Below are 57,671 nucleotides of genomic sequence, written 5' to 3' on the forward strand. Positions count from 1 at the left end.
GCCCACTTGACCGCAACGGTCTCGTCGACGCCCTCGCGGGGTTCGCACACGAACAGCACGTCCGCATCGGATCCATAGCCGAGTTCGCCGCCGCCGAGTCGGCCCATGCCGATGACGGAGAAACTGGCCGGCGCCTCGGTCCCGAGTTCAGTGACGCTGGCCTTGATCACCGCGGAGAGCGATGCATTGAGCACCGCGGCCCACACCGAGGACAGCGCCTTGCAGACGGCGGGAACATCGAGCATGCCGAGGATGTCGGCCGAAGCGATGCGCGCAAGTTCGTGTCGCCGCAGCGAGCGGGCCGCGGCAACAGCACGATTGGGATCACTGTGTCGGCCGGAGGCGGTGAGGATTCCGCGAGCGACGTCCTCGGGCTTCGGCTCGACAAGGCGCGGTCCACTCGGCGAATCCGCGAACAAGCGAATCACGTCGGGAGCCTTGATGAGCAGGTCGGGTAGGTACGCCGACGAGCCCAGCACGGTCATCAGACGCTCGGCCACCGCAGCCTCGTCGCGGAGCAGGCGCAGGAACCACGTCTGGTCGACGAGCGCGTCCGAGAGCCTGCGGTAAGCGAGCAGACCTGCATCGGGATCCGGTGTGTCCGCGAGTGATTCGAGCAGAGTCGGCAACAGGAGCGCTTGAATGCGACCCTTGCGTGAAGCGCCACTCGTCAGTGCAGTCAGATGCCCGAGAGCATGCTCGGGTGCCGTGTAACCCAGAGCGGCCAACTGCCGAACCGCGGCTTCTGGTCCCAGGACCAGCGCTTCCTTGTCCATCCGCGCCACCGATTCGAGAAGCGGGCGGTAGAACAACTTGGCGTGCAGGCGGCGAATCCGATGCGAATTCCGCTTGATCTCGGCGCGCAGGACTCCCAGGGAATCCAGCCGACCGTCTGGCCGCATGTGCGCGGCGCGGGCCAGCCAACGCAGCGCTTCCTCGTCGTCCGGCGGCGGCAGGGTGTGTGTGCGCTTGAGCTTCTGCAACTGCAGACGGTGCTCGAGCAGGCGCAGGAATTCGTACGACGCAGTCAGGTTGGCGGCGTCGTCGCGGCCGACGTATCCACCCGCCGCCAATGCGGTCAGTGCATCGACCGTGCTCTGGACATGCAACGAACTGTCGGCGCGCCCGTGCACCAATTGCAGGAGTTGGACGGCAAATTCGACGTCGCGCAAACTTCCGCGGCCGAGTTTGAGTTCACGCTCACGCAGTTCGGGGGGAACCATTTCCTCGACGCGTCGACGCATGGCCTGGACTTCGGGGACGAAGTCCTCGCGCTCGGAGGCGATCCACACCATCGGGCTCATCGCCTCGGAGTACTGGCGACCGAGCTCCATGTCGCCGGTCATCGGACGAGCCTTGAGCAGTGCCTGGAACTCCCAGGTCTTGGCCCAGCGCTTGTAGTACGTGATGTGGGATTCGAGGGAGCGAACCAGTTCTCCGCGCTTGCCTTCGGGGCGCAGCGCAGCATCGACCTCGAAGAATGCGGAAGTACCGATACGCATCATCTCGCCGGCAACGCGGCTGGCCGTCGCATCGGCCGGTTCGGCGACGAACACGACGTCCACGTCGGAGACGTAGTTCAGCTCGCGCGCACCACATTTGCCCATGGCGATCACGGCGAGCCGGATCGGACAACTTCCCTCGGGGCACACCGTTGCGATAGCCACCGCCAGTGCGGCGGTCAGGGCAGCGTCCGCGAGATCGGAAAGCTGGTGACCCACAGTCTGATACGGCACTACTGGTTCGTTCTCGACGGTCGCCGCAAGATCAGCCGCAGCCAGCAGCATCAGCTGGTCCTTGTAGCTCTTGCGCAGAGCAACAACAGCTTCCGGCCCGGTCAGGGTTGCGCGGTAGGTCAGTGAGCCTTCGGTAGCGCCCTCGTCGAGGGTGGCGCCCACGGCCTCGAGCAATGCTGCGGTGGCCTCGTCCTTGGTCGGCAGAGCGGTTCCGTCGAGCAGTTTCCAGCCGATCGGATCCGCGGCCAGGTGATCGCCGAAGGCCGACGACGCACCCACGAGTGCGAACAAGCGGCCTCGCAGGCTTTTGTCCTTGCGCAATGCCTGATCGAGTTCGCGCCACCCGTCGTCGAGCCCGTCCTTGATCCGCACAAGGGTGCGCAGAGCGAGGTCGGCATTCGCGGCACGCGAAAGCGACCACAAGAGTTCGATGCTCTCGGCGTCGACCCAACCGAGCTGACGCAACTCGTCGGCAGCGGTGGGCTCGACCAGCCCGAGTCGACCCGGTCCTGGAACTGCTGATCTCGCAGCGGGCGGTTTCACCGTCACAGACCGAGGTAGGTCTTGAGCTCGAACGGCGTCACGTGGCTGCGGTATTCCTCCCACTCACGACGCTTGTTGCGCAGGAAGAAATCGAAGACGTGTTCGCCGAGTGCTTCGGCCACCAGTTCCGACTTCTCCATCTCGCGCAGAGCGCTGTCCAAGTTGCTCGGCAGTTCCTTGTAGCCCATGGCGCGGCGCTCGGCGGAGGTCAACGACCACACGTCGTCTTCTGCCTCGGGCGGCAAGGTGTAGCCCTTCTCGATGCCGCGAAGACCGGCAGCAAGCAGGACCGCGAAAGTCAGGTACGGGTTGCAGGCCGAGTCTGGGCTTCGGATCTCGACGCGGCGCGAGGACGCCTTGTTGGGCGTGTACATCGGGACGCGAATGAGAGCCGATCGGTTGGACGGGCCCCACGACGCAGCAGTGGGTGCCTCTCCCCCGTGGACGAGTCGCTTGTACGAGTTGACCCACTGGTTCGTGACCGCACTGATCTCGTTGGCGTGCTCGAGGATGCCGGCGATGAACGCCTTGCCGGTCTCGGAGAGCTGCATCGGATCGTCAGGATTGTGGAAGGCGTTCGTGTCGCCCTCGAACAGGCTCATGTGGGTGTGCATCGCGGAGCCGGCCTGATCACTGAACGGCTTGGGCATGAAGCTCGCCCGGACGCCTTCACCGATCGCGACCTCCTTCACGACGTATCGGAACGTCATGACGTTGTCGGCCATCGAGAGCGCGTCGGCGTAGCGCAGATCGATCTCCTGCTGACCCGGCGCGGCCTCGTGGTGGCTGAACTCGACCGAGATGCCCATCGACTCGAGTGCGTCGATGGCGTGGCGGCGGAAATTCGGAGCCGAATCGTGCACGGCCTGGTCGAAGTATCCGCCCGAGTCGGCCGGGATCGGCGGAGTGCCGTCGATCGGGCCGTTCTCCAGAAGGAAGAACTCGATTTCCGGGTGGACGTAGCAGCTGAAGCCCAAGTCGCTGGCCTTGCTCAACTGGCGACGCAGTACGTGGCGCGGATCGGCCCACGACGGCGAACCGTCGGGCATCGTGATGTCGCAGAACATGCGCGCGGAATGTTGCGCACCGTCCTTGTGGGCCCACGGCAGGATCTGGAATGTCGAGGCGTCGGGCCGAGCGACGGTGTCGGCTTCGGAGACTCGAGAGAATCCCTCGATGGCGGAACCGTCGAATCCGATTCCCTCCTCGAAGGCGCCTTCGAGTTCGGCGGGGGCGATCGCCACCGATTTGAGGTACCCGAGAACATCGGTGAACCACAAGCGGACAAACCGAATGTCGCGCTCTTCCAGGGTACGAAGCACGAATTCTTTTTGGCGATCCATGCACGCGAGACTAAGCAAGCCACGTTAAATCTGTGTTACATCAGTGGTCCCGGTTAACAGAGTGATTGGTCACCATCGAATAGGCGCAGCGTACGGCGTCGCGCTGGTTAACATGTCAGACCCTCTTCCGGTGCCTTCAAGTAAACGAAGTAGTCGACGACGGCATCGTCGACGCAGGAGTTTCCGTCCAGAACCACCGTGTGTTGGGTTCCGTCGAACGTGATCAGGGCAGCGCCCAACTGCTTGGCGAGATCCACTCCGGCTTGATACGGCGTTGCCGGATCCTGCGTCGTGGAGACGACGACCAACTGAGGCAGGCCGGCATCGGCGAGCGCCTGGGGGTCGAGCGCGTGGGGGCTGCCGGTAGCCGGAACGGGCCAGAACGCGCACAGGTCGAGCGGCGCTTGACCCGTCCCGCGGCCGTCGTCGAGGAACGGCGCCGCCTCGCGGTACCGAGTGTCGGATTCGCCGGCCTCGGCGCGGTCGGTGGTTGCCGGATCGTCCACGCAGCGAATGGCGTTGAACGCGTCGTTGATGTTGGAGTAGCTGCCGTCATCCTCACGGCCTTCGTACATGTCGGCGAGATTGAGCAGCGAGTCGCCGCGTCCGTCGGCCAGACTCGACAGACCCCCACGCAGCGGCGTCCACAACTGTGGCGAATACAGAGCCTGCTGCACGCCCGTGATCGCGTCTGAATAACTCAGCCCGCGCGGATCGGTGGTCTGTGCCGGCTTCTCGATCAACGGATCGACGAGTGCCTGAAAGCGTGCCTGCGCCTGCGCCGGATCATCACCCAGCGGGCAATCAGTTCGCGAGACACAGTCGGCGACAAAGGCGTCGAACGCGCCTTGGAAGCCCTGCCCCTGCAAGACCACTTCGTCGACCGGATCCTGCTCGGGGTCGAGCGCGCCGTCGAGGACCATCGCTCGGACGTTCTGCGGAAAGGTTTCCGCGTACGTGGATCCGAGCCGGGTCCCGTACGAGAACCCGAGGTAGTTCATCTTCGGATCGCCGAGAACGCCCCGAATGACGTCCATATCTCGCACCACCTCGTAGGTACCGACATGAGCGAGGAACTCCGTACCGGTCCGCTCAGCGCACTTGGCGGCGTAGTCCTTGCTGTCCGCCTCGGCGAGAGCGATGCCCTCCGGCGTCATGTCGACGTTGACCTCCGCACGCTCCGCGTCGGTCTCCTCCGGCGTCAAACACCGAACCTGCGGGGTCGATGCCCCGATCCCCCGCGGATCGAAGCCGATCATGTCGAAACGTTCCTGCAGTTCGGTGCCCGAACCCGATGTCGCCATCGACAGCCCGGACCCACCCGGCCCGCCGGGGTTCAGCAACAGTGAGCCGATGCGGTCGCCAGTTGCCTTCGAACGCGAGATCACCACCTTCGCGGTGTCGCCGTTCGGATTCGCGTAGTCGACGGGAACGCTCACCTCGGCGCAGTCGACCCCACGCCCCAGCGGGGCAGTTCCTTCTTCGACAAATTGGTCGCACGAACCCCAGTCGAGCGTCTGCTCGTAGAATTTCTCGAGGCCGGACGGCACCGCGGACGCGGCAGAACCAGCAGGTTCCACTGATTCGGGCGTGCCTTCCGAACTGGTGCAACCGACAACCAACACGAGCACTGCTGCGCTTCCGGCGAGGGCACCGGAGAGGCGAACGAACTTCGACATGCCATTGATGGTGCCAGGAAACCTCGGTAGCCAGCGGTTCGCCTCGGTTCGGCACCTAACTGACAGGCGCGCGGTGATGTGACCCATTGCACCCCGTCAACTATTCGTGTCGGCGATGTCCGGTGGCAGACTGAACACGTCATCACCCACACCCGGGGACCCGAAGGCGATCAACGCTCAGGGCCTCGAGGCCAGAAAGGGACAACGATGTCCGAAACACCTCTCTATGGTTCTGTACCCACTGCAAGCTCTACCGATGCACCGAAGCGTAAGACGCGCATTCACCACCTCGCCGAGATGAAGCAGAACGGCGAACGCTGGTCGATGCTCACCGCTTACGACTACTCCACGGCACGCATCTTCGAAGACGCAGGCATCCCGGTGCTGCTGGTCGGCGACTCTGCCGCCAACGTCGTCTACGGCTACGACACCACCGTGCCGATCACCGTCGACGAACTGCTCCCGCTCGTGCGTGGCGTGGTTCGCGGCGCCCCGCACGCACTCGTCGTCGCCGACCTCCCCTTCGGCACCTACGAGGGTTCCGCCGAGCAGGCCCTTGCGACTGCGACACGGTTCATGAAGGAAGGCCTCGCGCACGCCGTCAAACTCGAGGGCGGCGAGCGGATGAGCAAGCAGATCGCGGCTATCACCTCGGCCGGCATCCCCGTCATGGCTCACGTCGGATTCACCCCGCAGAGCGTGAACTCGCTCGGCGGATTCCGCGTCCAGGGTCGCGGCGACGCGGCCGAGCAGCTTGTGGCGGACGCCATTGCAGTCCAGGAAGCCGGGGCGTTCTCCGTCGTCATGGAAATGGTTCCGGCCGAGATTGCGGGCCAGGTCAGCCGCAAACTCACCATCCCCACCGTCGGCATCGGGGCCGGTTCCGAATGCGACGCTCAGGTACTCGTCTGGCAGGACATGGCGGGTTACACGAGCGGTAAGACAGCCAAGTTCGTCAAGCGTTTCGGTAACGTCGGTGACGAACTGCGTTCCGCAGCCGCCGCCTATGCATCAGAAGTTCGCACTGGCGCTTTCCCGGCCGCAGAACACAGTTTCTGATCCGAGACCGGCGAACGCCGCCTGTCTCTCAACCAGCCAGGGGTGCGTTCAATGATCGGTAACCGTCGAAGTTCTACTGCCGCAGCTGTAGTCGGCGCGGCAGCTCTCGTCACGGTGCTGAGCGGATGCGCGGGAGGGTCCACCAACTCTCCCGCGCCCAGCAGCACTACGCCCGCGAGTTCCACCAAGACGGCGCCGGCAACAACCTCCGCGTCCGGTTCGACGTTCACCGACGCTCAGGTCCAGCAGTTGTGTTCGGATATGGAAGGGCAGCTGCAGAACTGGCGGACCGTCACCCCGACGCTCGGCAAGGGCGGACTGAACACGATCGTCATCACGTGGGCGACGCAGAACGGCATCAACCTGCTCGATCTCGCCCAGAACCGCGAAAGCATCGATGCGGCAACCTCGGCCGCGTGCCCGGACGTCCGGGGCGGCGCGATTTCCGCACTCGAGATCCCCGATCTCGCCTCCGGGCTGGTGGGCTTCTGATGAGCGAAACGTCAGCACCGCCGTCGGCTCTGCGGAGTCTCTATCCCCCGATCGAACCCTTTGCCACCGGCTTCCTCGACGTCGGTGACGGCCAGAGCATGTACTGGGAAGTCAGCGGAAATCCGGACGGCAAGCCGGTGGTGTTCCTGCACGGTGGCCCCGGTGGCGGTGCACAACCGGCGGTACGCCAGTTCTTCGATCCGGCCGCATACCGCATCGTTCTACTCGACCAGCGCGGCTGCGGGCGATCCACCCCGCACGTTGCCGACGGCGCCGACCTGTCGGTGAACACCACGGACAAGCTGTTGGCGGACATCGAAGCCCTGCGCGAACATCTCTCGATCGACAAGTGGATGGTATTCGGGGGGTCCTGGGGTTCCACGCTTTCCATCGCCTACGCCGAAACGTTTCCCACGCGCGTCACGGAACTGGTTCTGCGCGGGATCTTTCTCCTGCGTCGTAGCGAGATCGACTGGTACTACAACGGCGGCGCGGGAAACATCTTCCCGGAGCGCTGGGACAAATTCCTCGAACCGGTACCCGAGGCGCAGCGCGGCGAAGACCTCGTCGCGGTCTATCACCAACTGCTCCATTCCGAAGACCCCGACGTCGCGGCCCGGGCAGCGATCGCCTGGTCGGCTTGGGAAGGATCGACGAGCTACCTGTACCCCCAGGCGGACAAGATCGAACAGAACTCCGAGACCAGGTTCGCCTTGGCCTTCGCTCGTATCGAGAACCACTACTTCGTCAACGGCGGATTCTTCGACGAGGGTCAGCTCCTACGCAAAAGCTCCGCCCTGCACGGCATTCCGGGGACGATCGTCCAGGGCCGCTACGACGTCGTCTGCCCCGCCACCAGCGCCTGGGCGCTGCACAAGGCGTGGCCCGAATCCAAGCTCGTGATCGTCGACGACGCGGGACACTCCGCGATGGAGCCCGGCATCGCACATCACTTGGTGGAAGCCACCGATTCGTACCGGTAGCGCCCTACGCCGGGAACGTGAATTCCACCGTCCGTTTGACCGTGTCGACGGCGGTGAGTCGCACCTTTGCGCGCTCACCGTCATCGGGCGTTCCGACGCATTTCGCAATCACTGCGACCGACGGGACAAACACTTCCGCCGAGCGCTTTCCGTCCTTGGCGCGCATCACCACCGCGTCGAAGACCTCGCCGACCCGGCCGTCGAGCAGCGTGGACTCGGTGAGATCGATGCACGCGCGGTCGACCTTGTTCGCCAGTGAGTCGGACCCACTCATGATGACGGGCAACTCGGGAAGGGCGGTGCGCACCCATTCCGGTACCGGCGTAGCAGCTGTGATCGCCAGACACACCTCGGTGCTGAAGCGATCGGACAGCCGGCGCAGTGGAGCCGTCACATGAGCGTAGGGCGCTCCGATCCCCGCATGCACCGTCAACTCCGGTAGCTGGCCGTCGAAGGCCGTGTAGTCTGCGCCGCGCAGCAACGACGGCGCAACTGACATCAGCGCCATCGTCGACGGCTCGTTGGAATCGAGTCCGGCAAGAATCTGCCCGACGCTTCGACCCTCCGGCCACGTGATACCCAGCGCCACTGCAGTTCTCCGCAGGGTGCGAACCGCGGACTCCTCGGCCGGCGGCAGCGTGCGAAGCAGCCCGATACCTGCGTCGATCATCATGCGGCCGGCACACATCCCGGTCAGCAGCGACACTTCTGCGTTCCAGTCGTCCGCTTCGGTGCGTGGCTCGAGCTCGATCCGCCAGCGAGCCGAGGACTCGTCCTCTGGCTGATCCCGAACCACTGACTGCTCGGGCAATTTCAGCTCGATGGCGCCCCTGGCAACCGCCGAGGCACTGCGCAATCGTCCGAATTCCGGTAGTGCGGCGATCGACGGATGCAAGGTGCCCGCGTCGGCGTCACGTTGCACGGTCGAATAATCCAGACGCGCCACCGATTTCACCAGAGCGCGTCTCACCTGCCATGACGTGGGCTCGGCCTGGGCGTCCAACTCGATACGCCACAGTGCGGCGGGGCGAACCACGTCCGGCAGCAGACTCGCCGATCCCTCCGACAACGCCCGAGGATGCAGCGGAACGGAACCGTCCGGGAGATAGAAGGTTTGGCCACGCTTGCGGGTTTCGACGTCGAGCGCACCGCCCGGCGTCACCACCGCCGCGACGTCGGCGATCGCGTAGTGCACGACGTACCCGATCGAGGTCTTCTCGATGTGCACTGCCTGGTCGAGGTCCATCGATCCGGGAGGGTCGATGGTCACGAAGGCGATACCCGTTTCGTCGACACGCCCGGCACCGAAACGATCCACGGCATTCTCGGCCTCGGCCTGCGCCGCGGCCGAGAATGCTCCCGGCAAGTCGAACTCCGCCCGAACCACTCCGAAGTCGATTCCCTGCACCATCATTCGACTTGCGGGCACGCATCCTCCATGATCGGTTCGGGCCGGTGTAGCTGCTGTACCGGTCCCAGTTGTTCGAGTCCCAGTTGTTCCAAGTCTCAGTTGTTCCAAGTCTCAGTTGTTCCAGTCTTCGTCTGCCCGATCGGCGGCTTTGTTGCGTTCGGCAGCGATCTTCAATGCATGCTCGGCAGAGTCCCGATCAGGGTACGGCCCCATCCTCGTCAACGAGGACGCGCCCTTTCCCTGCGTGACGGAACCGTCGGACACGTCGAAGTACCAGAGTCGATCTTCATCAGTCATATCCACAGTGTGACATCAGAGTGAGATAGAAGCTTGTAGATCGCTGTGAGACTGATATTCTTTCTACTTGGCCTGGCAGGTGAGAACCGGACATTCGAACGGTGAGTTCTGCTTGAATGCCCAACACAAGCTACGAACAGAAAATGGAGTGCGCATGTCCGCAATTCTTTACGATTACCTCCTCCCGCTCATGGGCCATGACGCGGCAACGTACTGGGCTACGCTGCTGGTCATCAAGCCTGTCTGACAGCTTTTCGAACAAAAGAAGACCCCCACCGATCCGGTGGGGGTCTTCTTTTTCTCACTGTGCAGATCACGGGCGGACGAGTCGGCGTGTAAGCCGGATCCTGTCCTGCGGCACCGAAGTGCCGAGTGGCGACCATCCATCTGGGCACACCGTCGCCGGGTGCCTCGAGCGGTTCACCCGCAGGCTCGGGCGAGCAGCCCTCGAACACCTGCGCAGCCGCACCGCGAGCGATGCGACCTTCAACCTTGCTCCGGGCGGGGTTTACCTAGCCACCCCGGTCACCCGAGGTGCTGGTGCGCTCTTACCGCACCGTTTCACCCTTACCTGCCTCGAAAGGCAGGCGGTCTGTTTTCTGTGGCACTGTCCCGCGAGTTGCCTCGGGTTGCCGTTAACAACCGCCCTGCTCTGTGGAGTCCGGACTTTCCTCGGCCCCAGGCCTGTGCGTGGTACACGCTGGTTCCAGAAGCCGCGGCCGCCCGGCCAACTCGTCCGCCCCCGTATGCTACCGGGCGCCTGTCGGTGGCCGGCACTATGGTCACCTTATGACTCGGTACGTGGCCCTGCTACGCGGTATCAACGTGGGCGGCATCAACATCAAGATGGCGGACCTCGCGAGAGTCTTCGGCGACCTCGGATTCCAAGGCGTGAAAACCGTCCTGGCCTCGGGCAACGTTCTGTTCGACAGTCCGAGCACCGACATCTCGTCGCTGAAGAAACAGATCGAATCCGCCCTCGCCCGCGAGTTCGGCTACGAGGCTTGGGTATTCGTCCTCGACATTCCGACACTGCAAGCGATCGTGGACAACTACCCGTTCGACCGAGAACGCGAGGGTTGGCATGCTTACGCGATGGTTGCCTCCGAGCCGGAAATCCTCGAGGAATTGAGTGCTGCGGCAGCGCAACTCGATGCCTCGGTCGAACGCGTGGTGGCCGGCGACGGAGTCCTGTACTGGGAGGTCGAGAAGGGGCAGACCGTCAAGAGCGCGTTCGGCAGGAACACCGGAAAACCGAAGTTCAAGGCGTTCACCACAACCCGAAACCTGAACACGCTCTACAAACTGCTCAAATGACGCTTGCCCCGACACGGAGCACCAGCGCGTGACTCTTCTACCGATCCTGCTCGTCGCCGTCGTCCTCGTCTTCGCGATAGTGCGTCCACGTGGGCTTCCCGAGATCGTCATCGCCGGGCCGGCAGCTGTCGTCGTTCTCCTGACCGGTGTCGTCACTCTCGACGAAGCCCGCGAAGAACTGACGAGCATGGCACCCACCGTCGTCTTCCTGGTTGCCGTGCTGGTTCTCGCTCATGCCGCGGACGCTCTCGGCGTCTTTCGCTGGGTCAGCCAGATCCTGCAGCAAAAATCCCTCGCCGATCCGCACCGGTTGCTGATTTACGTATTCGGCGCGGCTGCCCTGACCACGGCGGTCCTGAGCCTCGACGCCACCGTCGTACTTCTGACACCCGCAGTGATCGCCGCCGCACGATCCATCGGAGCAAGTCCGCGGCCCCATTCGTATGCCAGTGCGCACCTGTCGAACTCGGCGTCGACGCTCCTGCCTGTGTCGAACCTGACCAACCTCATCGCTTTTGCTGCAACAGGTTTGACGTTCTTGCACTTCACCGCGTTGATGGCGTTGCCGTGGGTCGTGACGATCGCTGTCGAATATCTGATCTTCCGACTGTTCTTCCGTTCCGAACTCGTCCGCTCGGAAAACACAGAGCCACCGGCAAGTAAAACTTCCTCGCCTGCGCCGAGTCTGCCGCTGGCGGTGATCGGACTGACGCTGGTCGGTTTCGCGGTTTCGGGTTTCTTCGGGATCGAACCCGCCTGGATCGCTGTGGTGGGTGCGAGTGTTCTGGGAGCGATCGCTCTGGCTCGGCACCGTACGACCGCCGCCAAGATGCTCTACGCTGCCGACCTCTGGTTCTGCGCGTTCGTCCTGGTTCTCGGGATCATCGTCGCCGGAGTCGCGAACGGGCCGGTGGGAGAATGGATTGCGCAGATCCTGCCAGGCGACACCAGCTACGGATCACTGCTATTCGTCGCCGTGGTCGCTGCGCTCGCGTCCAACCTCGTCAATAACCTGCCGGCAACCTTGCTGATGATCGCGGCGCTCGGGACGGGAGCACCTCCAGGCCTGGTGCTCGCGATGTTGATCGGCGTCAACCTCGGGCCCAACCTCACCTACGTGGGCTCTCTCGCGACAATGCTCTGGCGACGAGTTGCCACCAGCGCGGGCGCACCGCCCACGCTGGCGACGTTCACTCTGCTCGGGGTCATCACGACGCCACTGACGCTGCTCGCCGCCGTGAGCGCCCTGTGGTTGGTGATCTGATCAACGGATGATCAGCAGTCGGGGCATTTTCAGCGAAGATGTGACGTGTCGTTGACCAACCGGACCGAGGCTCCCCCGTCTGGATAGAACTCGGTGATACTCAGCGACGCCAGATCCAGATGCAACCGGTACAGCAACGACGGCCCGGCATCGAGGGCCAGTTGCACCAACGTCTTGATCGGGGTGACGTGAGAAACGACCAACAGCGTCGCGCCGCCGTAGGTCGAGATCAGGTCGTCGCGCGCGGCGACGACTCGTTCTCGTACCTCGTCGAAACTCTCGCCGCCGGGTGGGCGCACCGAAGTGTCCGAGAGCCATTCGCGATGCAGGTCCGGATCGCGCTCGGCTGCCTCGCGGAAGGTGAGTCCGTCCCAGTCGCCGAAATCGGTTTCGATCAAACCTTTGTGCTCGACGACGGGAAGACCGAGCACGCGGGCCGATGCCTCTGCCGTCTCACGGGTTCTGCCGAGGGGTGAGCAGACGATGGCGTCGATACCGCCGCGGTTCCCGAAGCGTGCAGCCGCGCCGGCGGCCTGCGCGCGGCCCAATTCCGTGAGCTCGGGATTGCCGCGTCCGGAGTAGCGGCGATCGACCGACATCGCCGTCTGTCCGTGACGTAGCAACAACATTCGTGTCGGCTTGCCGGTGGTGGCGATCCATCCCGGAGAGCCGGCGATCTGCGGTTCCGACGTCTCTTCTGACGGCGCGGCGGGTGCAGCTGGTGCGGGGGTCGCGGTTTCGATGCCGGCAGCAGCGTCCATCGCCTCGTTGGCAAGACGATCGGCATGAGAATTCTCGCCGCGCGGAATCCACGTGTAGGTCACTCGCGAGAACTGCGTCGCCAACTCGGCTGCGCGTCGCTGCAGCGGAATCATGTCCGGGTGCTTGACCTTCCAGCGCCCGGACATCTGCTCGACGACCAGCTTGGAGTCCATACGGACGTCGACCGTCGACGCTCCGAGTTCACCGGCAGCGGTCAACCCTGCGATCAGCCCGCGGTACTCGGCGACGTTGTTGGTCGCAATTCCGATGCTTTCCTTGCGTTCGGCCAACACCGAGCGGGTGGAGTCGAAGACCACGGCGCCGTAGCCGGCCGGGCCAGGGTTGCCGCGTGATCCACCGTCGGCCTCGACGATGACCTGCGTGGGAGTCACAGACCGGACTCCTTGGTACGCACCATGATTGCATTGCACTCTGGGCAACGAACGACGACGTCGGCCGGTGTCGCGGCGATTCGGGAGATCTCGCCGCGGTCGATCTCGATCCGGCAAGCGCCACATCGGCGTGCCTGCAGAAGCGCCGCGCCCGGTCCGCCCAGGGTGCGCTGCTTCTCGTAGACAGCAAGGAAATCGGCGGGGAATTCACCGACAAGTCGTTCACGATCGGCGGCGCAACGCTCTTGCGCCTTGTCCAGATCGGCGACGGCGTCGTCGCGGCGACGCTTGGCGTCGATCAGCTCTTCTTCGGCCTGGGACAGCTGGGCACCGGCATGATCGTGATCGGCCTGCAACGCCTCACGCTGCTCCATCACTTCGAGCAACTCGTCCTCGAGGAGCCCCTGACGCCTGACCAGGCTGCCGAGTTCGTGTTCGAGTTCGGTGAGCTGCTTCGCCCCGACCGACCCACTCTGCAACAGAGTGCGGTCACGATCCTCGCGCTGACGAACCGCGTCGACCTCGCCTTCGAGCTTGCGAATGTCGCGATCAATGTCGTCGATCTGAATTTCGACGGCTACGGACGCATCTTTACGGCTGATTCGCTCGGCCTCGAGACGTTCGACTTCCTGCTGCTCGGGAAGCGCTCCGCGTCGGTGGGTGATCCGAGTGAGCTCAGCATCCACCCCGGCGAGGTCGAGAAGCTTGGATTGCACCTGTGGTTCGACGTTCACGCTGTATAACTCCTGCTGTAAGTCCGATGTCGGCAGTGCTCGCGAAGGACGGCTCTCGAAGAACTGCTCTTGAATTGTTCGTGCAACCGTACCTTGCAGAGCGCTGCACTAATGCGCACTCAAACACCACGGATCGGTGCGAATTGTCGAAACCCGGCTTTCCCACCCCGGATTGTCGGCAAACGCGGCGTCGAGCACCGATTTCGCCTGCGCACACCACGGGTATTCACTAGCCCAATGGGCGACGTCGACCAGTGCCGGGCCACCGGCACGAAGATGCTCGTCCGCGGGATGATGCCGCAGGTCCGCAGTGACGTAGACGTCGGCGCCCAGCGCCGCCACCACGTCCAGATACGAGTCGCCGGAACCGCCGCACACCGCCACGGTACGAACGGTCGCGTCCGGATCTCCGGCAGCGCGAACACCCCACTCGGTCGAGGGCAGTGAGCGCGCCACTCGCGCCGTGAACTCTCGCAATGTTTCGGGGTGCTCGAGCTCACCCACCCGCCCCAGACCGAGCGAACTGGGGAACGCTGCGAGTTCGAAGACATCGAAGGCTGGTTCCTCGTACGGGTGGGCGGCACGCAATGCGCCCAACACCGCACTTCGCTTTCCGCGTGGGGCAATCACTTCCACACGATCCTCGCGAACCTGCTCCACAGCGCCGACAGTCCCGATCGTCGGATTCGCACCGTCGGCTGGCAAGAACTGACCCGTACCGGTGACCGTCCAACTGCACTGGCTGTAGTCACCGATCCGCCCAGCCCCTGCCTCGAAAAGTGCATCCTGCACGGCCGATGCATTCTCCACCGGAACCATGACGACCCACTTGTCGAGCGGCTGCGTCGGCTTGGGTTCGATCGGGCGCAGCACGGTCAGGCCCAGGGCCTGCGCCAACGCGTCGGACACTCCGGGGTCGGCGGAGTCCGCATTGGTGTGCGCCGAGAACAGTGCGCACCCCGCCTTGATGAGCTTGTGGACCAACGCACCTTTGGGTGTGTGAGCACCGACGGTGTCCACCCCACGCAGCAGAAGTGGGTGGTGAACGACCAGAAGGTCGGCACCGGAGGCGATGGCGTCGTCGACCACTGCCTCGGTCGGATCCACCGCGAAAACCACTCTCGTCACCGCGTCCGCAGGATCGCCGCAGACCAGACCGACCGAATCCCACGATTCCGCCAGGGCGGGCGGATAAGCAGATTCCAGCACGGCTATGACGTCCGCAAGAATTGGGCCGCTCACAAGATCTCCTTCATCGCTTCGATCAGTACCGAGACCTGCTCGGCTGGACGGACGGCAACGCGCAACTGATCGGGCCCGAGTCCGGGAAAGGTGTCGCACCGGCGGACGGCGATACCGCGGGCACGCAGGTGCTCTCGCATCGAGGCGCCGTCGCGGACGTCGACGAGCACGAACGGCCCCGCAGCGGGTTCGTGCACGGCAATCCCGATCTCGGTCAGTCGCCGGGACATGTCTCGGCGGTCTGCGGCAATCGATTCGGCTTTGATCCTCGACTGCTCGACCGCGAACGGTTCGCAGCACGCCGTGATGGCCTCGATCTGCAGACTGCCCAATGGCCAGTGGGCTCGGCCCTGAGCCAGTCGAGCGAGAAGATCCGGAGAGCCGATCGCGTACCCACACCGCAATCCGGCGAGTGCCCACGTCTTGGTCAGGCTCCGAAGCACGAGTACATCCGCCGACTCGACACCTGCGATGCTCTCCGCTTCGCCGGGGATCGCGTCGCCGAATGCCTCGTCCACCACCAGGATCCGGCCCGGCCGACGCAATGCCAACACATCGGCCTTGGGGTGAAGCACGGACGTCGGATTGGTCGGATTGCCCAGAACGACAAGGTCCGCGGATTCTGGTACCTGCGCGGCCCGAAGCTCGAAAGGCGGCTCCAGAATCACCTGCGTCACCGGTACACCGGCCTCTCGCAGCGCCAGTTCCGGCTCGGTGAAGGACGGATGGATCAGCGCTGCCGACCGAGAGCCCAGGCGCGGCAGCATCGCGAATCCCTCGGCACCGCCCGAGAGCAACAACACCTCTTCGGGCCGGCGCCCGTGCCGCTGCGCGACGGTTTCGCGGGCTTTCAGTTCCGCTGCAGCCGACGGGTACGAACCGAGCGTCGACAGCCCTGCGGCCAGCCGATCCCGCAACCACTTCGGTGGGCCGGAGCCTTGAACGTTGACGGCAAAATCGAGTAACCCGGGCTCCGCTTCGACATCTCCGTGATGTCGCAAGCTCTCCAGGTCAACCGTTCCGGTACTCACCCGGTCAGCCTACGGTCGAGCACCGTGCGCGGACATCACCCCTGCCGTCCGGGACAATGAGTGCCGTGACGACACCACCCCTCGACCGTTTTCCTGTAGTTCTGTTCGATCTGGACGGAACCATCACCGATTCCGCTCCCGGCATTCACGGCGGCTTCCGACATGCGTTGGCAACTGTCGGCCATCCGGAGCCGACGGAAGCGATGTTGGCATCGGTGATCGGCCCGCCGATGGTCGATACCTTCAGGTCACTCGGCATGGCCCCGGCGGACGTGGATCGGGCGATCGCCGCGTACATCGAGCGTTACGACGCGACCGGGTGGCAGGAGAACTCGGTGTACGAGGGTATGGACGTCGTCCTGGGTAAGGCTCGCGCGAGCGGCACCCGACTGGCCGTCGCCACCTCGAAGTCGGAGCGATTCGCCATTCGCATCCTCGAGCATTTCGGCCTGGCCGAGCACTTCGAGTTCATCGGCGGCGCAAGTGACGACGGAACTCGTCGGGCGAAACCCGATGTGATCGCGCACTCGCTGACCTCACTCGGGATCACTCCCGTCCTCGCCGCCGACGGCGGAACCCCCGACGTGCTCATGATCGGCGATCGTGATCACGACGTGCTCGGCGCCGCGAAGTACGGCATCCCCACCGTCGTCGTCGAATGGGGCTACGGTTCCGCCGAGGAAGCGCGGCAAGCGTTTCGCTCCGTATCGTCGGCATCCGAACTGGGAGGACTTCTCGATGGCCGCCTCTGAACCACTCCACGTGACGTTTGTGTGCACCGGCAATATCTGCCGGTCACCAATGGCCGAAAAGATCTTGCTCGCGCATCTGGGCCGTGAAGGCCTCGCCGACCGGGTGCGTGTCAGCAGCGCCGGTACCGAGGGGTTTCACACCGGTAGCGAGGCCGACGAGCGGACCAACGTCGTGCTCCGAGCGGCCGGATATCCGACGGGCCACAGCGCCGCGCAGGTCAATGCAGATCATCTCGCCGCCGATCTTGTCGTCACCCTCGACACCGGGCACGAACGTGAGCTTGCTCATCTCGGCGTGCCCACCGAGCGTCGGCGCCTACTGCGATCGTTCGACCCCGAGGCGGACGGAGAATCGGTTCCGGACCCGTACTACGGGGATCAGGAGGACTTCGAACTGGTTCGAGACCAGATCGAAGCGGCCATTCCCGACATACTCGACTGGATCCGCGAGCGAGCCTGAATCCGGAGCAAAATTCACTCCCGTTCGGGCAACGGATACCGTGGACGTGTGCGAAGACTGAAATTCCTGTTGCGGCCCGGTTGGTTGGTACTGGCAGCTGTGGTCGGGCTCTTCGCCTACCTGTGCTTCACCGTGCTCGCTCCGTGGCAGCTCGGCAAGAACACGAAGACCGAGCACCGCAATGATCTGATCTCGAACTCGATCAACGCGGAGACCGTGCCGATCGGTGATGTCATCGCCGATTCGACGATCGCACCGGACGACGAATGGCGAAACATCACCGCGGCAGGTACCTATCTGCCCGACGCCGATATCCTCGTCCGCCTGCAGTCCATCGAGGGCGCGCCGTCGTACGAGATCCTGACGCCTTTCCGCCTCGACGACGGCCGCACGATCCTCGTCAATCGCGGATACGTTCGGCCGATCAACGGCGCCGAGGCACCGCCCATCGCTGCGCCGCCGACCGATCCGGTCACTCTCAACGGCCGTGTGCGCCTGTCGGAAGGCACTGCTCCCGGCCGAGTTCCGATGTTCGAGGACGGCGCGAAGCAGGTCTACTCCATCGACGCACAGCCGATCGGCGAGTTCATCGGAACGGACCTGATCGACGCGTACATCCAACTCGAACCCGACCAGCCCGGCGGTCTCGGCACGATCCCGCTCCCCCAACTCGACGCGGGCCCCTACCTCTCGTACGGGTTCCAATGGCTGGCGTTCGGCATCATGGCGCCGCTCGGACTGGCTTACTTCATTCGCGCCGAGTGGCGCGAACGTCGCAAGGAAAAGGCAGCTCAAGCAGCTGTGGACGGTTTCGCAGCCGACGACGCCGCTGCCGAGACGACCCCGGAAGCGGCAGTGTCCGCGCCTGCCGCACCCCCCGCCGAACCGGCTCGTACCTTCAGCCGTCGCAAGAAGCCGGAGCCGGAATCAGTGCCGCTCACGGCGCAAGAAGCCAAACTTGCCGATCGATACGGCAATACCCGCTGAAATACCCGCTGACACCACAGCTGCACTGATCTGCACCGCCGACGAAAGCCTCGCCGCGCGGCGCAGATCGTTCGGCGTCGGGACAGGCCCGCGGCCGAGGACGGGACGCATCTCCACCCCGTGCGCATACTCGGTCCGACCACCCAACGAAATGCCCAACGCCCCTGCCGCCGACGCTTCCGCGACGCCCGCATTGGGGCTTGGATGAGCCGCTGCGTCGCGTTTCCACGCTGCCAGTGATTCCTGAACCGAGCCGCCCACCACCGGTGCACACGCAGCCGTCAGCGCGCCGGTCAGCCGAGCCGGGACGATGTTGACCAGGTCGTCGAACCTCGCCGCAGCCCACCCGAATCTGAGGTACTTCTCGGAGCGGTAGCCGATCATCGCGTCGAGTGTGTTGGCAGCGCGGTAGACGAACAGACCTGGCACGCCCGCAATTGCGCCCCAGAACACTGCGCCGACGGTTGCATCCGAGGTGTTCTCGGCAACCGACTCCAGTGCTGCACGCGTGAGGCCCTCCTCGCCCAGCACCGAGGGATCGCGTCCGCAGAGTGAAGGAAGTAGCTCACGCGCTTTCGTCAGGTCGCCGTCGACCTGTGACGCCTCCAATCGAGCGGCCATGTCGATGCCGGTGCGTGCAAGCGACGTCCCGCCGAGCACGGCCCAGGTAGCTATCGCCGTCGTACCCGTGACGGCCACCCAACCGGCCCGGCGCGACGCTGTTTCGGCTGCGAGCCCAAGTCCTGCGGTGCCGGCCAAGAGCACGGCGACATGAAGTGTTCCGGCCGCGCGCGAGTCCCGGTAGGACATCTTCTGCAGCGCGATAGCCGCGGTTCCGAAGCCGGCGACCGGATGGAACCGCCCCGGATCGGCGAATGCCCGATCCGCAACGAAGCCGAGGAGAATCCCGGCAGCTCGCGCATTGAATCGAGATTGGGACGAGCGAACCGAAATTTGCACGAGCGTAGTTGTAGCAGCCACGCTCGTTCTCTGGCCAACCGTCACGTGTCTGCCCGAGCTGATCTCTAGCCGTCCCAGTCGATCGTCAGATAGATCAAGCGGTGCATTCGGTTGATCTCCCAAACGCGGGCAATCCCGGTCGCCAGTGCGTCGCTTTGGGAACGAACCCGGATCGTCTGCCCCGGGAACAACGCAACACTGAGACTGGGCATCTCGGCGATATGTATGTGCGGACGGGTGGGATGCACGCGCGTCGGGTCGACGGCTACTTCGATCACAGAACTGGACATGCGTCCAGGATGGCGTATTGCGGACAATTCGTTGCCGAAAATGAAAAAACCCCGATCTGCGTCGACATGCAGATCGGGGCTTGAATTCTTCGGTGGGCGCGGAGGGTTTCGAACCCCCGACCGCTGGTGTGTAAAACCAGAGCTCTACCACTGAGCTACACGCCCGAACTCCCGGTGAGACCCTCACCGGGAGTGCTCTAAGACTCTAGCGCGGCAAGCGCGTTTGCCCAAAGTCCGTGGTCACGGGCTTCTCCGGGGCCGTTCATCTCGGCAAAACGAATGACTCCGTCTTTGTCGATGACAAAGGTGCCACGATTCGCGAAGCCCAACTTGTCGTTGAACACCTCGTACTTCTGAGCGACTTCACCGTGCGGCCAGAAGTCCGACAGCAAGGGAAATGTGTATCCCTGCTCAGCTGACCAGATCTTGTGAGTCGGCGAAGCACCGACAGAAATCGCGAGAATGGCAGTGTCGTCGTTCTCGAACTTCGGAAGCTCGTCACGGACCTTGCAGAGTTCCCCCTGACAAGTCCCGGTGAAGGCCAACGGATAGAAGACCAGCAGAACATTCTTCTTACCGCGGAAATCTGCTAGCGAGACTTCCTGGTTGTTCTGGTCCTTCAAGGTGAAATCCGGTGCCTGGGCACCAACTTCGAGAGGCATGTGCAATTCCTTGGGAAAGTGCGGAAAGGGCCGGGTCAGCGCTTGTTGGCCGGACGAGCCTTCGGCTGAACCAGTCGACTTCCCGACCAGTCACCGAGGTTGGCTGCCGATGTCTGCGTCAAGCCGGCAGTCGGCGCCGATTCGGCGATCTCGCTGGGCTCGACATGTCCGTCGAGACCGGTCTTGGGAGTGAGAACCCACACGAAGCCTTCGTCGGCGAGGGGCCCGATGGCATCCATCAAGGCGTCCACCAGGTCACCGTCCTCGTCGCGCCACCACAGCAGCACGACGTCGATGACCTCGTCGGAATCCTCGTCGAGCATTTCCCCGCCGATGGTTTCCTCAACCGCGGCACGAATGCCGTCGTCGGTATCCTCATCCCAGCCCAGTTCCTGCACCACCATGTCAGTGGTAATCCCGAGTTTCTGAGCGTAGTTCTGGGCATCCGCCGCGGCGACCACGGTGGGGTCCTCCTTTTGTTGATGGTGTGTGGCGACCCCGCACACCTACCGTTTGACGATCAATTAGGGAAAGCGAACATGGTCTGAGGCGTTAGCGCAAGCCGACCACGCCGAAAACTTTCACCAAAGATCGTCTTCTGACACACGGCGAACCTTACGCCTGCGGATTACCGCAGGTCACAGGGATCCACATTCATCGAAGATCGACTTGCGAATCGAATTGCTCGTATCGCTGATCGAATTGATTTCATCCGCCGAATGATCACTCTCGATCACGACTGCAGATGAACGTAAGTTCGCGGCCAATTCGTCGAACAGTCCGGAAAGTTGCGCCGGAAGTTCACTCGCGACCGAGTCGAACCACGAGGCGGTGTCCCTGGCCGACGAAGCAGCAGCGCTTGCTTCGGCTCTCAGGTCGGTCTCACCATGATTTCCGGCGTCGACGTAGGCATTGAACGCGACCACGTCGTTTTTCGATCGAGAGACCGCTTCCTCACAGATCGCGAAAGCTGCCTCTGCCGCATCTGCCGCCGCTTTCGACGAGGACGCGGCGGCCATCGAAACACTCACCTCGGATTGGTATGCAGCCACGTGCGCTTCATTGGGTACTGCCGATCCGGTCACCGCCGCCGAACATCCCACGATCACCGACAGTCCCACTGCAATCGATCCGACCGAGACCCACGCCCCGACCCTGCCGTAATTGATTTCTTTGTTTATTTTTTCCCACCCCTTCATACGTTCCGATCGATCCCCCAAGCCTGTGACTACGGGGAACCATCACACCCCTGCGTCACGCCGAAAAACGCTACCCGAGAGTAACCAGAGGCGAGGTGTGCCGGACCGACCGGGATGGTGAAAGATGAGGTACGCGCCATATTCACGATGGAAGTGCGTCGGACCTAACAAGGCCTCGATCACCTATGTAAGGACGCCCCACCACGCGTCCCCAAACCAATGAGGAGCACACGTTGTCTGACCTGATCCAGGGTCCCGCGTCCGGGCAGAACGCCGATTCCGGCGCCGCCGGCGAGTCGGGTTCGCCCGCGTCGAACACGCCGGGGGGAACCGACGGTCGCGTTCGCGTCATTCGCGAAGGTGTTGCGTCGTACCTGCCGGACATCGATCCGGACGAGACCACCGAATGGCTCGAATCATTCGACGGACTTCTGGATCGATCCGGACCCACGCGTGCCCGCTACCTCATGCTCCGCATGCTCGAACGCGCCGGTGAGAAGCACGTCGCACTCCCCGCGCTCACCTCGACCGACTACGTCAACACGATTCCGACCGAAAACGAGCCGTGGTTCCCCGGCGACGAAGAGGTCGAGCGCCGCTATCGCGCCTGGATCCGTTGGAACGCCGCGATCATGGTCCACCGCGCGCAGCGACCGGGCGTCGGCGTCGGCGGTCACATCTCCACCTACGCATCCTCGGCAGCGTTGTACGAGGTCGGCTTCAACCACTTCTTCCGCGGCAAGGACCACCCGGGCGGTGGCGACCACATCTTCATCCAGGGTCACGCCTCCCCTGGCATCTACGCACGCGCCTTCCTCGAGGGCCGCATCCCCGCGGAACAGCTCGACGGATTCCGCCAGGAGAAGTCCCACGCCGACTTCGGCGGCGCACTGCCGTCCTACCCGCACCCACGGCTGCTTCCCGACTTCTGGGAGTTCCCGACGGTCTCGATGGGCCTCGGCCCGATGAACGCCATCTACCAGGCCCGGTTCAACCACTACCTCAACGACCGCGGCATCAAGGACACCACCGATCAGCACGTGTGGGCGTTCCTCGGCGACGGCGAAATGGACGAGCCCGAATCACGCGGCCTCGCTCACGTCGCGGCAACCGAAGGCCTCGACAACCTCACGTTCGTCGTGAACTGCAACCTCCAGCGCCTCGACGGCCCGGTCCGCGGCAACGGAAAGATCATCCAGGAACTGGAATCGTTCTTCCGCGGTGCCGGCTGGAACGTCATCAAGGTCGTCTGGGGTCGCGAGTGGGATGCGCTGCTGCACGCCGATCGCGACGGCGCACTCGTCAACCTGATGAACGTGACGCCGGACGGTGACTACCAGACGTACAAGGCCAACGACGGCGCGTTCGTGCGCGATCACTTCTTCGGACGTGACCCCCGCACCAAGGAACTGGTCAAGGACCTCACCGACCAGGAAATCTGGAACCTCAAGCGCGGTGGCCACGACTACCGCAAGGTCCACGCCGCCTACGCAGCGGCCATGGCACACAAGGGCCAGCCGACGGTCATCCTGGCGCACACCATCAAGGGCTACACCCTCGGTAAGCACTTCGAGGGCCGCAACGCCACACACCAGATGAAGAAGCTGACGCTGGACGATCTCAAGGCGTTCCGCGACATGCAGCACATCCCGATCTCGGATGCCGAGCTCGAGAAGGATCCGTACATGCCTCCGTACTACCACCCGGGCGCGGACGCTCCCGAGATCAAGTACATGCTCGACCGTCGCAAAGCACTCGGAGGGTTCCTGCCTTCCCGCAACACCGACGCTGCTCCGCTCAAGCTCCCCGAGGACAAGACGTACGACGTCATCCGCAAGGGCTCGGGCAAGCAGGAAGTCGCCACCACCATGGCGATCGTGCGCATCCTCAAGGAACTGTTGCGAGACAAGGAGATCGGCAAGCGGATCGTGCCGATCATTCCGGACGAGGCCCGTACGTTCGGTATGGACTCCTGGTTCCCGTCGCTGAAGATCTACAACCGCAACGGACAGCTCTACACCTCCGTCGACGCCGAACTCATGCTCGCCTACAAGGAGAGCCCGATCGGCCAGATCCTGCACGAGGGCATCAACGAGGCCGGTTCGACGGCATCGTTCACCGCAGTCGGCACGTCCTACGCCACCCACGGTGAACCGATGATTCCGCTGTACATCTTCTACTCGATGTTCGGTTTCCAGCGCACCGGCGACGGCCTGTGGGCGGCCGCCGACCAGATGGCTCGCGGATTCGTTCTCGGCGCGACCGCCGGTCGTACCACTCTGACCGGTGAAGGTCTCCAGCACGCCGACGGACACTCGCTGCTCCTGGCATCGACCAACCCGGCCGCTGTCACGTACGACGCCGCCTTCTCGTACGAGTTGGCGCACATCGTCAAGGACGGATTGCGCCGCATGTACGGCGGCACCGAGGGCGTCGACGGTTTCGGTGGCGAGAACATCTTCTACTACCTGACCATCTACAACGAGCCGTACGTTCAGCCGGCCGAGCCCGAAGGTCTCGACGTCGAGGGCTTGCTCAAGGGCATCTACCTCTACAAGACGTCCGAAGCAGCCGGCCCGAAGGCACAGATCCTCGTCTCCGGTGTCGCGATGCCCGAGGGTCTGCGTGCGCAGAAGCTGCTCGCCGACGAATGGGGCGTCTCGGCCGATGTCTGGTCGGTCACGTCCTGGGGTGAGCTGCGCCGCGAAGGCGTCGAATGCGAACGTCAGGCGCTGCTCAATCCATCCGAGGATGCTCCGGTTCCGTTCGTCACCACGGCGTTGTCCTCGGCCCAAGGCCCTGTCGTCGCGGCTTCGGACTGGATGCGGGCGGTCTCGGATCAGATCCGTCAGTGGGTTCCCGGCGACTACACCACGCTCGGCACGGACGGGTTCGGGTTCTCCGACACACGCACTGCAGCGCGTCGCTACTTCAATGTCGATGCCGAGTCCATCGTCGTTGCCGTGCTGATCGGTTTGGCGAAGGAAGGATCGATCGAGCGGTCGAAGGCCGTCGAAGCAGCGAGCCGATACCGCATCGACGACGTGAATGCTGCTCCCGAGCAGACCGGGGACACCGGTAGCGCCTAAGTCGTAGGGCAACAGTCCCAGCGATCGAAAACAGACCTACGCCCACCGCCGCGGGTGTCATCTCGACATCCGCTGCGGCGATGGGCGTAGGTTTTTCTCATGCCCGAACCTGATCCCGAGAAACCCGAAGAGGGCGTACGCCGCACTCGACCACAGTCGTCCGGGTTGCAGGCTGTACTCGCCCGCCGTCGTCAGGTTCGCGATCCACTTCCAGAAGCCTTGCTCCGCCGCGTCAAACAGTTCTCCGGTCGGCTCTCCACCGAGGCCGTGACCGTGATGGAGGAGCAGCTTCCGTTCTTCGACAGTCTCGACGCGTCGCAACGTGCCGACGTTCAACTCTTGGTGCAGACGTCGGTGGTGAATTTCCTGGAATGGCTGCGGCAACTCGACTCGGAGATCAGCTTCGGATACGAGTCGTTTCCGGTCATCCCTCAGGATCTTGCTCGACAGCTCACGCTGCGCCAGACCGTCGACATGGTCCGGGTGGCGATGGAGTTCTTCGAGAAATGGCTGCCGGCTCTCGCCCGCAACGATCAGCAGCTGATCGCGCTGACAGAAGCTGTCCTGCGCTACGGGCGTGAACTCGGTTTCGCAGCAGCGACGGTGTACGCAAGCGCCGCCGAGTCGCGGGGTGCCCTGGACACGCGACTGGAAGCGCTCGTCGTCGACGCCGTCGTGCAGGGAGACACCGGCTCGGACATGCTCTCCCGCGCAGCCACCTTGAACTGGGACGCCACGGCTCCGGCCACCGTCATCGTCGGGTCTCCCCCGCCGGACGAGCGGGTCTCGGTTGCCGGCACCGTCCACGCGACTGCCGCCGCGCACGGGCGCGCTGTTCTCGCCGTGGTGCAGGGTCCGCGACTGGTGATGATCGTCAGCGGCGAGCTGAGCAGTAAGACGGAAGGCAGCCAATTCCTTCAAGACCTGCTCATGAGTTTCGCCGACGAGCCGGTGGTGATCGGCCCGACAACGCCCTCGTTGAGCGCAGCACACTTCAGTGCGTCCGAAGCTCTCGCGGGAATCAAGGCCGTCGCCGGGTGGCGCGGCGCACCTCGTCCCGTTTTCGCGACTGAACTGCTCCCGGAACGGGCACTACTCGGAGACGACGCTGCCGTAAAGGCTCTTCGCGATTTCCTGGTCGCACCTTTAGCGGAATCCGGCACAGTCTTGACCGATACTTTAGACAGTTATCTCGACTGTGGAGGTGCGGTTGAGACTTGTGCACGTCTTCTGTTTGTTCATCCAAATACCGTTCGGTACCGCTTGAAGCGAATCGCGGAAGTTACCGGCCGGGATCCTACGAATCCACGCGACGCATACGTACTACGGATCGCCGCTACCGTGGGCCGATTGACACAAATCGATCTCAAATCGAACAATTCGGTTACTTCAGTCACATCTTTAACATCCGGACAAACAAACCTGTAACCCCCGAGCGTCCAATTTCGATGGCCGGGCGCGACGTGGGATTTTGTGGGAACCCTACAAAACACTTCGCCAGAGTTCATCGCGACCGACATCTCGCAGGTCACTCGCGGCGGTGTTCTCTTAATAAGTGATTTCGTTGCTCGCCCCGGGACAGGGCTCTCAGACACCCGGCATGCTCAGCCCATGGCTGGCACTGCCCGGAGCGCAAGACCGCCTCGAAGTGTGGTCGAAGGCAGCCGGCCTTGACCTCGTCCGACTCGGCACGACCGCGACTGCAGAAGAAATCACCGACACCTCGGTAACCCAGCCCCTCGTCGTTGCCGCTGCTCTGCTGGCGTACGAGGAAATCGAATCACGTGGGCTCCTCGGCGCCGACGTCATCGCTGCCGGCCATTCAGTGGGTGAACTTGCCGCTGCTGCGGTCGCCGGTGTTATTTCCGCTGACGACGCGGTCGCGCTTGCCGCCCTCCGCGGCGCCGAGATGGCCAAGGCTTGCGCGCTCGAGCCCACCGGCATGTCAGCCGTTCTCGGTGGCGACGAAGCCGAAGTGCTCGCACGACTCGAAGAACTCGGGTTGGAAGCGGCCAACCGCAATGCGGCCGGCCAGATCGTGGCTGCCGGACTGCTCACCGCGCTCGAAGAACTCGCAGCAAACGCACCCGAAAAGGCCCGAGTCCGCGCACTGCCCGTCGCCGGCGCTTTCCACACCCGATTCATGGCACCTGCACAGGATGCCGTCGCAGCTGCTGCCGCCAAGATCACCCCGTCCGATCCGACGCGCACGCTGCTTTCCAACTCGGATGGCGCCCCAGTCTCCTCGGGCGCCGACGCCCTCACCAAACTTGCCGCGCAGGTAACCCGCCCCGTTCGTTGGGACCTCTGCTCCGCGTCGTTGCGGACAGCAGAAGTCAGCGCGATCGTGGAACTCCCGCCGGCCGGAACCCTCGTCGGAATTGCCAAGCGCGAAATGCGTGGCACGCCGACGGTGGCCCTCAAGAACCCGGAGGATATCTCCGCACTGTCCGAGCTGACCTAGCTCGGACGCCCACCCGGCCGATCAGCCCGAACGGCGGCCGGACGTTTCACCCCACCTCAATCGATCAAGAAGGGAGCCACACCAGTGGCCCACACTCAGGAAGAAATCATCGCGGAACTCGGCCAGATCGTGGAGGAGGTCACCGGTATCGAGCCTTCCGAGGTCACCGTTGACAAGTCTTTCGTGGACGACCTCGATATCGACTCCCTGTCCATGGTCGAGATCGCTGTTCAGACCGAAGACAAGTACGGCGTGAAGGTCCCCGACGAGGATCTCGCAGGCCTGCGCACCGTCGGCGACATCGTCGCGTACATCCAGAAGCTCGAAGCCGAAGGCGCCGAAGCCAAGAACGCAGAGTGAGCCGACCGTGACTTCCGCTTCTACCCGCAAAGGGAAATTCCCCGACATCGTCGTCACGAGCCTCGCGACGTCGACCTCGGTGGCTGGTGATGTGGATGGCACGTGGAAGGCGCTACTCGCCGGCGAAAGCGGCATCGGAATCCTCGATGACCCGTTCATCGACGAGTTCGACCTTCCCATTCGCATCGGCGGGCACCTGAAGGTTTCACCAGACGAGGGCTTGTCCCGCGTCGAAATTCGACGGATGAGCTGGGTGGAACGCCTTGCCCTCACGTTGAGTCGCACGGTCTGGAGCAACGCCGGCAGCCCCGAAGTCGATCAGGACCGCCTCGCGGTTGTCATCGGCACCGGACTCGGCGGCGGCGACACGCTCATCGACGCCGTCGACAAACTCCGTGGCGGCGGATACCGCAAGGTGTCCCCGTTCTCGGTGCAGATGGTCATGCCCAACGGACCGGCCGCAACGGTCGGGCTCGAACTCGGGGCCCGAGGTGGCGTCATCACCCCGGTCTCGGCATGTTCGTCGGGATCCGAGGCAATTGCTCACGCTCACCGCATGCTTGTCATGGGTGACGCGGACATGGTTGTGGCTGGTGGAGTCGAGAGCTTCATCGACGCGGTTCCGATCGCGAGCTTCGCCATGATGCGTGCAATGAGCACCAACAACGACAATCCGACCGCAGCTTCACGTCCTTTCGACAAGGACCGTGACGGATTTGTCTTCGGCGAAGCCGGCGCACTGATGATCCTCGAAACCGAGGAACACGCAAAGGCACGCGGGGCCACCATTCATGCCCGCCTGCTCGGTTCCGGAATCACTTCGGACGGGTACCACATCGTGGCACCGCATCCGGAAGGCCTGGGCGCGGCGCGAGCCATGACCCGAGCAATCGAGATGGCCGGACTGACGAAGTCCGACATCAAGCACATCAACGCCCACGCCACTGCGACGCCGATCGGTGACATCGCAGAGGCAAAGGCAATCAACGCAGCGGTCGGCAATCACGCTGCGGTGTACGGCCCGAAATCCGCGCTGGGACACTCGATCGGCGCTGTCGGCGCCCTCGAATCAGTCCTCACGGTTCTGGCGGTGCGTGACGGGATCATCCCGCCCACGCTCAATGTTGACAGCCAGGATCCAGAAATCGATCTCGATGTCGTCAAGGGTGAACCCCGAACCGGCTCTTTCGATTTCGCACTGAACAACTCGTTCGGTTTCGGTGGGCACAATGTCGCGCTCGCCTTCGGTCGGGCCTAGCCCGAACCGCGGTTTGCACCTGTCCGCGGGTGTCGTTGCAACACAACGTTCGACCCCGGCACAACAGTGCCGCTCCACGCCCGTGACAAGTCGGGCGTGCTCGCTGCGTCCGGAAACATCGACGGCGTCCGCACCATCGCATATTGCTCCGATGCCACCGTCATGGGCGGCGCAATGGGCGTCGACGGTTGCAAACACCTCGTCAAAGCCATCGATACCGCCATCGAGGAAGAGTCCCCCATCGTGGGTCTCTGGCACTCCGGTGGCGCGCGTCTGGCTGAAGGCGTCGAAGCACTCCACGCAGTCGGACTGGTCTTCGAGGCCATGGTCCGTGCGTCGGGTCTCATACCTCAAATTTCCGTCGTGCTCGGCTTTGCCGCTGGTGGAGCCGCGTACGGTCCAGCCCTCACCGATGTCGTGATCATGGCGCCGGAAGGCCGAGTGTTCGTCACCGGCCCAGACGTAGTTCGCAGTGTCACCGGTGAACAGGTCGACATGGTGTCACTCGGCGGTCCGGACACACACACCAAGAAGTCGGGTGTCGCGCACATCGCCGCACACGACGAGGCCGACGCATTGCACCGCGCACGACGCCTGGTCTCGATGATGTGCGAGCAGGGCGAATTCGATCAGCGGGCAGCGGAACTCGGCGACAGCGATCTGCGCGCCATGATGCCTGCGTCCGCAAAACGTGCATACGACGTTCGTCCCATCGTTCACGAAATGCTCGACAACGTCGAAGGCGAGTCGAGCTTCGAAGAACTGCAAGGCAATTACGCGCGGAGCATCGTCACCGGTTTCGGCCGGATGGCCGGACGCACCGTTGGAGTCATCGCGAACAACCCACTGCGACTCGGCGGGTGCCTGAACTCCGAAAGTGCAGAGAAGGCCGCTCGATTCGTGCGACTGTGCAACGCATTCGGCGTGCCGCTCGTAGTCGTCGTCGATGTTCCCGGGTATCTGCCTGGGGTGTCGATGGAGTGGGAGGGCGTTGTCCGGCGCGGCGCGAAGTTACTTCACGCCTTCGCCGAGGCGACTGTCCCCCGCGTCACCGTCGTCACTCGAAAGATCTACGGCGGCGCCTACATCGCAATGAACTCGCGAGCACTCGGAGCCACGGCCGTTTTCGCCTGGCCCAACTCCGAAGTAGCCGTGATGGGCGCGAAGGCTGCTGTCGGCATCCTGCACAAGCGGGCTCTCGCTGCGGCACCGGACGACGAGCGTGAAGCATTGCACGACCGTCTCGCTGCCGAACACGAGGCGATCGCAGGCGGCGTCGACCGCGCTGTCGAAATCGGCGTCGTCGACGAGGAAATCGACCCGGCGAAGACTCGCAGCATCGTCACCGCTGCGCTCGCGTCTGCACCATCTGTCCGTGCGCGCCACAAGAACATTCCGCTCTGACAACCCTGGACAGCAAGGTGGGCCTCGCCGATACGGCGGGGCCCACCTTTGTCATTCAAGTCTTTGTCGTTCAATCCGCGAGAGCACTCAGGGTTCAGGATGGACCTCGGTCAGCTGACACGCCTTCGCAGCCATGTCACTTCGGCGCCTTCGCCTGAACTCCGGAAGGGTTCGAGTTCCTCGTCCCACGGTGCGCCTATCGCCCGATCGATCTCCGCGGCGATGTCTCCACCGGAATTCATGATGGACCGCAGTTTCATCTCCCCAACGACGACATCACCGTTCGCACTGGTGGATCCGCGCCACAAGCCCAGACCGGGCACATGGCTGTACCGTTCGCCGTCGACGCCGTGGCTCGGGTCCTCGGTGACCTCGAAGCGCAACATCGGCCACGCCCGTAGCGAATCGACCAGGCGGGCACAGGTTCCCACGGGACCTGTCCAGTCCGTCGTCGCACGCAGAAGTCCGTCGTAGGCAGGCTGTGAGGTCCATCTGAGCTTGGCAGGGCTGTCCAACGTGGCGGACAAAGCCCAATCCACGTGCGGGCACAGCGCCGCGGGCGACGAGTGGATGTAAACCACACCAGTCGTCACGTCCGCGAATTGATTCATTTCGCGCACTCGAGCCTCCTGCTTCGACGAGGGACGTCTTCCCCAACGACCTCTGTCGAGTTCGTGCAGCACGCTCGATTGAACAGTGTGCCTTGTGTTACCCGTGTTGCGCCAGTGGAAGGAGAGAAATTTGTGCTCTATCGCGAAACTTCACCGACTACGCCATCTGACAATTCAGTCCACAAAGGCTTGGCCCAATCACCGAAGTCGCGATCGGTAAGCACGACGCACGCGGTATCGATCGTGGGATCGACCCACAGGAACGTCCCGGACTGGCCGAAATGACCGAAAGTTGCGGCCGAGTTCTCGAGACCCGTCCAATGCGGACGCTTGTCGCCGCGAATTTCGAATCCGAGTCCCCAGTCGTTGGGGCGCTGAGAGCCGTAACCCGGAAGAATTCCGTTGAGCCCCGGGAACTGCACGGTTGTCGCCTCTGCGAACGTCTGCGTCGAGATCAGGGTCGGCGAGAGCAGTTCAGCCGCGAACTTGGCCAAGTCGTCTGCCGATGCCTGTGCACCGTGACCGGCAGGACCGACAAGAGTCGCGCTGGTCATCCCCAACGGCGCGAACACCGCCTCGGCAAGATAGTCGGCAAACTCGATCTCGGTCTCCCGGGAAACCAACTCGGCAAGCACCTCGAATCCCGCACTCGAGTAGATCCGCTTCGACGCCACCGGCGCCTGAACAACACGTTCGGCGAATGCCAACCCGGAAGCATGTGCGAGGAGATGACGAACGGTCGACCCCTCAGGCCCGGCCGGCCCATCCAACTCGACCGCCCCTTCCTCTGCCGCCACCAGAATCGCGTAGGCGCACAACAGTTTTGTCACCGAAGCCAGGGGGAAAACATGCGACTGGTCGCCGCTGAAACCACGAATGCGGTCGCCCTCACCCGGATTATTCCCGGAGAGGACGACCGCTGCCGCATTGTCGACCGGCCACTGCTGGATTACGTCGAGACTGTGAGTACTGGGCACCCGATCAGACTACTGGCACAAGAGTTGCGCTTTCGATCACCAGTCAGCTTCGGTGTAGCGGATGACGCCGCGGATGTTCTTGCCATCCAACATGTCCTGGTACCCGTCGTTCACGCCTTCGAGCGTGTAGGTCCGAGTGACCATGTCGTCAAGGTTCAGCTTGCCTGCCTTGTACATCGCGAGGAGGTTAGGCACGTCCTGGCGAGCGTTGCCACCGCCGAAAATGTTGCCCTGAAGGTCCTTCTGAAGCATCGACATCAGGAACAGGTTCAGCTTCACATCCATGTCCGTCAAGTGCCCCATTGCAGTGACAACACAACGACCAGCCTTTGCCGTCAGAATCATGGCTTCTTCGACGTACTCACCCTTCATTTCGCCGACGGTGATGATCGTCTTCTGCGCCATGCGTCCGTACGTGGCGTCGATGATCGGCTGAATGGCAGCGGCAGCGCTTTCGAAAGCGTGCGTTGCGCCGAACTTCAGAGCCTGCTCACGCTTCCACGGCACGGGGTCGATGGCAAAGATGTACCGAGCGCCCGATGCAACCGCACCCTGTAGCGCACTGATACCGACGCCGCCGACGCCCATGATCACAACGTCTTCGCCGGGCTTCACATCGGCGATGTGGGTTGCCGATCCCCAACCGGTCGGGACGCCGCAACCGACGAGTGCGGCAACCTCGAACGGAATGTCCTTGTCGATCTTCACCACTGACGACTGGTTCACCACCATGTAGGGCGAGAACGTCCCTAGCAGGCACATCGGGATCACGTTTTCGCCGCGAGCCTGGATCCGGTACGTGCCGTCGCTGATGGCTTGGCCGCTGAGGAGACCCATCCCGAGGTCACAAAGATTCTGATGTCCGGCCGAACACGCCGGACAGGTTCCACAAGCCGGAATGAAGGACAGAACGACGTGGTCGCCGACCTCCAGTCCCTTGACCTCCGGGCCGAGCTTGGTGATGACGCCCGAACCCTCGTGCCCGCCCATGACCGGGAACGACGGCATCGGAGTCGCGCCGGTGACGATGTGGTGATCGGAGTGGCACATTCCGGCCGCTTCCATGCGAATTTGAACTTCGCCGGCTACCGGCTCGCCGATCTCGATCTCCTCGACGGACCACTTCTCATTGAGGCCCCACAGGATTGCACCCTTGGTCTTCACGTCACTTCACCCTTTCATTCGCACACCCGCATCTATCTCTGTGACCATAGCCACAAATCCGCGAAATTGGAACGTGTTCTAACGAAAGATTTTGCACTGCAGGTCAGACGTCCAAATGACCTGGCACAACTTGCGTGGCAACGACGAAAGAATGACCCACTGAGTGGGACAGGCCACACGGGCACCCGAAAGTAGAGCCGCCCCGAAAGCATGCACCCATTCGACTCCACCTCCCACCAATCGGTCGGACACAGAGCAGCGGGTCTGAAACAGGCCTGGCCATGTTCTGGTGCATGCGAGGTTTGCCCCCTCAGGTTTTGAATGTGGTGTTCGCCGGCCGCGGGTGCTGCTGCGGGTCGATCGAGGGCGGCGGGATGAACCACGGTTTGCTGTCGACCCCGATGCGGATCACCCATTTCCCGACGAACCCGGATTTTCGGTGCATCAGCCGGTGATGTGAACGGCACAGTAGGACAAGGTTGTTCATCACGGTCGGGCCGCCGTTGGCCCAGTGCCGGATATGGTGCGCATCCGTCCAGGCCGGTACACATGTGCAGCCGGGGAACGCGCAACCTCTGTCGCGGGCGATCAACGCCACTCGCTGCTCCGCGGACACTAATCGTTTCCCGGGTTTCGCATCCAACGGAGCCCCGTGACCGTCGAGCAGCACCGTGGACAGGAAACAATCGCAGCCGAGAAGCCTGGTCTGCGATACCGACAGCGGTCCGAGCCACGGCATGTGCCCGACATCGAGATCCGACACAGCCACTCCACCACCATCGGGCGAGGGTGCGGCGGCGCAGTCCCGATGCTCAGCCAGATCACGGACGTTGATGTGCACGTTCACGTGCGGACGCTGGCCACCGTCGGTGCCGGTTTTGGCGCAGTCGAGGTAGCGGCGGATCAGTTCGGTGAACCCGTCCGCGGTCCGCTTCGCCGCCGACCGGGCATCGGGGGTTCCATCGGGTGCAGGGGTGGGCATCGTCAGATTCGACAACGCCGACAACAACATTTCGCCGGTGAGGGCGTCGAAATCACCGCGCACCACCACCCGACCGTTCAGTGTCGACGCGATCCGGAGCTCGTTCCGGTCGATATCTTCGGCGGGCGGAATCTCATCCGATTCGAAAATGCGCTCCAAGGTCGCGATGACGTTTCGCACTTTCGTGGTCGTGGCCTCCACTCCGGACGCGGCAGCCAGCAACAAATCGATACAGCGAGGGAGCGCTTCCTCCGGCATCCCCTTCGGTGGTGACTCGCAGAACGCCACGATCAACACGGCATGATCGAACGAGCAGTCCCCGCCATCGAACCGGGCCGCCACCGCGGGAAACGGCCGAAGTGCAGTACCCAGGGCGGCGATCTTCTTCCCGTCCCGAACCTGCACCATCGTGTTCGCCGCCAACCAGCACCCCACCCCGCGGCTGGCAATCACCTGATCATCCGGCCGCAACGACAACTCGTCCACCACCGCCACCCGCACAGCCTCGAGACGAAGAATCTCCACACTCGCCGACACCGCAGCAGCACGCAACTCAGAAGCCGTCAACCGCCACAGTCGTCCGCGCAACCCCACCGCAGAACCAGACACCACATCCGACAACAGAACACTCATTGAATCCCCCGATCCCCACCCCAGACAATACTCGAACACCCGTTCGAGTCAAGAGTTTCTCGAGTCAATCCACCGAGCGTCCCGGAATCACCACACCGCATTGATAGGCGAGAACCACCAGTTGCGCGCGGTCGCGGACATCCAGTTTCGTCATCGCCCGGTTCACATGGGTTTTTGCCGTGACCGCGCTGATCACCAATTCCGCGGCGATTTCGTCGTTGGACATCCCGAGGGCAACGAGGGTGACCACTTCGAGTTCGCGTGGTGTCAATTGACCGAAAATCCCGGAAGTCGAGTCGGCCCGCGACGGAGTGGAAAGGAATCGAGAAATCAACGCGCTGGTCGCAATCGGCGACAACAAAGAGTTCCCACCTGCGACCGTCCGAACAGCATCAAGTAGATCCTCAGCTCGGATTCCTTTGCCGATGAAGCCGCTCGCTCCCGCTCGGATCGCCTGTGCCACATGCTCATCCACTTCGAAGGTCGTCAGGATCAGTACGTGTACGTCGGACAAATCCGGATGATCGGCGATCATGGCGGTCGCTTCGACTCCGCTGGTGCCCGGCATGCGAATGTCCATCAGTACAACGTCGGGTCGGTGCTCGAGCGCCGCCTGGAATGCCTGCTCTCCGTCTGCCGCCTCGGCGACCACCTCCATGTCGTCTTCCGAACCGATCAGCAGCGCAAGCGTTTGACGGAAGAGCGCCTGATCGTCTGCCACTACCACCCGAATACTCACGACTCCTCACGCTCCGAACCGCTGGAGACCGAGACCAGCGGCAGTTGGGCGTCCACACGAAATCCCCCGTCCGCGCGGAATCCTGCTGAGACCTCGCCTCCCATTGCCTGTGCCCTCTCCTTCATTCCCAGCAGTCCGTACCCGGGCGGTGACGTCGAAGGCACTGCCGTTCCGGAGTTTTCGACCGACAGCACCAGAACCTCGGCTTCGTACGACAACGACACGGTGACGGCCCCTGGCAACGCATGCTTGCTCGCATTCACGAGTGCTTCCTGGATAATTCGGTACGCCGTGAGGTCTACTGCTGGCCCGAGAGGGCGCAGCGAACCCACTGCGCGCACTTCGATTTCCATTCCCGCACTGACGAATTGATCCACCAGTGCCGGTAGATCCGAAAGCCCCGGAGCCGGTTTCATCGAGCGATCACCGTCCTGAGCGTCACGGAGAACTCCGACCGTGGCCCGAATTTCATCGAGTGCCACCTTGGACGTTTCCTCCACTCCGCGTAGTGCAGTCGTCGCCTTCTCCGGGTCTTTCCCGATCAAGTGCGACGCGACCCCGACTTGCAGGTTGACCAAGGCAATGTGGTGCGCGACAACGTCGTGCAGGTCTCGCGCAATCCGCATCCTTTCTTCGACGACGCGGTGTCGGGCCTCGTCCTCGCGCATTCTTTCCGCTTGCACCGCGCGCGCCTCGACGGACTCCAGATAGGCTCGGCGAGAACGGACCTCGGCGCCGGCGAAACTTGCCATCAGCAACCAGGCCAACAACCCCAGTGCCTCCTGCAGGAGATTGTTCCCCACTCCCAGGAAGATTGTGACGAGCATCAGCGAGCTGACTGTGCTCGCCGCTGCGATGAAGGTCCTCCGGCGGTCACTCGTGCTGGCAACGTAGTAGAGGCACACCATCGCCGCGGAACCTGTGCCGGCATTCGGCGGCGCTGACAGTGTAATCATCAATACGCCGAGAAGTACTGCCACCGCCAGCGCCGAGAACGGGTAGCGCCTCCGGAATACGATGGTTGCAGCTGCGATCGCTGTTACAAGGACTCCCACAACTGTTACTTCGCGGGTGTCATTGCCATCGAGCGCGATGCGGTGCGCCGTCCACGTGGCAAGGAGCACGAGGATCGTCAGTGCCAGGTCGATGGTGCGCGGGTGTTCCGCACACCATCGACCCCACGTCGATGTCGAAGTCATCGATCTACCGTATCCGGGTCATACCGACAACTTGTCGCTCGTGGGTTCACTGGATTCCTTCGAATCTGCGAGCAGCGCAGTCAACTGCTCCCCCTCGACATCGACGTTCGGGACCAACCGGTCCAGCCATGAGGGGAACCACCATGCCTTCGAGCCCAACAGGGACATGACGGCCGGTACGACGGTCATACGAATCACGAAGGCGTCGAACAGAACCGCGAACGAGAGTCCGAGTCCGATCTGCATGATGAAGGCGTCGCCGCCGAAGATGAAGCCCGCGAAAACGGCGATCATGATCAGCGCCGCGGCCGTGACGACTCGCGCGCCCTGGTCGAAGCCCTTCACGACTGCTTCGTCCGGTCCGTCACCGTGGACGAACGCTTCACGCATTCTGGTCACCAGGAACACCTGGTAGTCCATCGCCAACCCGAAGACGATGCCGATCATGAAGATGGGCAACATCGCCACAACTGATCCGGTTTGGCCTTCGATTCCGAGAATGCCGGCGAACCAACCCCACTGGAAGATCGCAACCAGCACACCGAACGTCGCGCCGATCGAGAGCAGAAATCCGAGAGTTGCCTTGAGCGGTACCAAGATCGAGCGGAACACCAGCATCAAAAGAATGAAGGCGAGGCCGACGACCAATGCGAGGTAGGGAACGAGGGCATCGGCCAGGCGGTCCGAGACGTCGATCGTCAACGCTGTCTGACCGGTGACCGACATCGTGGCCCCGGTCTCGTCGGTCAGTGATCCGGCGACCTCACGTATATCTGCGACGAGCGCCTTTGTTGCCTCGGTTTCCGGGCCACTCGAGGGAACCACCGTGATGACTGCTGTATCGCCGGCCTGATTGAGTGCTGGCGGCGTCACTGCCGCTACGTCGGGCAGAGCACCGAGCTTTTCCTGGGCGCCGCTCAATGCCGCTGCCGGATCGGTGGCGTCGGAAACGTCGACGACCACCATGAGCGGACCGCTGAACCCCGCACCGAACCCCTCGGATAGTCGGTCGGTAGCCCTGGCGGCAGTTGTGTCGGGCACTGGTGGGCTCGCCAAACTCAGGTTGATTCCGAAGGTGGGGATCGCCAGCAATCCCAACCCGAGGACTGACGCGAGCAAAACCGGAACTCGACGCCGGATCACGAACTTGGCCCATCGCGAGCCCGCCCCCTCCGACTGTTTCCGGTGTGTCAGTTCACCGCCGGACGCCAGCAGTCGACGATCAGACCGACTCAGGACGCGCGACCCTGCAAATCCGAGTGTGGCGGGCAGCAGCGTCAGTGAAATCACCACTGCAACAGCAACTGCGAATGCTGCAGCCAGACCCATGCTTGTCAGGAACGGGATGTTCACGACGAACAGTCCGGCCAGTGCGATGAGGACGGTCAACCCCGCGAACACTACGGCCGAACCCGCAGTCCCCGCTGCGCGGCCCGCAGCAATTTCCGGATCATGTCCGTCACGTAGTTCGGAGCGGTAGCGCGAGACGATGAAAAGCGAATAGTCGATCGCCACGGCGAGCCCCAGCATCATTGCCAGGACGGTTGTGCTCGAACCTAATTCGATGAAACCAGTTGCGATTGTGATCGTGCAGATCGCGATGCCGATGCCGATCAACGCGCTGATCAAAGGAAGCCCCGCCGCAACCAAGGAACCGAAGGTGACGGTCAGCACCACCGCGGCGATCGCGACTCCGATCACCTCTCCCATCGATTCGGCGCTGCTTTCCATCAGCACGTTGCCGGCAACATCGACTGCCAGCCCTGAATCCGAGGCGTCGTGGACAGCGGACTCGAGCAGTTCTTTCGAACTGTCCGGCAAGTCCATCGAGTCGGCTGTATAGGAGACCTGCATGTATCCGATCGTCCCGGTCGGCGACACTCCGCCGGATGCATACGGATCCGATACCGCCGCAACCTCGGGGTCCTTCCCGAGCGCAGAGACCAATTCACTGACGGATTGTCGAATGGCCGGATCGGCGAGCGTCGTGCCCGCCGGAGATTCGAAGACTATGCGAGCACTGGCTCCGCCGGTGGACGATTCCGGGAACCGTTCAGCCAGAAGGTCCTGTGCCGCTTGCGATTCTGTGCCCGGGATCGACAATGTGTTGACGGTCGGACCGGACAGCGTTGCTGCGCCTACTCCGCCCGCCACCAGCAGGACGACCCAGAAGCCCACCATTGCCCAGCGACGACGAAACGCGAGTCGCGAGAGTTTGTACAGGAATATCGACATGCGTATCACTGTGCCGATACACGACCCCGTCGCACATCGTGCACAGGTAGGCAGTTCGACGTACTGCGCTCGCAGTAGGGCGGTGGTCCCCAGTGCTAGACGGGCAGGCCCAACTCCCTTGACCACGGCGGATCCGCCCCTGGTCGTGACACGGTGAGGGCTGCCGCGCGTGCGGCAAAGGTCAACGCGGCCGACCAGTCTGCCTCGGAGAACCCGCGCACAACGGCGACGTCGAGTGCGTCGTGACGATCAAGGTAGGCCAGCAGGGCTCCGTGAACGGTATCGCCCGCACCGATCGTGTCCGCGACGTCGACTGCGGGCGCGGGCACCGAAACATCGAGTTCCTTGGTGATCAACCGCAACCCGTCACCACCACGGGTGAGCAGTACGGCGCCGACGCCTTCGTCGAGCCACTCGGCGCCGTCGACCGAACCCAACCACTTGGCATCGTCGTCGCTCACTTTGAGAATATCGATGGCGGGCAACCACGAACGAAATCGTCGTCGATATGCTTCCGGGTCCGAGATCACCGCCGGACGAATATTGGGGTCCACCATGGTGAGTCGACCGCGGGCGTGTGCTTCGTGCAGCATGGCTTCGTAGGCAGAGGCCCCGGGCTCGAGCACCAGCGACAGCGTTCCGAACGAGAATGCCCGGGCAGAGGGAAGCTTCGGCAGCGCGAACTGTCGATCCGCCGTTCCCTCGAGGTAGAAGGAATACCGCGCACCTCCGTCCGCTGCAAGGTTCACGACGGCCAGAGTTGTCGGCTCGGGCCCACGTTCGACTCCGGTCGTGTCGACATTCGACGCGGCCAGCGAGTCGATCATCCGATCTCCGAAGGCGTCGGTGGACAAGCGAGAGACGAATCCCACGTCGGATCCGAGTCGACCCAATGCGATCGCAACATTGAAGGGTCCACCGCCCAACTTGGGTGAAAAGTTCTCCCCCACCGGAACCAGATCAACCAGTCCCTCACCACACACCACGACGGATCGTTCGCGTGTATCACTCATCGGTAGACCCTAACCTTCTCACCAGTCGAAGATGGATGTGACCTGCTCGGCACGAACGAGTTCGGGTGCCGAGCAGGTCACGATTATGGTGGGATTCAGCTACCCACGCGCTCACCCGTACTCGGGTCGAAGAGGTGAACAGGACCGTCCACCCGCTCGAAGCCCAGCGTCTGGCCGTACTGCAGCTTCGATCGACCGCCGGTGCGTGCAACGAGCGAGATCGGGTCGGCTTCGGTACCAGGCACGTGTGCGTAGATGTACGACTCGTTGCCCAGTTCCTCTACCAGGTCGATCTGAGCTGCGATTCCGTCTCCGGCAGCAACCACCTGGAATTGCTCGGGCCGAATTCCTACTGTGACCGAAGCCAGACCGGCCGCGGCGATTGCCGCCATCTGCTCGCGGTCCAGCGGAACCTCGACGTCGCCGAAACGCACCCCACCCGAACTGACCGGCGCCGTTACCAAGTTCATACCGGGAGATCCGATGAAGCCGGCAACAAACGCATTGGCCGGCCGATCGTAAAGTTCGGTCGGAGAAGCGAATTGTTGCAACTTGCCGCCCTTGAGCACTGCCACGCGATCACCCATCGTCATCGCTTCCACCTGGTCGTGCGTGACGTAGACGGTGGTGGTTCCGAGACGACGCTGCAACGCCGCGATCTGCGTGCGGGTCTGGACGCGTAGCTTTGCGTCGAGGTTGGAGAGCGGCTCGTCCATGCAGAACACTTGCGGTTCACGAACGATTGCTCGGCCCATGGCAACTCGCTGCCGTTGACCACCGGAAAGCTTGGCCGGTTTGCGGTCGAGGTATTCCGTCAGGTCAAGCAGTTTGGCCGCTTCGGCAACTTTCTTCTTACGCTCCTCGACGGGCACACCGCGCATCTTCAACGCGAACCCCATGTTTTCGCCGACGGTTTTATTGGGGTACAGCGCGTAATTCTGGAAGACCATTGCGATGTCGCGATCCTTCGACGGGACATCGGTCATGTCCTTGCCGTTGATGGTGATCGCACCGGAATCGATGTCCTCGAGCCCTGCCAACATGCGCAGGGCCGTGGACTTTCCGGAACCTGACGGACCGACCAGCACGATGAACTCCCCGTCCTTGATGTCAAGATCGAGTGAATCTACAGCGAGGGTCCCGGCACCTTCGTAGATGCAAGACGCTTTCTGGTACGAGATTTCAGCCATGACGAACTCCTGAGAGGGTGAGGAGAATTATTTGATTGCACCGAAGGACAGGCCGCGCACCAGTTTGTTCTGGGCGAACCAACCGGCCAGGATGACGGGCAATGCCGCCATGGTCGCTGCCGCGGAGAGCCGAGCCCAGTACAGGCCCTCGCCGGTGATGAACCCGACCAGGAAGACCGGAATCGTCTGCGCTTGAACAGCTGTCAGGTTGACTGCGAAGAAGAATTCGTTCCACGAGAAGATCACGCAGATCAGCGCAGTCGCAGCAATTCCGGGCGAGATCAGCGGGAGGATCACCTCTCGAACCGAGGTCCACAAACTCGCGCCGTCCATGCTGGCGGCTTCGAGAAGCTCGCCGGGGACTTCGAGAAAGAACGAACGCATCATCCACACTGCGATCGGCAGATTCATCGATGTGTACAAGATGACCAGCGCCCAGATGTTGTCGAGCAATCCGATGTCGTTGACGATCACGTACAGCGGCACGATTGCGGCGACGACTGGGAGCATCTTGGTACTGATGAAGAAGAACAGCACATCCTGCGTCTTCTTCACCGGGCGAAGAGACAATGCAAACGCAGCCGGAACACCCAGTAGCAGAACAAGAATGGTGGACATTCCTGTGGCAAATGCCGAGTTCGCCAGCGTGGTACCCAGACCGGAATCGAGAACGGCACGAAACTGCTCGAGTGTCGGGGTGAAGAACAACTTCGGCGGATCCGTGTAGGCGTCTGCCTCGGTCTTGAACGCGGTCAGGACCATCCAGAAGACCGGGAAGAAGAACCCGAGAGCGGCGATCCACGCCACGACCGACCACGGACTGAACTTACTGCTCTTCTTTTTCTTGACGACGGGTTTGTCGGTCGTCACGCATGTCGTCTCTACGGCAGTCATCACGCCGCCTCCTCGTTGCCGGTGAAGCTCTTGAAGATCAATCGGAGCGCGAGTGTCGAGACGATGATGGTCGCGATCACTGTCACGACACCCATCGCCGCAGCTTGACCTACGTCGAAGCCGAGGAATGCGCGCTGGTAGATGTAGAACGGCAGGTTCGAGCTGGCCACGCCTGGCCCGCCCGACGTCATCATGTACACCGCGTCAAAGGTGTTCACGAGGTAGATCGCACCCAGAACTGCACCGAGTTCGATGAAACGGCGCAGGTGCGGCAGTGTCAGTTCGCGGAACATCGCAAACGGCTTGGCTCCGTCCACCCGTGCGGCTTCGAGGATGTCTCGGGGCATGGACTGCAAGCCGGCCAGAATGAGCAGCATCATGAAAGGCGTCCACTGCCAGATCAGATTGATCATGACGGCGGCGAGCGGAAACTTGCTGACCCAGTCGACCTGGCCGACACCGAAAGGCTGGAGGACAAAGTTCACGATACCGAATACCGGGTCGAACATTGTTGTCTTCCAGAGCAATGCGCCAGCGACGGGGGTGATGAGAAATGGCGTGATCAGCAGTGTCCGCACGATCCCGCGACCGAGGAAGGCTCTGTCGAGTAGGAGTGCCAACGCGAGTCCGAGGATCACCGAAACGATGACCGTACCCACGATCATGATGACCGTGTTGACCGCGACTTCCCGAAACTGACTGTCCTTGAAAACCTCGATGTAGTTGTCGAACCCGTTGAAGTGCCGCGATCCCGGCCGGACAAGGTTCCACGACTGCGTCGAGTAGTAGAGGGTGAACAGAAACGGAATCTGGGTGACGACGATCGAGAAGATCAACGCCGGCAACAGGGGACCTCTACGACGCCAACCCTCGGCGCGGGAGATCTTCTTTTCGACACGGACCGGTGGCGCGTCGTCCACCGTAGTTCTGGGCTCGGCAACCGTAGTCATCGGTTCTCCTGATAGGTCTTGCCGACCACCTCGGCATACTGCTGGGATTGTTCGAGCGCTTCTTTCACGCTCTTCTGACCCGCGATGGCAGCACTGATCTGCTGGCTGACGCGAGTGCCCAGGTCCTGAAACTCAGGGATTGTGAGGAACTGGACGCCGGTGTACGGAACCGGTTGCACTGTCGGGTTTTTCGGATCTGCATTGTTGATCGATTCGAGGGTGATCGGCCCGAATGCCTGTGCGGCCTCTTGATACTCCGGAATCTCGTAGGTCGAAAGGCGACTTCCCGGAGGAACTCTCGACCAGCCGAGTTCGGTTCCGACCTTCTGGATGTAGTCCTTGTTCGTCATCCAGGAAATGAACTTCCAGGCGTCATCTTTGTTCTTTGCCGACTCCGGGATTCCGAGCGCCCAGGTGTAGAGCCAACCAGGATCGGACTTCTCGACCTTCGGGGCCTTCGCATATCCGATGTTGCCGACTACCTTCGACGACGCAGGGTCCTCGAGAACTGACACAGCCGACGTCGCGTCGTACCACATCGCCGTGTTGCCTTGCGCGAATTGTGTTGCACATTCACCGAATCCGCTTGTGGCAGGGCCCGGCTGACCGTGCTCCTTGACCGTGTCCACGTAGAACTGAACCGCATCCTCGACCTGCGGACTGGTCAGCTGCGCATTCCAATTCTCGTCGTACCAGCGTCCACCGAAGGTGTTGATCACGGTGTTCAGCGGCGCGAGTACCTCACCCCAGCCAGGCTTTCCACGCAAACAGATTCCCGCCATCTTGGCATCCGGGTTGTCGAACTGCGCTGCCCAACCTGCAACTTCTTGCCACGTCGGGTCTTCGGGAACTGTTATCCCCGCCTGATCGAACAGATCCTTGCGGTACATCAGGAACGACGACTCCCCGTAGAACGGAACCGCGTACATACTGTCCTCGTATGACAGAGAAGTCTTGATCGACGGTATGAAGTCGTCCTCGTCATAACCGGGCGTCTTGTCTGCATACTCGGACAGGTTCGTGAGCCAACCGTTGGCGGCCCACTGAGGTGTCTCGTAGTTGCTGATCATCACGACGTCGAACTCACCGCCGCCGGTTGCCGTCGACGCTGTGATCTTGGCACGCGCCTGGTTCTCGGAAAGGCTGACGAATTTGAGGTCGATGCCAGGGTTCTCGGCTTCGAAAGCCGGCGCCAGTTTGATGGCGTCCTGCATCTGCGAGTTCGACACCATCGCGATGGTGACTGTTCGTTCGCCGGAACCACCGAGCGCACCAGCGCCCGCACATCCCGACACCAGGAGGCAGAGCGCCGCCGCGGCAGCGCCCCACACTCGTCTTCCTGTTTTCACGGATTACCTTCCTTCACACTTGCGTGTCAGTCGCGCGCTCGGACAGCGAAACTCGTGAGATCGCTAGCCTTCGAGCAGCCACTGGGCGCACTCGACGTCGGTGACGAGTACGTTTGCCAAACCTCCGCGCAATGCGCCCAGAACGGCCTGGCGTTTGTGTGTTCCCCCCGAAATCAGAATCGTCTGATCGCAGGATTTCACTGCGCCGAGCGATACGGAGACCGTTCGCTCAGGCAGTGGCCCCTCCACTGGATTGCCGTCGATCGTGTAGAAACGGCCGCCGATTTCACCGACAGCGCCTCGACTTTCCAACTCGTCCAGCATGGTCGAGTCGACGAAGCTACCGGCAAACAAGGTCGTGGCAGTCGAGACGGCACCAACTCCGAAAACCATGATGTCGGAATCAGTTCCGGCTTGCAGCGCCTTCGAGATGACCGAGTCGTTTCGCATCGACTCCACAGTCGCCGGGTCGGCATATAGCGGAGCATTGAGGCGAATAGGATTGGCCTGCAACTGTTGTGCACATCGGCCGATGGTGAAGTCGACACCGGTTTGGTAGTCGGTCACCGTCATGGAGCCGTCAAGTTGTACCACAGCCGAGCACTTCGCCGCCTTGTCTGGCAAAGATCCTGCTACCGCAACGGTTTCCGGACCCCAGGTAAACCCGAGAACGCTCGACGGCTGCAGACGACGAACCAGAACTTCCGCTGCTCGTCGGCCGAGCGCGTCGAAGTCCGGATCGTCCGAGTCCGAATTTGCTTCGGGCACAATCAAAACTTCGGCCAACCCGAAGTGCTTCTCCAGTTTCGATTCCAACTCCGTGTTCACCGAACCTTCGAGCTCCGGCGGCACCATAATCTCGACCCTGACCAAACCTTGCGTCCGCGCCCTGGCCAACAGCCGCCCGGCCGTAGGCCGCGAGACGCCCAACTTCGCTGCAATCTCCGCCTGAGTAGCGCCTTCGAGGTGATACATGGTCGCTGCCCGCAAGGCGAGCCGCACATCCTCGGAAGCCGGCAACTTCGACGACTTGAGTCCTGCGGGCTGAGCCGACTGGTTCACACGGTCTCCTTGTGCATCAGGTTCAAAGTTTCTTGATCGTGAGCAAATGCTCACTAGATGTTCTTATGCTCATTAAGCTAACATCTACGTTGTGACCCACACAACAGTTTCCGGAGATTCCGTCGATCTACCTGCGACAATTCGGGCAAATGTCCTTGTTGAGACCGGAAAGATGCAGATGGTCGAGAGACCACGACCGTCCCCGAAGACGGGTGAAGTTCTCGTTCGCATCCATGCCGTGGGCGTGTGCGGGTCGGACGCGCACTACTTTCACGAAGGTCGCATCGGCCCTTACGTAGTCAACTCACCGCTCGTTCTCGGACACGAAGCATCGGGACGCATCGCCGCAGTCGGTGACGGCGTCGACCCAAGACGCATCGGGCAGCGCGTCTCCATCGAGCCTCAGAAGCCGGATCCGACCAGTTCCGAATCCAAGGCAGGCAGATACAACCTCTGCCCTCATATGGAGTTCTTCGCGACGCCGCCGATCGACGGTGCGCTGACCGACTACGTCACGATCGGTGCCGACTTCGCCCATCCCATCGCAGATTCCGTGTCCTACGAGGCAGCTGCGCTGTTCGAGCCACTCTCCGTAGGGATCGCCTCAGCCCAGAAGGCGCGAATCACTGCCGGCTCTCGTGTGTTGATCGCCGGCGCCGGCCCGGTAGGAATCGTGACGACGCAGGTGGCCAAGGCATTCGGCGCGACGGAAGTCATCGTCTCGGACATCGATGCGGCCCGGCGTGATGTGGCACTGAAATTCGGCGCAACAACCGTCGTTGATCCTCGTGAAAGCGACGTACGCTCGCTGGCCGTCGATGCGTTCATCGACGCGTCGGGTGCCACGGCCGCAGTGATCGACGGGATTCACGCAGTTCGGCCCGCTGGGACCGTCGTTCTGGTCGGAATGGGTGCCGACGAGATACCGTTGCCGGTCCCGATCATTCAGAATCGCGAACTGATGCTCACCGGAGTGTTCCGGTACGCCAACACGTGGCCGATCGCCGCCGCACTGGTCGCTGCCGGGCGCGTCGATCTGGATTCGATGGTCACAGCACGCTTTTCACTCGAACGATCGCAAGAGGCCCTGGTGGCCGATCGCATTCCCGGCAGCATCAAAGCCGTAGTCATCGTCGCCGAAGGAGACTAGAACTTTCATGGAACTCAATACGAAGACCTTGCTCGACTTCGATGCTGAACTCGAAGTGCCGAACTACGACCGGAGCAAAGTCACTACCGGCATAGTGCATTTCGGTGTCGGAGGCTTTCACCGTGCACACCAGGCCATGTACATCGATACCCTCCTGCGACGAGGTGAAGCCTTCGACTGGGGAATCTGCGGAGTGGGAGTGATGCCGTCGGACAAGCAAATGAAAGACGCACTCCGCGCGCAGGACGGCCTCTACACGCTGGCGCTCAAGCATGCTGACGGAACCCTCCAAGGCCGGGTCATCGGGTCGATCGTCGAGTACTTGTTCGCGCCCGACGATCCGGAGGCGGTGATCGAAAAGATGGCATCCGAATCGACGAAAATCGTATCTCTCACCATCACCGAGGGCGGATACAACATCTCGCACACCACGGGCGAGTTCGACGCGTCCCATCCCGATGTGATGCACGATCTCGAGCCGGGAACACTCCCCCGCACAACCTTCGGTCTGATTTGTGCGGCACTCGCACTCCGTCGCGACCGGGGCCTCGCCCCCTTCACGATCATGAGTTGCGACAACATCGAAGGCAACGGATCGGTCGCCAGGACGGCAGTCGGAGCGTTCGCCGCCCTGAAGGATCCCGAACTTGCGGAGTGGATCGACGAGAACGGCGCCTTCCCCAACTCCATGGTCGACCGGATCACACCCGTCACGACAGCCGAGGTGACCACCGAGATCGCCGAGACGTTTGGCGTGGACGATCAGTGGCCGGTCGCAGCTGAGCCGTTCACCGCGTGGTTCCTCGAGGACGAGTTCACCTCAGGCAGGCCACCTCTGGAGAATGCCGGCGTCAATCTCGTGCCGGATGTTCGCCCGTACGAACTGATGAAACTGCGCCTTCTCAATGCCAGCCATCAAGGCATCGCGTACTTCGGCTACCTTGCCGGATACCGCCTGGTCCACGAGGCATGCCAGGACGAACTCTTGTCAGGGTTCCTGCTCGACTACATGAATCTGGAAGCGACGCCGACCCTTGATCCGGTACCCGGCGTCGACCTCGATCAGTACAAGAAGACCCTCATCGAACGATTCTCGAACCCCCAGGTCCGCGACACGATTGCGCGTCTGTGCGCCGAGTCGTCCGATCGAATTCCCAAGTGGCTGTTGCCCGTCATCCGGACCCAACTCGACACCGGTGGGTCGATCAACCTGTCCACCGCAATTGTCGCCAGCTGGGCCCGCTACGCCGAGGGCACAGACGAGAACGGAGATCCCATCACCGTCGTCGATCAGCTGTCGGACGCTCTGGTGCCGCTCGCCCAGAAACAATCGAGCGACCCGTTGGCCTTCATCGGGTACCGCCAAGTGTTCGGCGATCTCGTGGACGATCGCCGATTTGTCGCAAGCTTCCGAAAGACCCTCGACTCGTTGCACTCCGTCGGAGCCAGAAGAACCCTCGAGGAGGTGCGCGGGCTCTGACTACGCCGAGACGTCGTGCAGGTGATGGATCGGATCGTGAATGAAGTAGGCCGCCAACGATTCGACGGTGAACGCCGATCCGTCACTGCGGAGACCCCGTCGTTGGCGGCTACCCTCTGGCACGGTTTCGAAGGCGTTCGCGACTTCCGCCGCGGCGTCGGACAATTCCGATGCCACCGTTGCCGGATCTTGGTCGTTGTACCGCTCGGCCTCAGCTGTTGCGTCTTGATCCCAGTTCTCGAATTGCGGATCGTCGAATTCGAGCATCTGTTCCAACCTCACCTTGAAGATCCTGAACACGTCGCGTACGTGGGCGGAATACTCCAGCGCTGACCATGTTTCGCTGTCCGGTCGCTCCGTCACATTCTCGCGCTCCAGTACCTCGGCCCACGAGACGGCATTGCTACGCACAAGATCTGGAACATCCGCGAACGCAACAGCGGACGAATCAAACCCGCACTCGCCGCATGGGCGTTCGAGGACCCAGGTCCAGTTCTTTGTATCCGGGGTGATCGGCATGGATCGAGAATAGTCCGCCAGGGCGGGGTCAGTCTGCTTCGATCGGCCGATGAAGCGAATCGTGCTCGGTATTTCGGTTACCTTCGTGCTGACACTCTCCGCGTGTGGCGCGGAAGTGGGCGCACCCAAGCCGCGCAACAGCAAGAGCAGGCGGTGGTCGTCAATTCACTTCATTCGAGTGCCCGGGGCGAATGTTGATCCGTATTTCCATCATCGTTTGCGGCATCTGGTTTGATTCGTAACATGCGCTCTTCGCTCGCCTTGTCCACTCTCGCTGCCGGCTTGTTGATTGCGGGCTGCGGGTTGCAGACAGTGCAGCAACCCGACACCGCAACGACAACAACCGAAACGGGCGGAACGTGGGTCCGAAGGCTCGAAGTACCAGACTCAGTCGAAAAGATCTGCCAGTCGATACTCGGATTGGCCGAAGAATTGGGACGTACTCCTAGCGATTCCGCGTCACCGATCGATCGAGTCCGCGAATACATGAGCGGACCATACCGCGACTGGAGGGGATTCGACGCTGAGGGGCGTCAGCGCATCGAGGAGGCATTCGAGAAGGCAGAATCAGGATCCTGCGGTTGAGCAACACTGGACGTCTGGTTCGCCCCTCGCACAACGGAATTCCGGACAACGACGTATCAACGCCATTCCGTTGGTGACAAATTTTCGTTCGTCTGCGACGGCCGGTCGCTTGAAATTCCCCAGAGCTTTCAGTTCAACGTCAAAGATCCTGTGACGCGACTCTGGCCGAGGCTTCAACTGGTCTCGTCGTTCCTTCAGGTGAAGGGCGCCGAGTCGACATGTACGCCTTCCGAACGCAGCAAATGCTTGGCCGCACAAATCAACAAGGCGAGGGATTCGTACGAGAGTCCCTCGGTCGCACGCATCAGCCTGTCAGGCGCCGGAATCGACCGGTCGCCCGGGGAACCCTCGGATCTCCGCACAGAAAGCACGGTCGAGAGTTCTCGTTGATTCACCACCTGACCTGTGCTGTTCGCTCGCTCGAACATGGCATTCAGCCGCTGGACGAGTTCCTCACCTTCAGCTGATCGAATAGTGTTGCCGAACAGCCTGTTTCCATGATCGGCTATGACACCAGGCGCGATCGAGTTCTTGATTGTCACAGTACGTTCTCCGTTACGTTGGTCTGTCAGGTTGATCAGGGGTGCGACCGGGAGCAACTCGCAGAGCCTTGATCTGTGCCACCCAACGGCGTCGCGCATCGACAGCAGACCAATCTCCCCCGGCGCCCATCGGCTTCCGGTAGCGCGACTTCGAAGCCGCTGTTCATTTGCGACTTATCGTTACATATTAACATCAACTGTAACTCTTCGACAAGCACTTTGTTCCGATTGCCCGGTTTGATCACGGGTGGCGCAGAACATCAAGGGTGGCCAACTTGTCGACATGATCTACGCCATCCCTGCCATCTCCGTTCAGGCTGCAGTGATGATCGAGCCACCGGCAAGGCACAAGAATGACATTCCGCCGACGAGCTCCCAGCGTAGATATCGCCGCGCGTGCATCACCTGCGGTGAACTGCGATGCACACAAGCCGCAACGCGGATAGGGGCGGCGACACAGCCCGCGAGAGCTTTCTTACCCGAACTTTTCCATCATCGTGTGAGGCAGCCGGCCAGCCAAGACTGCACCCAAAGTCCTCGCTACTGATGACCTAAGTCCGACAATACTTTTCACGAAAAAGAGGACCCCGCGCCTGCGGGGTCCTCTTCGCTTTCCTTCAGAGCTAGAGACCGAGCGAGTGAAGGTGCTCGCTGATCTTCTCGAACATGAGCCTTTGACCTGCCGGCGTGGGATGCATGCCGTCTTCCTTGAGTAACGTCGGGTCCGACAGCCAGTTCTCGGCGAGCGCATCAATGAAAGGCAGCTTGTACTGCTCAGCGGCGGAACGGATTCGATCGTTGACATTGACAGCGGTCTCGGATGGAGGCCGGTTGTCCATGATGGGGCCGATGACGACAACCTTGGCGTGAGGAAGCCGATCTCGTAGCTGCGCATACAACGCCCGAGTCGCATCTCGCACCTCGAGCGGGTACGAAACATCGTTCCGACCGCCGGCGATGATGACGACCTCGGGATTCACCGCAACGACCTGATCAATTTTCGCACCGAACGGTAGCTTGCCTTTTTCCTCGTTTCCCTGGACGTAGCCGGTGCCACCGCTCGCAAAATCTGCCAGGTACCAGCGACGATCGAAGGCGAGCAGCGCCGGCCAATGATCTCCCGTCGTGTTCGGAATCGAGTACGAGTCCCCCAAAATTGCGACCGTGTCGAAGTCGTCGGTAGGGGCATTCAGCGCCGGCGCCGAACTGTCAGGCTGCGATACAGAGGCAGTTGCCCGACTGTCTCGGGATTGCTCGTACGCAAATCCTACGATCACCGCTACGACGGTGAAAACCATGGCACCGATGACGGCGACAGTTCGCTTGTTGGGTTTGGTCACCCCGTAAACATACGGGGTCGAATCATGTTGCCTCTGAGCGAGTGTCAAGCATCTGTCGTTCCGCTTGAATCGACCATCTACGAAGGAGTGAAATCCCGCTCTCACAGCAGACTGGGGCCAAGCTTGCTGGAAGTTAAGGCGCGGCAAAGCATTCAGGGCACACTGTCCCCCATTCGACGGACCAAAGTCCATTTTCAAATCAACACTGCGACAAGCGGCAATCGCGCAGCTATATTTCGTCGACACTTCAACTACTTTCGGCACATCTGCACGGACGCGCGACAACACCCAGTCCCCTCGCTCGGCAATCCCCTCTATTTTTCTCATTCGAAGAAACCGGCACCAGGTGCCAGGAAGAACGTCGACATGCCGGAAACAGAAGCAAAGCGCAGCAATCGGCGACTGATCGCGATCGCAGCACTCGCAGTCGTACTCCTCGTGCAAGGCGCCTACTCGTTCGGTGTCCGCCCTGAGCCGTACCCGACCATTCGCATGCCCAGCTTCGGTGGCGTGCCCAATGCAGACGGCGAGTTCAGTGGAAGTGGCTTGGATATCACTCTCCATTACACCGACGGATCCACGATCAGTCCCAACCCAGTGGATCTCGCCGGCGATATTCGCTACTCATCCGCGAGAGCATCACTCGATTATGCGTTCCGCCCCAGCGGGGCAGGCGACCGAAACACCCGAACCGCGGACCCTGAATTGGTCGAATGGCTCCGAAACCGCAGCGTCGAAGTCGGAAGTGGTGCCATCCCGGACAGTATCGAGTTCTGCTGGCGCAAAACAATTATCGACATCACCGACGGAACCGATGCGTCAACTGACCCGTGCGAAACGACAAGGGTTGATCTATGAGTGCCCGTGCGGGAACTCTGTTGTTCCTGCGCGACCACATCGATCAGTTGTGCGAGGCGTACCGCGGGGATGCGAGGTTCCTCGCTGTCATTCGAATTCTCTTCGCGCTATATGTGATCGCGTTTCCCATCGACTACACGTGGGCGGGCGAGGTTCCCTCGATTCTGTTTCATCCGCAATCCGGTCCGTTCTCCCTGCTGTCGTCACCACCCTCCGAGAACTTCCTCGTCGGACTCGAAGTCGCCCGATTCATCCTGGCGATCGCCATCTTGGTCGGATATCGAACGACGGCCGCGTCCATCGCAATGACCCTCACGCTCATGACCGGCAGCGGGTTGGTCAATTCCTTCGGCAAGGTCGACCACTTCATTCTTTTCGAAATCTTGCCTGTGGCCATGGCAGCCGCTGGATGGGGCGCCGCATGGTCCCTCGACGCACGACGTTCACGCACACAACGCAAAGCACTTCAAACCCGCGGACTGCCCATGCTCATCTGGGCAGTGACGGTCGCCTACGCCCTGTTTACAGCGGCACTACCCAAAGCTGCGTCCGGCTGGCTGAACCCCGAATTGCAGGCAACCCGGGGCTACGTTGCACGAGACGTCGCTGACCCCACCAAGCTCGGTCCGCTGACCCACGAACTATTCGACATCCATTCGGAGTGGCTATGGAAGGCACTCGACTACGCCACTGTCTTCGCTGAAGGCTGGTTGATCGTTGCCGTGCTCTTCCCTGTCTTGTTCAGAATCGGGATCGTCGTCTTACTCGGGTTTCACCTTGGGGTTTATCTCGCGTTGGGCATCGAGTTCGACAGCTATATCTTCGTGTATCTGCCGTTCCTGTCGGCGCCTGCTGTATGGGTCACCAAGCGAGTCCTGGGCAGAAGGCCCGATATCGGTAGAACGTCGGCGCCGGAAACTCCACGTCAAGTATCTCCGGCCAGTTCGGACGCACCGTAAATCTAATATCCGCGAGCGGACCTTTCCGTCACAGTTCGTGAGTGCCCCAATCACAGGTAGGCGATCCCCAGACTCCCTCAACCTGGGGATCAAACAAACCTACTGTCTCCCAATGAAATTCCGAGAACTTCTACATTCACTGACATTCGGTTCGCAGACGGGCGCCCCAATCGCCAATTCGGCGCCGCCATTCGGACCCCACATCGCGTGTTGGGGGCAGTCGAGCCGCGGGGGGTCGGCTCGACTGCCTGCACCTACACCAGACGAAGATGGTTTCGTGCCAGCTATCTGCTTAACCAGCGTGCGTCGACGCTCAGGGGGTCACTGGAACGCATCGTCGTCACCTGTGGGCCGGGCTCGCGCCGGCAGGTACAGACAATTGTTCAGTGACCCCTGAGTTCGATCGTCGAAATCACCTTCGATCGCCGTGCGTAGGTACATCTAGAGCGTGACACTTCGGCTGGTTGAGCACATACGCTGAAATACCTGGATAGGTACCTACTTTTCCTTCGCCTTCCGAGTGGTCGCCATCTCGGTCACGTCCAGAAGCGTTGCACATCCGACACTGTCGGGAAATTGGTCATCTGGATCCGAGACTTTCACCTCATCTGCGATCGACGATCATGATGCGACGATTCGTTGTGTGACCACGAACGCTCGACTCAGACGCAACCGCAGGCGCATTGCCAGGCGATTCAATCCCAACAACGTGTGGGCAACTGTCCTGGTGATTGCACTTTGCGCACTAGTCGCCTTGGCGATCGTCTGCAGCATGATCTTCGACAAAAGTCATTGGGGCTGACCCGCGGGCTCACGGCACCTGAACGTGGGGCGGGCGGGGCTCGAACCCGCGACCAATGGATTATGAGTCCACGGCTCTAACCGACTGAGCTACCGCCCCATCCGGATGCGATGCATCGCGGCGAATCCGAATGTTACCGGCACATCCGACGCGGATCACAATCGGGCAGGCGGTGACGCGTTGCACTCTTTCGAGTCGAGTCTTCCAAGGTTGGTCGGCACAGGCGCGATGAGCCGATACCGTGGGAGTGCACACCCCACGGAACAGGATCACCACATGAAGCTTGCACTGACCGAATTCAAGAACTCGAAGGCCACGATCCGGATCATCATGTCCGACGGCGCGAAGTTGAACGGCACCGTCACCGATTTCACCGAAGACACTCTCGTCCTCAATTCTCCGAATGGTGTCTATTACATCAACCCCAGCCACATCATCCGGCTGTTCGAGCCGTCGGATCGCGCAGCGAAGTAAGCGCTCCCGTCAAACAGTTCGACAGTTCCACCAAAGCCCGACGCAGACACTTGCGTCGGGCTTTGGTGTATCTGTCGCCAATATCTACGCGTCGCGTTCACGGGTGCTGATGACGCCTATCCTCTCCGACATGGCGAACGACAGCGGACCACCTGAACTCGTGTTGTTCGACCTGGGCGGGGTGCTGTGTCGATTCGAGCCTGAACTTCGCGCCGGCAGAACTGGCAGCGGCCATCGGCGTCACTGAAGAAGAGATTCATGCCCTCGTGTTCGCGTCCGGGTTCGACCAGGAATGCGACCTCGGCCTTCACTCCGAAACCGCGATCCTGGAACGCTTTCGACGGCTCGGGTTTCCCGGTGACCGCGACGACCTTCGCCGAGCCTGGGCCAAGGCCTTCATCCCGGACCGCGCAGTCATCGATCTCGCAATCGCGCTTCGAAGCGAGGGCGTCGCGGTCGCCACACTCTCCGACAATGGACCTGTCCTGTTGGCCGCCATCGAAAGTGTTGTAACTCCAGTGGCAATCGACGAGCATGTTTTCTCCTGCATGCTCGGAGCTACCAAACCCGACCCTGCGGCCTTCCTGGCCGCGCTGGAGTTTCTCGATGCGCGTCCACAGCAGACCTTCTTCGTCGACGACAACCCGGTGAACGTCCTCAGCGCTCGACGGCTGGGAATTCGCGCAGAACAAGCAAACAAGGCGGCAGACGTCGAATCGGCACTTCGATCGGTGGGTCTGCTGCGAGCGCGCTAGGTCAGACAAAGACCGCGCTAGGTCAGACAAAGACTTGGTCAGACAAAAACAAGATCAGACAAACAAGAAAGCCCCCCACCCGATTTCTCAGGTGAGGGGCTTTGCTGCTCCCCCGGCTGGACTCGAACCAGCAACCGTCCGATTAACAGTCGGAAGCTCTGCCAATTGAGCTACAGGGGATTGTCTTGCTCGCTTCGCCCGTTCCGGCGTTGCCTGAGAAACTGTAGCGAATCCTCCACCGAAGTACCAAATCGCCTGCCCAGCGAGTCATCAGGCAGGATGGAGTCAGGACGATCGGTGCTGGAGGGAAGCAGGAATGATGCGTTTGTTGATCGGTGTTGCAGCTGGGTACGTCCTGGGAACCAAAGCGGGCCGCGCACGATACGAGCAGATCAGCCGGGCCGCGAAGGCGGTGGCCACTAGTCCGGCCACAAAGAAGGTGTTGGACGCGTCACGGCAGAAGCTGGCCGACTCACTGAGTACTCAGCCCAAGCTCGAGCCGATGAAGCCGATCAACGAGGAGACCACGATTCTGGTCCCCCACGACCAGTTGAAGAAAAACCGCTAGGTCAGACGCTTTGGTCGCCGACAGCCTGCTCACGCAGCTGTACTCCTCGGGGGCCGCAGCAGGTGAAACGCGCTGAAGCTTGGATTTGAGGTCGGCAACCTGCTCGCCCACCCACGCTTCCTGCAGTCGTGCGAGCACTCCGTTGATGTAGCGCGGAACCGTGTCTTCGTCGCACGGCATCGGTTCGACGGCCAGCTCAGATACAACCGAGGCCACCGTCATGTCCTCGACGCCCTTGGTGACGACTTCGATCCACTCGGCGCCACCGAGCCCCTTGCTCGTTCCACCGGCGTCAGCCATTGCCTGTCTGATGACAACGTAGGCGGGGTGGGTGAATGTCTCGGGAGGCAACGAGTCGAAGACACTGCCGGCGATGCCAGGGTGCTGCAATGCGGCCTTGAGGACAGCTCGCTGCGTCGAGAGCGCCGGATCGTTGGGCCGGGGCCTGGAAATTCCGATCGGCAGCGCGAGCGCATCGGCGGCAGGTGCCTCGACAACCTGACGACGCTTGGGCGCCGGCGAAGATCCGCGCGTCGACGCCCGTTTGCGAGCTTCGTCACGCACTCGTCGTCGAACCGACGGAAGATCGTCCCAACCGACCCATCCGCACAACAGATTCGCGTAGCTGTCGCGCAGGGTTGATTCCTTGATCTGCGCAACGACGGGGACGGTGCGACGCAGTGCCTCGACGCGACCTTCAGCGGTCTCCAGATCGTGTTCGGTGAGGATGGACTTCACCACGAACTCGAACATCGGAGTGCGCCGTGCCACGAGGTCGCGAACGGCGGCGTCACCAGACTTCAGACGCAGATCGCACGGGTCCATTCCGTCGGGCGCGACGGCGACGAACGTCTGCCCGGCCATCTTCTGATCACCCTCGAACGCCTTCATCGCAGCGGCCTGCCCTGCGGCATCACCGTCGAAGGTGTAGATGATCTCACCGCGAAAGTAGCTGTCGTCCATCAGGAGTCGGCGGAGCATCGCAAGGTGCTCCTCACCGAAGGCGGTTCCACACGAAGCGACGGCGGTCTTGACGCCGGCCAAGTGCATCGCCATGACGTCGGTGTAGCCCTCGACGACTACTGCCTGGTGTCCCTTGGCGATGTCGCGCTTGGCGAGGTCCAAGCCGAACAGGACCTGAGACTTCTTGTAGAGGATCGTTTCCGGCGTGTTGACGTACTTGCCCGGCATGGTGTCGTCGTCGAAAAGCTTGCGGGCACCGAAGCCGATGACGTCACCGGCGACGCTGCGGATCGGCCACAGAAGACGGCGATGGAACCGGTCGATCGGACCTCGTCGCCCCTCTTTGGACAGCCCGGCTGCTTCGAGTTCCTTGAATTCGAAGCCCTTGGACATCAAGTGTTTTGTGAGAGTGTCCCAACCTTCGGGCGCGTATCCACACCCGAACTGCAGTGCCGCTGCACCGTCGAAGTTTCTCTCGGTGAGGTAGTCGCGCGCCGCCTGGGCATCGGGTTCGCGCAGACGAGCAGCGTAGAACTCCTGAGCCGCCGCGTTTGCCGCGATCAAGCGTGCACGAGTGCCGCGATCGCGCTGAACGGAAGGCCCACCACCCTCGTACGAAATCGTGTAGCTGAGCCGATCCGCCAACTGCTCGACAGCCTCGACAAAGCTGATGTGATCCATCTTCTGCAGGAACGAGTACACGTCCCCGCCCTCACCGCAGCCGAAGCAGTGGTAGAGGCCGTGGTTGGGTCGCACGTGGAACGACGGCGACTTCTCGTCGTGAAAGGGACACAGACCTTTGATCGAATCGCCACCGGCACGCTTGAGTGAAACGTATTCACCGACGATGTCCTCGATGCGAGTGCGTTCGCGAATGGCCGCGATGTCTCTGTCAGAAATTCGGCCCGCCACGTACATCAGTCTAGGCGGTCCCCCGGCACCTCCTGACAACGATATGTTGATGGCCGACTCTGCACCGCAGCGATGGGACCGACGATGACTGAAAACGCCTCGAGCTCGCACGAAGGGCGATCAGGAACCCGATTCGGCGTGTACGAGTTGCGTCGCCTCCTCGGCCGAGGCGGAATGGGGGAAGTGTACGAGGCGTACGACACCTCGAAGGATCGCCTGGTCGCACTCAAGTTGCTCCATCGCGAACTTGCGGCCGACCCGTCATTCCAAGCTCGTTTCCGCCGAGAATCTCGCACCACCGCCGCCTTGAACGAACCGCACGTGATCCCGGTACACGACTGGGGCGAGATCGACGGAGTCCTCTTCATCGACATGCGTTTGGTCGAAGGTCATACGTTGCGCGCCGAGTTGGCCGAATTCGGCCGACTCACGCCTGTACGAGCCGTCGACATCGTCTCGCAAATCGCCTCGGCGTTGGACGCCGCACATGCCCGCGGGCTCATCCATCGCGACGTCAAACCAGACAACATCATTCTCACGAACAACGGCTTCGCCTACCTCGTCGACTTCGGAATCGCATACTCACAGACGGACAC

53 protein-coding genes, 3 tRNA genes, 1 other RNA gene and 1 pseudogene (2 of these 58 only partly in view) are annotated in these 57,671 nt (G+C 62.1%); 23 read left to right on the plus strand and 35 right to left on the minus strand.

The window, feature by feature from the left end; all coding sequences use genetic code 11:
* The 3 genes from AC1DVN_RS09560 to AC1DVN_RS09570 form a co-directional block, all read right to left on the minus strand.
* A protein-coding gene (locus tag AC1DVN_RS09560) for a bifunctional [glutamine synthetase] adenylyltransferase/[glutamine synthetase]-adenylyl-L-tyrosine phosphorylase (RefSeq protein ID WP_019748946.1) crosses the window boundary here: on the minus strand, nt 1-2,285 show its 5' portion. It extends 730 nt beyond the left edge of the window; the window shows 2,285 of its 3,015 coding nt (coding positions 1-2,285); the start codon lies at nt 2,283-2,285; its stop codon lies off the left edge, out of view.
* Entirely contained in the window at nt 2,282-3,622 is a 1,341-nt protein-coding gene (locus AC1DVN_RS09565) for a glutamine synthetase family protein (protein WP_003941637.1), read from the minus strand. The genes AC1DVN_RS09560 and AC1DVN_RS09565 overlap by 4 nt, the downstream gene beginning before the upstream one ends.
* Before the next feature lie 107 nt (nt 3,623-3,729).
* Nucleotides 3,730-5,301, minus strand: a complete 1,572-nt coding sequence (locus AC1DVN_RS09570) for an alpha/beta hydrolase (RefSeq protein WP_030537557.1) — start codon at nt 5,299-5,301, stop codon at nt 3,730-3,732.
* Nucleotides 5,302-5,508: 207 nt separating this feature from the next.
* Between AC1DVN_RS09570 and panB the strand changes: the two genes are divergently transcribed.
* The 3 genes from panB to pip are packed head-to-tail and all read left to right on the plus strand — an operon-like array spanning nt 5,509 to nt 7,835.
* Nucleotides 5,509-6,360 (plus strand): 3-methyl-2-oxobutanoate hydroxymethyltransferase, encoded by an 852-nt coding sequence (gene panB / locus AC1DVN_RS09575; protein WP_003941624.1) that lies wholly within the window; start codon nt 5,509-5,511, stop codon nt 6,358-6,360.
* A 51-nt stretch (nt 6,361-6,411) separates the two neighbouring features.
* Nucleotides 6,412-6,852, plus strand: coding sequence for a hypothetical protein (locus tag AC1DVN_RS09580; protein WP_020969914.1), 441 nt, complete (start codon nt 6,412-6,414; stop codon nt 6,850-6,852).
* Nucleotides 6,852-7,835 (plus strand): prolyl aminopeptidase, encoded by a 984-nt coding sequence (gene pip, locus AC1DVN_RS09585; RefSeq protein ID WP_387405488.1) that lies wholly within the window; start codon nt 6,852-6,854, stop codon nt 7,833-7,835. The genes AC1DVN_RS09580 and pip overlap by 1 nt, the downstream gene beginning before the upstream one ends.
* A 4-nt stretch (nt 7,836-7,839) precedes the next feature.
* Here the strand turns inward: pip and AC1DVN_RS09590 are convergent, their stop codons facing one another.
* The 3 genes from AC1DVN_RS09590 to rnpB all read right to left on the minus strand — a co-directional run bounded on the left by AC1DVN_RS09590 (nt 7,840) and on the right by rnpB (nt 10,278).
* Nucleotides 7,840-9,249, minus strand: a complete 1,410-nt coding sequence (locus tag AC1DVN_RS09590; protein ID WP_477993777.1) for an RNB domain-containing ribonuclease — start codon at nt 9,247-9,249, stop codon at nt 7,840-7,842.
* Nucleotides 9,250-9,357: 108 nt separating this feature from the next.
* Entirely contained in the window at nt 9,358-9,543 is a 186-nt protein-coding gene (locus tag AC1DVN_RS09595; RefSeq protein ID WP_007735457.1) for a hypothetical protein, read from the minus strand.
* 320 nt (nt 9,544-9,863) lie between these two features.
* Nucleotides 9,864-10,278, minus strand: an RNA gene (gene rnpB / locus AC1DVN_RS09600) — RNase P RNA component class A.
* Between the two features lie 54 nt (nt 10,279-10,332).
* Between rnpB and AC1DVN_RS09605 the strand changes: the two genes are divergently transcribed.
* On the plus strand, nt 10,333-10,860 hold the full coding sequence (locus AC1DVN_RS09605; RefSeq protein WP_019748952.1) for a DUF1697 domain-containing protein: 528 nt from the start codon (nt 10,333-10,335) through the stop codon (nt 10,858-10,860).
* 28 nt (nt 10,861-10,888) lie between these two features.
* Nucleotides 10,889-12,124 (plus strand): SLC13 family permease, encoded by a 1,236-nt coding sequence (locus tag AC1DVN_RS09610; RefSeq protein ID WP_019748953.1) that lies wholly within the window; start codon nt 10,889-10,891, stop codon nt 12,122-12,124.
* 29 nt (nt 12,125-12,153) lie between these two features.
* Here the strand turns inward: AC1DVN_RS09610 and AC1DVN_RS09615 are convergent, their stop codons facing one another.
* The 4 genes from AC1DVN_RS09615 to cobC form a co-directional block, all read right to left on the minus strand.
* On the minus strand, nt 12,154-13,278 hold the full coding sequence (locus AC1DVN_RS09615) for a bifunctional RNase H/acid phosphatase (RefSeq protein WP_019748954.1): 1,125 nt from the start codon (nt 13,276-13,278) through the stop codon (nt 12,154-12,156).
* A complete protein-coding gene (locus AC1DVN_RS09620; RefSeq protein ID WP_019748955.1) occupies nt 13,275-14,012 on the minus strand; it encodes a zinc ribbon domain-containing protein in 738 nt (245 codons plus the stop codon). The genes AC1DVN_RS09615 and AC1DVN_RS09620 overlap by 4 nt, the downstream gene beginning before the upstream one ends.
* A gap of 108 nt (nt 14,013-14,120) precedes the next feature.
* Nucleotides 14,121-15,254 carry a Nif3-like dinuclear metal center hexameric protein gene (locus tag AC1DVN_RS09625; protein ID WP_019748956.1) on the minus strand — a complete coding sequence of 378 codons (1,134 nt, stop codon included), beginning with the start codon at nt 15,252-15,254 and terminating at the stop codon, nt 14,121-14,123.
* Complete coding sequence (gene cobC / locus AC1DVN_RS09630; RefSeq protein ID WP_046378731.1) at nt 15,251-16,285, minus strand: Rv2231c family histidinol phosphate aminotransferase CobC; 1,035 nt, start codon at nt 16,283-16,285, stop codon at nt 15,251-15,253. The genes AC1DVN_RS09625 and cobC overlap by 4 nt, the downstream gene beginning before the upstream one ends.
* Nucleotides 16,286-16,341: 56 nt before the next feature.
* Here cobC and AC1DVN_RS09635 point away from each other — a divergent pair, with 56 nt between their 5' ends.
* Genes AC1DVN_RS09635 through AC1DVN_RS09645 form a run of 3 tightly spaced genes read left to right on the plus strand, consistent with a single transcriptional unit; the run spans nt 16,342 to nt 18,484 of the window.
* Complete coding sequence (locus tag AC1DVN_RS09635; protein WP_019748958.1) at nt 16,342-17,037, plus strand: HAD hydrolase-like protein; 696 nt, start codon at nt 16,342-16,344, stop codon at nt 17,035-17,037.
* Entirely contained in the window at nt 17,024-17,497 is a 474-nt protein-coding gene (locus AC1DVN_RS09640; protein WP_477993750.1) for a low molecular weight protein-tyrosine-phosphatase, read from the plus strand. The genes AC1DVN_RS09635 and AC1DVN_RS09640 overlap by 14 nt, the downstream gene beginning before the upstream one ends.
* Nucleotides 17,498-17,545: 48 nt before the next feature.
* Complete coding sequence (locus AC1DVN_RS09645) at nt 17,546-18,484, plus strand: SURF1 family cytochrome oxidase biogenesis protein (protein WP_020969922.1); 939 nt, start codon at nt 17,546-17,548, stop codon at nt 18,482-18,484.
* On the opposite strand, the gene AC1DVN_RS09650 is transcribed toward AC1DVN_RS09645, so the two are convergent.
* The 6 genes from AC1DVN_RS09650 to AC1DVN_RS09675 all read right to left on the minus strand — a co-directional run bounded on the left by AC1DVN_RS09650 (nt 18,425) and on the right by AC1DVN_RS09675 (nt 21,448).
* Nucleotides 18,425-19,444: a cobalamin biosynthesis protein gene (locus tag AC1DVN_RS09650; RefSeq protein WP_406682412.1), complete on the minus strand. Its 1,020-nt coding sequence runs from the start codon at nt 19,442-19,444 to the stop codon at nt 18,425-18,427. The two genes, AC1DVN_RS09645 and AC1DVN_RS09650, sit on opposite strands and share 60 nt — an antisense overlap.
* Before the next feature lie 65 nt (nt 19,445-19,509).
* Nucleotides 19,510-19,734 (minus strand): hypothetical protein, encoded by a 225-nt coding sequence (locus AC1DVN_RS09655; protein ID WP_003941648.1) that lies wholly within the window; start codon nt 19,732-19,734, stop codon nt 19,510-19,512.
* Nucleotides 19,735-19,827: 93 nt separating this feature from the next.
* Nucleotides 19,828-19,899, minus strand: a tRNA-Val gene (locus tag AC1DVN_RS09660).
* Nucleotides 19,900-19,931: 32 nt separating this feature from the next.
* The gene (locus tag AC1DVN_RS09665) at nt 19,932-20,396 is read right to left on the minus strand and encodes a peroxiredoxin (protein ID WP_019748962.1); all 465 of its coding nucleotides are present in this window, start codon (nt 20,394-20,396) and stop codon (nt 19,932-19,934) included.
* 35 nt (nt 20,397-20,431) lie between these two features.
* Complete coding sequence (locus tag AC1DVN_RS09670; RefSeq protein ID WP_003941575.1) at nt 20,432-20,857, minus strand: DUF3052 domain-containing protein; 426 nt, start codon at nt 20,855-20,857, stop codon at nt 20,432-20,434.
* A gap of 177 nt (nt 20,858-21,034) precedes the next feature.
* Nucleotides 21,035-21,448 carry a hypothetical protein gene (locus tag AC1DVN_RS09675; RefSeq protein WP_229756913.1) on the minus strand — a complete coding sequence of 138 codons (414 nt, stop codon included), beginning with the start codon at nt 21,446-21,448 and terminating at the stop codon, nt 21,035-21,037.
* Nucleotides 21,449-21,828: 380 nt separating this feature from the next.
* Here AC1DVN_RS09675 and aceE point away from each other — a divergent pair, with 380 nt between their 5' ends.
* The 6 genes and pseudogenes from aceE to AC1DVN_RS09705 form a co-directional block, all read left to right on the plus strand.
* Entirely contained in the window at nt 21,829-24,684 is a 2,856-nt protein-coding gene (gene aceE / locus AC1DVN_RS09680; RefSeq protein WP_477993751.1) for a pyruvate dehydrogenase (acetyl-transferring), homodimeric type, read from the plus strand.
* A gap of 99 nt (nt 24,685-24,783) precedes the next feature.
* The gene (locus AC1DVN_RS09685; RefSeq protein ID WP_019748966.1) at nt 24,784-26,112 is read left to right on the plus strand and encodes a PucR family transcriptional regulator; all 1,329 of its coding nucleotides are present in this window, start codon (nt 24,784-24,786) and stop codon (nt 26,110-26,112) included.
* A gap of 127 nt (nt 26,113-26,239) precedes the next feature.
* Nucleotides 26,240-27,148, plus strand: a complete 909-nt coding sequence (locus tag AC1DVN_RS09690; RefSeq protein ID WP_020908154.1) for an ACP S-malonyltransferase — start codon at nt 26,240-26,242, stop codon at nt 27,146-27,148.
* 84 nt (nt 27,149-27,232) lie between these two features.
* On the plus strand, nt 27,233-27,508 hold the full coding sequence (gene acpM / locus AC1DVN_RS09695; protein ID WP_003941649.1) for a meromycolate extension acyl carrier protein AcpM: 276 nt from the start codon (nt 27,233-27,235) through the stop codon (nt 27,506-27,508).
* Nucleotides 27,509-27,515: 7 nt separating this feature from the next.
* Nucleotides 27,516-28,766 (plus strand): KasA/KasB family beta-ketoacyl-ACP synthase, encoded by a 1,251-nt coding sequence (locus tag AC1DVN_RS09700; protein ID WP_020969930.1) that lies wholly within the window; start codon nt 27,516-27,518, stop codon nt 28,764-28,766.
* 48 nt (nt 28,767-28,814) lie between these two features.
* Nucleotides 28,815-30,170, plus strand: a pseudogene (locus tag AC1DVN_RS09705) (acyl-CoA carboxylase subunit beta); the annotation flags it as partial.
* 110 nt (nt 30,171-30,280) lie between these two features.
* On the opposite strand, the gene AC1DVN_RS09710 reads toward AC1DVN_RS09705, so the two are convergent.
* The 13 genes from AC1DVN_RS09710 to AC1DVN_RS09770 all read right to left on the minus strand — a co-directional run bounded on the left by AC1DVN_RS09710 (nt 30,281) and on the right by AC1DVN_RS09770 (nt 45,168).
* On the minus strand, nt 30,281-30,790 hold the full coding sequence (locus tag AC1DVN_RS09710; protein ID WP_003941617.1) for a DUF3145 domain-containing protein: 510 nt from the start codon (nt 30,788-30,790) through the stop codon (nt 30,281-30,283).
* A gap of 128 nt (nt 30,791-30,918) precedes the next feature.
* Nucleotides 30,919-31,758 carry a serine hydrolase domain-containing protein gene (locus tag AC1DVN_RS09715; protein WP_279163953.1) on the minus strand — a complete coding sequence of 280 codons (840 nt, stop codon included), beginning with the start codon at nt 31,756-31,758 and terminating at the stop codon, nt 30,919-30,921.
* A 36-nt stretch (nt 31,759-31,794) separates the two neighbouring features.
* Nucleotides 31,795-32,922 (minus strand): NDMA-dependent alcohol dehydrogenase, encoded by a 1,128-nt coding sequence (locus AC1DVN_RS09720; protein WP_019748970.1) that lies wholly within the window; start codon nt 32,920-32,922, stop codon nt 31,795-31,797.
* Nucleotides 32,923-33,232: 310 nt separating this feature from the next.
* Nucleotides 33,233-34,537 (minus strand): HNH endonuclease signature motif containing protein, encoded by a 1,305-nt coding sequence (locus AC1DVN_RS09725; protein WP_477993752.1) that lies wholly within the window; start codon nt 34,535-34,537, stop codon nt 33,233-33,235.
* A 64-nt stretch (nt 34,538-34,601) separates the two neighbouring features.
* A complete protein-coding gene (locus tag AC1DVN_RS09730) occupies nt 34,602-35,276 on the minus strand; it encodes a response regulator (protein ID WP_019748972.1) in 675 nt (224 codons plus the stop codon).
* Nucleotides 35,273-36,475: a sensor histidine kinase gene (locus AC1DVN_RS09735; protein ID WP_047887971.1), complete on the minus strand. Its 1,203-nt coding sequence runs from the start codon at nt 36,473-36,475 to the stop codon at nt 35,273-35,275. The genes AC1DVN_RS09730 and AC1DVN_RS09735 overlap by 4 nt, the downstream gene beginning before the upstream one ends.
* A gap of 18 nt (nt 36,476-36,493) precedes the next feature.
* Nucleotides 36,494-38,710, minus strand: coding sequence for an MMPL family transporter (locus tag AC1DVN_RS09740; RefSeq protein ID WP_477993753.1), 2,217 nt, complete (start codon nt 38,708-38,710; stop codon nt 36,494-36,496).
* A gap of 95 nt (nt 38,711-38,805) precedes the next feature.
* Nucleotides 38,806-39,723: a carbohydrate kinase family protein gene (locus tag AC1DVN_RS09745; protein ID WP_477993754.1), complete on the minus strand. Its 918-nt coding sequence runs from the start codon at nt 39,721-39,723 to the stop codon at nt 38,806-38,808.
* Between the two features lie 95 nt (nt 39,724-39,818).
* Nucleotides 39,819-40,913, minus strand: a complete 1,095-nt coding sequence (locus AC1DVN_RS09750) for an ABC transporter ATP-binding protein (RefSeq protein ID WP_477993755.1) — start codon at nt 40,911-40,913, stop codon at nt 39,819-39,821.
* Nucleotides 40,914-40,940: 27 nt separating this feature from the next.
* Entirely contained in the window at nt 40,941-41,807 is an 867-nt protein-coding gene (locus tag AC1DVN_RS09755; protein ID WP_477993756.1) for a carbohydrate ABC transporter permease, read from the minus strand.
* Nucleotides 41,807-42,757, minus strand: a complete 951-nt coding sequence (locus tag AC1DVN_RS09760) for a carbohydrate ABC transporter permease (protein WP_019748978.1) — start codon at nt 42,755-42,757, stop codon at nt 41,807-41,809. The genes AC1DVN_RS09755 and AC1DVN_RS09760 overlap by 1 nt, the downstream gene beginning before the upstream one ends.
* On the minus strand, nt 42,754-44,106 hold the full coding sequence (locus AC1DVN_RS09765) for an ABC transporter substrate-binding protein (protein ID WP_019748979.1): 1,353 nt from the start codon (nt 44,104-44,106) through the stop codon (nt 42,754-42,756). Before AC1DVN_RS09765 ends, AC1DVN_RS09760 begins: the two co-directional genes overlap by 4 nt.
* Before the next feature lie 63 nt (nt 44,107-44,169).
* Nucleotides 44,170-45,168, minus strand: coding sequence for a sugar-binding transcriptional regulator (locus AC1DVN_RS09770; protein WP_019748980.1), 999 nt, complete (start codon nt 45,166-45,168; stop codon nt 44,170-44,172).
* Between the two features lie 139 nt (nt 45,169-45,307).
* On the opposite strand from AC1DVN_RS09770, the gene AC1DVN_RS09775 reads away from it, so the two are divergent.
* Nucleotides 45,308-46,318, plus strand: a complete 1,011-nt coding sequence (locus AC1DVN_RS09775; protein ID WP_029538310.1) for an NAD(P)-dependent alcohol dehydrogenase — start codon at nt 45,308-45,310, stop codon at nt 46,316-46,318.
* A gap of 7 nt (nt 46,319-46,325) precedes the next feature.
* Nucleotides 46,326-47,798, plus strand: coding sequence for a mannitol dehydrogenase family protein (locus AC1DVN_RS09780; RefSeq protein WP_400822079.1), 1,473 nt, complete (start codon nt 46,326-46,328; stop codon nt 47,796-47,798).
* Here the strand turns inward: AC1DVN_RS09780 and AC1DVN_RS09785 are convergent, their stop codons facing one another.
* Nucleotides 47,799-48,317 (minus strand): DinB family protein, encoded by a 519-nt coding sequence (locus AC1DVN_RS09785; protein WP_047887967.1) that lies wholly within the window; start codon nt 48,315-48,317, stop codon nt 47,799-47,801.
* Nucleotides 48,318-48,560: 243 nt separating this feature from the next.
* On the opposite strand from AC1DVN_RS09785, the gene AC1DVN_RS09790 reads away from it, so the two are divergent.
* Nucleotides 48,561-48,902: a hypothetical protein gene (locus AC1DVN_RS09790; protein ID WP_400822076.1), complete on the plus strand. Its 342-nt coding sequence runs from the start codon at nt 48,561-48,563 to the stop codon at nt 48,900-48,902.
* Nucleotides 48,903-49,096: 194 nt separating this feature from the next.
* Here the strand turns inward: AC1DVN_RS09790 and AC1DVN_RS09795 are convergent, their stop codons facing one another.
* Both AC1DVN_RS09795 and AC1DVN_RS09800 read right to left on the minus strand, forming a co-directional pair.
* Complete coding sequence (locus AC1DVN_RS09795; RefSeq protein WP_477993757.1) at nt 49,097-49,444, minus strand: hypothetical protein; 348 nt, start codon at nt 49,442-49,444, stop codon at nt 49,097-49,099.
* Nucleotides 49,445-50,067: 623 nt separating this feature from the next.
* Complete coding sequence (locus AC1DVN_RS09800) at nt 50,068-50,784, minus strand: SGNH/GDSL hydrolase family protein (protein WP_477993758.1); 717 nt, start codon at nt 50,782-50,784, stop codon at nt 50,068-50,070.
* Between the two features lie 366 nt (nt 50,785-51,150).
* Between AC1DVN_RS09800 and AC1DVN_RS09805 the strand changes: the two genes are divergently transcribed.
* On the plus strand, nt 51,151-51,642 hold the full coding sequence (locus AC1DVN_RS09805; RefSeq protein WP_020969946.1) for a hypothetical protein: 492 nt from the start codon (nt 51,151-51,153) through the stop codon (nt 51,640-51,642).
* Complete coding sequence (locus AC1DVN_RS09810) at nt 51,639-52,601, plus strand: HTTM domain-containing protein (protein ID WP_080910074.1); 963 nt, start codon at nt 51,639-51,641, stop codon at nt 52,599-52,601. Before AC1DVN_RS09805 ends, AC1DVN_RS09810 begins: the two co-directional genes overlap by 4 nt.
* Nucleotides 52,602-53,428: 827 nt before the next feature.
* Here AC1DVN_RS09810 and AC1DVN_RS09815 read toward each other — a convergent pair.
* Nucleotides 53,429-53,502 (minus strand) — tRNA-Ile (locus AC1DVN_RS09815).
* A gap of 177 nt (nt 53,503-53,679) precedes the next feature.
* Between AC1DVN_RS09815 and AC1DVN_RS09820 the strand changes: the two genes are divergently transcribed.
* Together AC1DVN_RS09820 and AC1DVN_RS09825 are read left to right on the plus strand one after the other, a co-directional pair.
* Nucleotides 53,680-53,877: a hypothetical protein gene (locus AC1DVN_RS09820; RefSeq protein WP_003941659.1), complete on the plus strand. Its 198-nt coding sequence runs from the start codon at nt 53,680-53,682 to the stop codon at nt 53,875-53,877.
* A gap of 266 nt (nt 53,878-54,143) precedes the next feature.
* Nucleotides 54,144-54,632 carry an HAD-IA family hydrolase gene (locus AC1DVN_RS09825; RefSeq protein ID WP_477993759.1) on the plus strand — a complete coding sequence of 163 codons (489 nt, stop codon included), beginning with the start codon at nt 54,144-54,146 and terminating at the stop codon, nt 54,630-54,632.
* A gap of 107 nt (nt 54,633-54,739) precedes the next feature.
* Here the strand turns inward: AC1DVN_RS09825 and AC1DVN_RS09830 are convergent.
* Nucleotides 54,740-54,812: transfer RNA gene (locus AC1DVN_RS09830), tRNA-Asn, on the minus strand.
* Nucleotides 54,813-54,948: 136 nt separating this feature from the next.
* On the opposite strand from AC1DVN_RS09830, the gene AC1DVN_RS09835 reads away from it, so the two are divergent.
* Nucleotides 54,949-55,200 (plus strand): hypothetical protein, encoded by a 252-nt coding sequence (locus tag AC1DVN_RS09835; protein WP_003941570.1) that lies wholly within the window; start codon nt 54,949-54,951, stop codon nt 55,198-55,200.
* Here AC1DVN_RS09835 and dnaG read toward each other — a convergent pair.
* On the minus strand, nt 55,105-57,075 hold the full coding sequence (dnaG, locus tag AC1DVN_RS09840) for a DNA primase (protein ID WP_477993760.1): 1,971 nt from the start codon (nt 57,073-57,075) through the stop codon (nt 55,105-55,107). The two genes, AC1DVN_RS09835 and dnaG, sit on opposite strands and share 96 nt — an antisense overlap.
* 84 nt (nt 57,076-57,159) lie before the next feature.
* On the opposite strand from dnaG, the gene AC1DVN_RS09845 reads away from it, so the two are divergent.
* On the plus strand, nt 57,160-57,671 hold the 5' end (the start) of the coding sequence (locus tag AC1DVN_RS09845) for a serine/threonine-protein kinase (RefSeq protein ID WP_477993761.1). The gene runs 1,027 nt beyond the window's last position; 512 of the gene's 1,539 nt are visible here — the first part of the coding sequence; its start codon is at nt 57,160-57,162; the stop codon falls past the right edge of the window.

It is taken from the genome of Rhodococcus sp. P4_E4 (assembly GCF_056401575.1).

Coding starts and splice junctions, on each gene's coding strand:
- AC1DVN_RS09755 (WP_477993756.1), bottom strand. CDS start 41,807: ATGACTGCCGTAGAGACGACATGCGTGACGACCGACAAACCCGTCGTC.
- panB (WP_003941624.1), top strand. CDS start 5,509: ATGTCCGAAACACCTCTCTATGGTTCTGTACCCACTGCAAGCTCTACC.
- AC1DVN_RS09835 (WP_003941570.1), top strand. CDS start 54,949: ATGATGCGTTTGTTGATCGGTGTTGCAGCTGGGTACGTCCTGGGAACC.
- AC1DVN_RS09580 (WP_020969914.1), top strand. CDS start 6,412: ATGATCGGTAACCGTCGAAGTTCTACTGCCGCAGCTGTAGTCGGCGCG.
- AC1DVN_RS09745 (WP_477993754.1), bottom strand. CDS start 39,723: ATGAGTGATACACGCGAACGATCCGTCGTGGTGTGTGGTGAGGGACTG.
- AC1DVN_RS09590 (WP_477993777.1), bottom strand. CDS start 9,249: ATGATGGTGCAGGGAATCGACTTCGGAGTGGTTCGGGCGGAGTTCGAC.
- AC1DVN_RS09725 (WP_477993752.1), bottom strand. CDS start 34,537: ATGAGTGTTCTGTTGTCGGATGTGGTGTCTGGTTCTGCGGTGGGGTTG.
- AC1DVN_RS09740 (WP_477993753.1), bottom strand. CDS start 38,710: ATGTCGATATTCCTGTACAAACTCTCGCGACTCGCGTTTCGTCGTCGC.
- AC1DVN_RS09780 (WP_400822079.1), top strand. CDS start 46,326: ATGGAACTCAATACGAAGACCTTGCTCGACTTCGATGCTGAACTCGAA.
- AC1DVN_RS09790 (WP_400822076.1), top strand. CDS start 48,561: ATGCGCTCTTCGCTCGCCTTGTCCACTCTCGCTGCCGGCTTGTTGATT.
- AC1DVN_RS09760 (WP_019748978.1), bottom strand. CDS start 42,757: ATGACTACGGTTGCCGAGCCCAGAACTACGGTGGACGACGCGCCACCG.
- AC1DVN_RS09785 (WP_047887967.1), bottom strand. CDS start 48,317: ATGCCGATCACCCCGGATACAAAGAACTGGACCTGGGTCCTCGAACGC.
- AC1DVN_RS09595 (WP_007735457.1), bottom strand. CDS start 9,543: ATGACTGATGAAGATCGACTCTGGTACTTCGACGTGTCCGACGGTTCC.
- AC1DVN_RS09565 (WP_003941637.1), bottom strand. CDS start 3,622: ATGGATCGCCAAAAAGAATTCGTGCTTCGTACCCTGGAAGAGCGCGAC.
- AC1DVN_RS09640 (WP_477993750.1), top strand. CDS start 17,024: ATGGCCGCCTCTGAACCACTCCACGTGACGTTTGTGTGCACCGGCAAT.
- AC1DVN_RS09685 (WP_019748966.1), top strand. CDS start 24,784: ATGCCCGAACCTGATCCCGAGAAACCCGAAGAGGGCGTACGCCGCACT.
- AC1DVN_RS09750 (WP_477993755.1), bottom strand. CDS start 40,913: ATGGCTGAAATCTCGTACCAGAAAGCGTCTTGCATCTACGAAGGTGCC.
- AC1DVN_RS09805 (WP_020969946.1), top strand. CDS start 51,151: ATGCCGGAAACAGAAGCAAAGCGCAGCAATCGGCGACTGATCGCGATC.
- AC1DVN_RS09570 (WP_030537557.1), bottom strand. CDS start 5,301: ATGTCGAAGTTCGTTCGCCTCTCCGGTGCCCTCGCCGGAAGCGCAGCA.
- pip (WP_387405488.1), top strand. CDS start 6,852: ATGAGCGAAACGTCAGCACCGCCGTCGGCTCTGCGGAGTCTCTATCCC.
- AC1DVN_RS09665 (WP_019748962.1), bottom strand. CDS start 20,396: ATGCCTCTCGAAGTTGGTGCCCAGGCACCGGATTTCACCTTGAAGGAC.
- AC1DVN_RS09810 (WP_080910074.1), top strand. CDS start 51,639: ATGAGTGCCCGTGCGGGAACTCTGTTGTTCCTGCGCGACCACATCGAT.
- AC1DVN_RS09635 (WP_019748958.1), top strand. CDS start 16,342: ATGAGTGCCGTGACGACACCACCCCTCGACCGTTTTCCTGTAGTTCTG.
- AC1DVN_RS09735 (WP_047887971.1), bottom strand. CDS start 36,475: ATGACTTCGACATCGACGTGGGGTCGATGGTGTGCGGAACACCCGCGC.
- AC1DVN_RS09605 (WP_019748952.1), top strand. CDS start 10,333: ATGACTCGGTACGTGGCCCTGCTACGCGGTATCAACGTGGGCGGCATC.
- AC1DVN_RS09820 (WP_003941659.1), top strand. CDS start 53,680: ATGAAGCTTGCACTGACCGAATTCAAGAACTCGAAGGCCACGATCCGG.
- AC1DVN_RS09655 (WP_003941648.1), bottom strand. CDS start 19,734: ATGTCCAGTTCTGTGATCGAAGTAGCCGTCGACCCGACGCGCGTGCAT.